Source organism: Massilia yuzhufengensis (assembly GCF_900112225.1).
GTDB classification, from domain to species: Bacteria; Pseudomonadota; Gammaproteobacteria; order Burkholderiales; family Burkholderiaceae_D; genus Telluria; species Telluria yuzhufengensis.
Genome location: NZ_FOLD01000012.1, coordinates 57,672 through 114,761 on the forward strand (window position 1 = coordinate 57,672; position 57,090 = coordinate 114,761).

Below are 57,090 nucleotides of genomic sequence, written 5' to 3' on the forward strand. Positions count from 1 at the left end.
GGCCGCGCTGCTGCAGTGCTTTGTCGATGCCGGCGTGCCGCCGGGCGTGGTGGGCCTGGTGTTCGGCGACCCGGCCGAGATCTCCGGCTACCTGATCCCGCACCCGATCATCCGCAAGGTCACCTTCACCGGCTCGACCCCGGTGGGCAAGCAGCTGGCCGCACTGGCCGGCCAGCACATGAAGCGCGCCACCATGGAACTGGGCGGCCACGCCCCGGTGATCATCGCCGAGGACGCCGACGTGGCGCTGGCCGTGAAAGCCGCCGGCGCGGCCAAGTTCCGCAATGCAGGCCAGGTGTGCATCTCGCCGACCCGCTTCCTGGTCCACAACGGCATCAAGGACGAATTCACGCGCGCGCTGGTGGCACATGCCGAAAGCCTGAAGCTGGGCGATGGCCTGCTTGAGGGCACGACCCTGGGCCCATTGGCCAACGCGCGCCGCCTCACCGCCATGTCGCAGGTGATCGCCGATGCGCAGGCCAAGGGCGCTATCCTGGCCACCGGCGGCGCCCGTGTGGGCGATTCGGGTAACTTCTTCGCGCCGACGGTGCTGTCCGACGTACCGCTGGAAGCGAGCGTGTTCAACGACGAGCCTTTCGGCCCGGTCGCGGCGGTGCGCGGCTTCGACAGCCTGGAAGAGGCGATCCTCGAAGCCAACCGCCTGCCGTTCGGCCTGGCCGGCTACGCCTTCACCAAGTCGATCAAGAATGCCCAGCTCTTGATGAACCGCATGGAAGTCGGCATGCTGTGGATTAACCAGCCGGCCACGCCGAGCGCCGAGCTGCCGTTTGGCGGCATCAAGGATTCGGGCTATGGGTCGGAAGGTGGGCCGGAGGCGCTGGAATCGTACCTCAACACAAAGGCTGTGTCGATGGTAGGGGTGTAACCAAGCTGCCTGAATAAGTTGGCAAGAGACGCCGTTCCCGACCCTGCGGGAACGGCGTTTTGCGTTAACAAAGGCGCTGTCACCCTTGGCTATGGATGAGGATTGAACTGTCGAGCTGCGCCACGGTCCAAACCGTATCGCCATCCCACGGAGCCTTCCATGCGTTCGCCCCGCTTCAAGAAGTGGTTCGCCGCCCTGCCGGTGCTGAACCAGCCCCAGCGCCTTCAAGTGGTCGAAGCCTTGCGCCCGGCGGCCGGGCTCGATCCGTTGCTGGTGCTGCTCGACCAGTGTCGAACCGAACGCTGTTGTCCGGCATGCGCCAGCATGCGCTGGCACCGGCATGGCCAGGCCAACGGCTTGCAGCGCTACCACTGCCGGGAATGCCGGCGTACTTTCAACGACCTGAGCGGCACACCGCTGGCGCGCCTGCGCTTGCGCGAAAAATGGCTCGACTACCTCGGCGCTTTGCTCGACTCCGTTCCCGTGCGCCGCGCCGCAGACCGTATCAACGTGCATCGCAATACCGCCTTCCGCTGGCGCCACCGCTTCCTCACCAGGGTCCGGGACGATCGCCCGCAGCGCCTGCATGGCATCGCCGAAGCCGACGAAATGTTCCTGCTCGAATCACAAAAGGGATCGCGCCGCCTCAAGCGCCCGCCACGCAAGCGGGGCGGCACCGCGCACCGGAGCGGGACGTCGCGTGAACACGACTGCATCCTCGTGGCACGCGACCGCAGCGGCCAGACCTGCGATGCCGTTACCGGACGCGGCGCCGTGAGCGCACGCCAGCTGGAACGGCACCTGTTACCGATGCTCGATCCACAAGTGCTCCTGGTGACCGACGCCAATGCGGCCTACCGGGCCTTCAGCCGGCGCCACCGGATCGCCCACCAGTACGTCAACCAGCGCGCTGGTGAGCGCGTGCGGCGCAGCAGCGAAGGCGCCATCCATGTCCAGAACGTGAATGCCTATCACCGCCGCCTGCGCGACTGGCTGGCGCGCTTCCACGGCGTCGCCTCGCGCTACCTGCCCAATTACCTGGGCTGGCGCAGGGCGCTCGACGGCCGGCGCGTCACGTCTGCCGAGCGATTGCTGCGCCTGGCAATCAAACCCATCCATAGCGAAAGGTGACAGCGCCTTAACAAACGCGAATTGACGCTACCGCGTTTGATTATTTAGTTTGAATTGACCATCGCCAATTCCCCGATATCATGGCAAACAGGGTTTTCTTTTTCTTGGTACACAATCACTGTGTTGTCTGGGGAGGAAGCGGATGCGCGATGCGATCATCATCGGGGGCGGCCACAATGGCCTGGTGTGCGCGTGGTACCTGGCCCGCGCCGGGCTGAAGGTCACGGTACTGGAGCAGCGCGACGTCGTCGGCGGCGCTGCGGTCACCGAGGAATTCCACCCCGGTTTCCGCAATTCGGTCGCCGCCTATACCGTTTCCCTGCTGAACCCCAAGATCATCCAGGACATGGACCTGGCCGGTCACGGTCTGCGCATCGTCGAGCGTCCGCTATCGAACTTCCTCCCGCTCGATGACAGCAGCTATCTGAAGATCGGCGCCGGCCGTACGGCGCAGGAAGTCGCCAGGTTCTCGCAGCGCGATGCCGACCGGCTAGAAGCCTACAACCGCCACCTCGACAGCGCCGCCGACCTGCTGCGCGACCTGGTGCTGCAAACCCCGCCCAACCGGGTCCAGGGCAGCTGGCTCGCCGCGCTGCCCGAGCTGATCAAGGCCGGCAAGCTCGGCAACCGGATGCGCGCGCTGTCGCTGTCTTCCCAGCGCGAACTGCTCGACCTGTTCACCAAATCCGCAGGAGACTACCTGGACGGCTGGTTCGAATCCGCGCCGATCAAGGCGGTCTACGGCTTCGACAGCGTGGTGGGCAACTACGCCAGCCCCTACACGCCCGGGTCCGCCTACGTGCTGCTGCACCATGTGTTCGGCGAGGTCAACGGCAAGAAGGGCGCCTGGGGCCATGCGATCGGCGGCATGGGCGCCATCACCCAGGCGATGGCGAAGGCGGCCCAGGCCCAGGGCGTCGACATCCGCACCGGCACCGCGGTGGAGGAGGTGCTGCTGGCCAAGGGCCGCGCCACCGGCGTCGTCACGCGCAAGGGCGAACGACTCGACGCCCGTGCTGTGGTGTCGAACCTGAACCCGCGCCTGCTGTACACCAGGCTGGTCGACCCGGGCGCGCTGCCCGACGACTTCCTGCGCCGCATGCAGGCCTGGCGCTGCGGCTCCGGCACGTTCCGCATGAACGTCGCGCTGTCGGAACTGCCCAGCTTCACCTGCCTGCCGGGCACCGAGGTGGCCGAGCACCATGGCAGCGGCATCATCATCGCGCCCAGCCTGCAGTACATGGAACGGGCATACCACGACGCCCGCAGCCACGGCTGGTCGCGCGCGCCGATCGTCGAGGTCCTGGTCCCATCCACGCTGGATCCGACCCTGGCGCCGCCGGGCCAGCATGTGGCCAGCCTGTTCTGCCAGCATGTGGCGCCCCAGCTGCCCGATGGAGCCAGCTGGGATGCGCACCGCGACGAGGTGGCCGACCTGATGATCGATACCGTGAACCGCTACGCGCCGAACTTCAAGCGCTCGGTGCTGGGACGCCAGATCATGAGCCCGCTCGACCTGGAGCGCAGCTTCGGCCTGGTCGGGGGCGACATCTTCCATGGCGCATTGGGCCTGGACCAGTTGTTCGCGGCCCGCCCCATGTTGGGCCATGCCGACTACCGGGGCCCGATCGCCAGCCTGTACACCTGCGGCGCCGGCACCCACCCCGGTGGGGGCGTCACCGGGGCGCCCGGACACAATGCCGCGCGTGAAATCCTGCGCGACTTTTCCAGCCGCCACAAAACGCGCCAGACGGCGTAATGCAGTCGGCCACGCTGCGAGTGTTACGGGCTGGTGCGCGGCACGCTGCAGTTCATCTTGCCGGCGACGCAACCTTCGCTCCAGGCCAAGCAGACGACGGATTTGCTACGCGTCGGGACGACTGCGGTGGCGGTGATCGTGGCGCGCGAGCGGCGCTTGATTGAGTTGGTGCTGGACCTGTTGAGGAATGTTGGCGGCTGACAAACTATACCGACGTACGCCGTTATGTGCGTTACGCCGTCGTTCCGCCTGTGCGGAACAATGTACTTGGAATGAGTGAAATAAACGATGGCGCGGGTTTGCATGCGATTGCTGCGCTCCGGCTTTTTTTGTCGCCAATGTTTCCCACTGCACTGTCCCGCCCCGGACTTCTTGCCACACTTGGGATGATGCAATGACACATCCCAGCATCATGTGTCACACCAGAAAGGTCGGCAAGCTTTGGCGCAAACTCGTTCAGCCACAACCCCCATCACCGTCGAGCAAGGCATCCAGCTCGCCGGCGTCGGCAAGTTCCAGTACCGCTTGTTCCTGATCTTCGGCCTGGTCTGGATGGCCGACGCCATGCAGGTGCTGTCGATCGGCTTCAGCGCGCCCTCCATCGCGAAGACCTTCGGCATCTCCATGGCGCAGGCGCTCCAGACCGGTACCGTCTTCTTCATCGGCATGCTGGTCGGCGCGTCCGTCCTGGGCCGGTTGGCCGACCGCATCGGCCGCCGCCCGGTACTCATGGGCGCGGTGGTGCTCGATGCCTGCTTCGGGGTGGCGTCGGCCTTCGCGCCGGAGTTCGGCTGGCTGCTGGCGTTCCGGTTCCTGGCCGGCGTCGGGGTCGGCGGCACGCTGCCGGTGGACTACACGATGATGGCCGAGTTCCTTCCCAGCGACCGCCGCGGCCGCTGGCTGGTGCTGCTCGAATCCTTCTGGGCGGTCGGCACGATCCTGCTGGCGGTGCTGGCCCTGGTCGCGCTGCAATGGGGCGAGGATGCGTGGCGGGTGATCTTCCTGGTGACCGGGCTGCCAGCCCTGGTCGGCGTCGGACTGCGCTTCTTCGTACCCGAGTCGCCGATGTACCTGAACCGGAGCGGCCGCCACGACGAAGCGCGCGCCGTGCTGGCGAGGGTGGCCGCAGCCAATGGCCGCACGGTCGCCATCCCGGCGCTGCAAGCCGAGGACGCGGTCAGGAAATCCGTGTTTGCCCTGTTCGAAGGAAGCTTGCGCCGCCGGAGCATCGCCCTGTGCGTGGCCTGGGCCTTGATCTCGGTCGCTTATTACGGTGTGTTCGTGTACCTGCCCGTCAAGCTCGGTGCGGAGGGCTTCGGTTTCATGCGCGGGCAGGAGTTCCTGATCCTGCTGGCCGTGGTGCAGCTGCCTGGCTTCGCCCTGTCGGCCTATGGCGTGGAGCGCTGGGGCCGCAAGCCGACCCTGGTGGGCTTCCTGCTCCTGAGCGCGCTTGGATGCATGTGCTACAGCCTGGGCAGTTCGACGGCGCTGGTGGTGGGATCGACCTTGCTGATGAGCTTTGCCCTGCTGGGCACCTGGGGCGCCCTGTACGCCTTCACGCCCGAGGTCTACCCGACCGAGCTGCGCGCCAGCGGCATGGGCATGGCCGGGGCGGTGGCGCGCTTCGGCGGCCTGTTTGCCCCAGCCGTGGTGGCGCCGGTGATGGCGACGCACTTTACCCTGGCGCTGGCCATGCTGGCCGCCTTCCTGGTGACCGGGGCGATTGCGATCGGGAGCGTCGATGTGGAGTCGCGCAACCGGCCGCTGGAGTGAAGATAGTTTGATTCAGCTCTACCTCCCAGTCCTTGGGGCGACCGAACGCCCGCGCCATCCCATCGTCTAAGAACAAGAGCGGCGATATCCGCGCTGCCGGCGCTGCGCCGCGCGCGCAGCTGTCGTTCATGATCATGTGGAAAGATGCGAGGAGAAACCGGGATGAGCAGGCTGGTGCCCTACGCGGGCGGACCCCCGACAGCAATCCTTTCCGCTTCAGGGCGTACGCCGCCTACGCCGTCTCGCGACCGCATCGAGGCGCTTGCGAAGTTCGTGCCTGCTGAAATACTGGCCTTCTACGTGCCGATTGTCCCTGCCATCTCGCTGCTGCGCAATCCCGACTGGATACCCTGGTTCCATTGGCTTGCCTTCCTGCTGGCCTGGATACTGGTCCCGATCTATTTCATCTGGGTCGCCGAGGGTGACCGCCGACGGGTCCGGCAAGCGCTCGTGTCCACGCTCGCCTTTCCCATCTGGGCTTACGTCACCAAACGGACCATCGGGCCGCTCGCCCCGTGGTATGAGGATGCGCTCGGGGTCATCGTCATGCTGCTGTTTTCGCTCGCCACGGCCTTCCTCCTGCCACGGCGGCCCGAGTAGCAGGAACAAGCCACGCCAGGGCAGGCAACATCAATTTTCATGCAGCCATGCCAGGAGACTTCGATGAATCTCGACTCTGTTTGGGAACTCAGGCAGCAAGCCGTCGCCATGCTGGCCGAGGCGCAAAAGCAGCCGTTCGCCGCGGGGCTCAGTGAAGGCCACGGGCCGGAACATTTCATCGCGGTTGGCATTGCCCCCACGCCGGGCAAGCGCGACTATCGGCTGGCGGTGCGCTTCCAGCGCAAGGATCTCGAGGCGTCACCGGCGGTGGATCAGCTCATACGGCTCGCCAGAGGGGAGGCCGATGTCCGCTACATCGGCAGCGTACGCTCGTCGGCCCTGTTGCAGAAACTGTCGGCGCCGCGCCACCGTCCACTCCAGATTGGTTCCTCCGTCGCGCACTACCGCGGGTCGCCCGGAACACTGGGCGCGTTCGTCAAGATGCGGAACGGACTTGGCAGTGCGCAACTATTGTCCAATAATCACATCATCGCGAATGAAGACCGCAGCAAGAAACAGCACGATGCCCTTCTCCAGCCGGGAATCGCCGCCGGCGGCAACCTGCACAAGGATCGTGTCGGTACCCTGACCGATTTCACCCCCTTGCTGCCAACCGGGAACAGGGCTGATTGCGCCATTGCCGAGATCGACCAGGCAATCGGTTTCGACCCCTACACCATCCGCGGCCTGGGACGTTTTTCCGGCCGCCTGGCCCCCGCCGTCGACGTCGACTTGCTGGTGGCAAAGCTGGGTGCGGAGTCGGCCCTGACGCACGGCAGGATTGAGGCTTTTGCCGTGAAAAGCATCATGATAGGCTACCCCACCGGCAAGCGCTGGTTCGATGAGCAGATCGAGGTGGAAGGATTGGGTGCAGGGGCCTTTTCAGAGTTTGGCGATAGCGGGTCCCTGGTGGTCGACGGGGACATGCATGCGGTAGGCTTGGTTTTTGCAAGGTCCAGGGCAGGGGGGGCGAATGGAAAAGGCCTGACCTACGTTAATCCGATGACGCAGGTCCTCGATGCCTTGCGTGTAGACCTGATATGACAGGTGAAAAAAAGATGAATATGTCAACCATGGAACAAGCCCGCGAAGCCCGGGACATCGCCGCATCGCAGCTTGATGAGATTCCCGGCGTCCAGGTAGTCGGGGTCGGCCTGACCAAACGCGATGGCGGCTACGCCGTCAAGGTCAACCTCGAGCATGCTGCCCCCGCGGGAGCGATCCGGCCGGACATGACCGTGTGCGGGGTGCCCGTGGTGGTCGAGGTCGTGGGCGAGATCGTCAGCGGTTAATCCTGCGCTGTCATCCGGTGTCCAGCGGTAGCGCCGCTGCGCCCTGCATCGCTCGCCCCTGCGCAGTGCGGGGCAGGCCTTCCCCTCACGCCACCTCGGCGCGGCCGACATACCCGTATTGCAAACTGGCTGCGATCCGTCGCGCCACCACCAGGAACTCTTCCGCCACCTCCGGGCGGAACAGGCGCCGCACCTGTGCCTCGAACAGCAATGGCCAGCGCCGGGAATGCGCGATGTCGATTCGGTGTCGCACATCGACGGCCAGAACCCGGTGGCGGCCGAATCGCTCACCAGTGCGATGTCGCCCTTGGCCTTCGCGCCAAGCGACCTGCGCCCAATGATCCATACCGAATTCGCCAGCGGCGTCAACCTGCCGGTGATCCACACCTCGGTGCACCGGCCGCCATCGGCCAGCAGCCCGACGCCCAATTTTCAGCAAGCACAATACCCAGGTCGGCGACACGCTGGACGCCGCCACCTACGAGAACATGATGCACATCGCGCCGATGCTGGGCCGGCCGCGTTCCTGCACGGTGGAAGAACTGATGCGGCAGGCCCAGAACGTCTAGCGCAAGATCCGCGTCACGAGCTTCGACTTCACCAGCATGGCCACCGCCCTGGTCGGCACCGACCTGGTGGCGACCATGCACACCCGCGTGGCGCTGGCCTGCGCGCGGCGCCTGCCGATCCGCGTGCCGCCGCTGCCTTACCAGCTGCCGAACATGGCCGAGTGCCTGCAGTGGCATCGCTACCAGGAGAATGACCCCTGCCATATCTGGCTGCGCGGGATCATGCTGGACATCGCACGTGGGCTGCCATCGAGCGAGGAATTGCCGCTGAGCGCCGCGGCGCTGGCCACCCGCAAGCTGTAAGGCCCGCGCGGGCGCTCAGCCGGGGTCGGTGCCGCCCTGTTGCGGCGCCGCGCGGTAATCCTTGGGCGTGAGCCCGTAGCGCTTCTTGAACAGGCGGCTGAAGTAGGCCGGGTCCTGGAACCCGAGTTCGTAGGCGATGGTGGCCACGCCCACCGGCAGGTAAGTCAGCTGGCGGCAGGCTTCCAGCAGCAGGCGCTCCTGGGCGATCTCGAAGGCGCTTTGCCCCGTGATGCGCACGCACAGCCGGTTCAGGCGGGTCGGCGTGACCTTCAGCAGCGCCGCATACTGGCCTACCTGCCACTGTTCCTTGTAGCGATGCTCGACTTCGGCGCGAAAGCGCGTGTACAGCGCGAAGTCGCCGCGTCCCGACTGGTCGGCCAGGCGGTGCTCGGCCTGGGCCCGCACCAGCAGCAACAGGGCGGCGCGCGCCAGCCATTCGAGGATCAGGTTGTGGCACTGCTGCGGCCACGCCGCCTCCTGCAGCAGTTGTTCCAGCAGCGACTCCAGCTGCGCGCGGGTCGCGCCCTCGGGACCCAACGCGATTGCCAGCGGTTCGACGAACAGCGGCGCGAACAGGTCGCCATGGTCGCGCGCCGACGCGAACAGCACCTGCTGGTCGATGGTGAGCACGTAGCCTTGCGCTTCTTCGGAAAAATCGAAACCGTGCACCAGCGACGGGTGGATCGTGATGGCCACCGGGCCGGCGCACTCCCACATGGTGTCGCCGATGGCCGCCCGCACCTGCCCTTTGAGTAAAAAAAGTACCTGGAACAGGCCGCGGTGCACGTGGGTGCCGATGTGCCAGTCGTACAAGCGGCTGCGCGTTTCGATGAGTTCGATATGGACGAACTCCGCACTGTCGGGCTGCGCCTGCTCGCCGTAGAGGGCGAACTGGGGAATCTCGCGCGAAGGGCGGGACAGCCGGGCGGGTGGTTTCATGGTCGGGGCGGAAAAAATGCGGGTGTCAAAATAGTACAAGTCATTTCGGGTTTGATCCATTCTTTTCGTGCGGGTCCACGGCTACGATGGGGGCAGTCAGAATACTTATAGGAGATAACCATGCGCACCCAAGTCGCCATCGTCGGCGCCGGCCCAGCCGGCCTGCTGCTTTCCCACCTGCTGCACTTGCAGGGCATCGAATCGGTCGTGCTCGAGAGCCGCTCGAAAGAGGAGATCGAATCCACGATCCGCGCCGGCGTGCTGGAGCAAGGCACGATGGACATCCTCGCCAACAGCGGCGTCGGCGAGCGCATGAAGAAGGAAGGCGCGCTGCACCACGGCTTCGAGCTGGCCTTCAACGGCGCCCGCCACCGTATCGACTTGCACGAGCTGACCGGCAAGGCGATCACCGTCTATGCCCAGCACGAAGTGATCAAGGACCTGGTGGCGGCGCGCGAAGCGGCCGGCGGCCAGATCCTGTTCGGCGTGCGCAACGTGGCGCTGCACGACACCCAGACCGACACGCCGTCGGTCACCTTCGAGCACCACGGCGAGGGCGCGCGCATCGACGCCGACTTCATCGCCGGCTGCGACGGCTTCCACGGCGTGGCGCGCCCGGCCATGCCGCAAGAGGGCCGCAACGACTACGACCGCGTGTATCCGTTCGGCTGGTTCGGCATCCTGGTGGAAGCGCCGCCCTCGGCCCCGGAGCTGATCTACGCCCGCCACGAGCGCGGCTTCGCGCTGGTCAGCACCCGCTCGCCCACGGTACAGCGCATGTACTTCCAGTGCGACCCCAAGGACAAGGCCGAGAACTGGTCGGACGACCGCATCTGGGCCGAGATGCACGCCCGTACCGAAGGCAGCGACGGCTGGCGCCTCACCGAAGGCAAGATCTTCCAGAAGAACGTGGTGGGCATGCGCAGCTTCGTCTCCACACCGATGCAGGCCGGCCGCCTGTTCCTGGCCGGCGACGCCGCCCACATCGTGCCGCCGACCGGCGCCAAGGGCATGAACCTGGCGGTGTCGGACGTGAACTTCCTGGCCCAGGGCATCGAGCAGTTCTACAAGCAGGGCGCAAGCGAGCGGCTGGAACGCTACACCGAGGACGCGCTCAAGCGGGTGTGGCGCGCCGAGTACTTCTCGTGGTGGATGACCAGCATGCTGCATACGTTTGCGGATGCCTCGCCCTTCCAGCGCGAGGTGCAGCGTGCCGAACTGGAAAACGTGGTGGCCTCGCGCGCGCTGGCCACCGCGCTGGCGGAGAACTACGTCGGCGCCTTCTGAGCCGTGGGCCGGGCGCCCGGCCCGGAGTATTTGCTAAGATGTGTCCCTGACACGTCGCGAAGCGTGCCCTTCACCGGCACGCTTTTTCATTTTCACGCCAGGGCCTACCCAGCAATGATCCAGTTCACCCACAACGATATCGACGTCGGCACGCGCCTGGCCGAAGCCCTGGTGCAGCAGGCCCGCTCCCTGCGCGGCATGCCGATCACCTACGGCGACCTGCTCACGCTGGCGCGCTCGCTGCATCCGAAAGACGAGGCGCTGGGCCGCGCCGTGCAGGTGGGGATCGGCCCGAAACTGGCCTTCGTCGAAGCCTTCTGCGCCGCCCAGGGCTACCCCAACCTGGCCAGCCTCGCAGTAAACCGCATGACCCGGCTTCCGGCGCCGGGCTACACCGGGGAATGGGAAGCCGACAAGCGCGCCGTGGCCGACGCCGACTGGGCCGGCATCGAGGCGCCGCTGGCCGCTTTTGCGGATGCCACCCGCGCCAAAGTCCCGGCCCGCTTCAAGCCCCGCAAGGAGCGTCCTGCCGACGTCGCCTGGTACGCCTACTTCAGCGCCCACCGCGCTGCCTGCGAGAAGGTGGGCAAGGAGGACAAGCAGGAAATCATCAACCAGATGATGGCCGGCCTCGATCCCGAAACCGCCCTCAAGCGCGTCCTCGCAGCCCAAGCCGACTACGGCGAACTTCGGGGTCAGGTCTGACATTCGGACACGAGCCCAGCTTTAGGCCGCCCGTTTCAGCTTGAAATGCACCTTGCCAACAGCCCTTGAGAAATCATCGGGCCGCTGGCTGGCTATTACTGTCGAGGCCGTGTCCAAATGTCAGACCTGACCCCGAAGTTTGGGTTCGGCGGCGAGCTTGACGAGGAGGGCGAGCATGGCGGCGACGCCGGCGAGGGCCACCACGGCGAAGATGCCCTGGATGCCGAATTGTTGGCGGGCCAGTTCGGCGACGAGGAAGGAGCCGGCGATGCCGCCCAGGCGGCCGACGCCCATCATCCACGACACGCCGGTGGCGCGGCCCTGGGTGGGGTAGAAGGCGGCGGCCAGCGAAGGCAGCGAGGACTGGGCGGTGTTCATTACCACGCCGGCGACGAAGACCACGCCCATCAGCACGGCCAGGTTGTCGGCGCTCTGGCCGATGGCGAAGATGCTGGCGGCGGTCAGGGCGAAGCCGACTGCGACCACGGCGGTGGGGTTGTAGCGGTCCATCAGGTAGCCGAAGAATACGGCGCCCACGCCGCCCAGCGGGAACAGGGCCGAGACCAGGGTGGCGTTCTGCGGCGACAGGCCGGCGTCTTTCAGCAGCAGCGGCATCCAGTTGATCAGGGAATAGAAGATCACCAGGCCCATGAAGTAGGTCAGCCACAGCATCAGCGTGCCCACCAGGTAGGGGCGCGACATGATCACGCCCATGCCGCTGGTGGCCTTGCTGGCCGGGGCTTTTTCGCTCATCACGAAGGCGCTGGCCTTGTCGGCGCTGGCGGAGATGCGGCGCAGCGCGGCGCGCACCTTGTCCTGGCGGCCGCCCTTGGCGAGCAGGAAGCGCACCGATTCGGGCAGCAGCAGCACGATGACGATCGCCACCAGCACCGGCACCACGCCGCCCAGCATCAGGACGCTGCGCCAGCCCCACTGCGGGATCATCCAGGCGGCCAGGAAGCCGCCGAAGGCCGCGCCCAGCGGGAAGCCGCAGAACATGGCGTTGGTGAGCGTGGAGCGGCGCTTCTCGGGGCAGTATTCGCTCATCAGGGTGACGGCGTTGGGCATGGCCGCGCCCAGGCCCAGGCCCGTGACGAAGCGCAGGATGGCCAGTTCGGTAAGGCTGGTCGAGAACGAGGACCAGGCGCAGGCCACGCCGAACAGCATCACCGAGGCGGCCAGCACCACCTTGCGCCCGACCCGGTCCGACAACGGGCCGGCGAACAGGGCGCCGGCGGCCAGGCCGAACAGGGCGGCGCTGAGCACCGGAGCGAGGGCCTGGCGCGATACGCCCCAGTCCTTGATCAGCGAAGGAGCGATGAAGCCGATGGCCGCCGTGTCGAAACCGTCCAGCAAGACGATCAGGAAGCACAGGGCGAAAATCAGCCACTGGAAGGGGGAGAAGCGGTGTTCGTTCAGGAAGTCCTGGACGTTGATCGCGCCGGCGGCGCGGATATCGTCTTGCATGGTGCTGTCTCCACTATTGTCGATGTCCGGCATCCGGTCTGCGCCGGCTTGCCTTGTATATGCTTATGTAATATAACCTTTTTTCGGCGCGATGGGAATCGATCTACAGGTTCGCGATGAATTCGTCGACCAGCTGGGCAAATACGACAGGCTGTTCGATGGCGCTCAGGTGCGAAGCCTGGGTGACGATGGCCAGGCGGGCCTGCGGCAGCGCGGCCGCCATCTGCTCCGACATCGCGAGCGGCGTGCCGGCATCGAGTTCGCCGGCGATGACGAGGGCCGGCACCGCGACGCCGGGCAGGCGCGCGGTGGTGTCGACGCCGGCAACGGCGGCGCAGCAGGCGGCGTAGCCGGCGGCGCCGGTGGAGGCCACGCGGCGGCGGAAGCGGGCGACGGTGGCCGGCTGCGCATCGCGGAAGGCGTCATGGAAGTAGCGTCCCATGACGGCGTCGGCGATCGCTTCCACGCCCTTGTCCGTGACAGTGGCGATCCGGTCCTGCCACATGGACTTGGCAGCATCCGGATAGCTGGACGTCGAATTGGCGACCACCAGCGCCGACACCAGCGTCGGGTGGCGCAGGGCCAGCTCCTGGCCGACCATGCCGCCCATCGACAGGCCGATCCACACCACCGGGCCGGAATCGAGTTCGCGCAACAGGCGGGCGGCGTCGTCGGCCAGGTCCGCCATCGTGTAGGGGCCGGGTGGCGCTTCCGAGCTGCCGTGGCCGCGGTGGTCGTAGCAGATCACGCGGCAATCGCGGGCCAGGTGGTTGGCCAGACCATCCCACATGTCGAGGTCGCAGCCCAGCGCATGGCTCAGCACCACCGTATGGCGCGGCGCCTTGCCGCTGCGAGGCGCGCGGACGCTGTAGTGCAGGCGCGGGCTGCCGGCGGTCGCGCCTTCGCGGCCCACGCCCGGGTGCGCCACTTCGGCCGGATGGGTCGGGGCGAGCGGGCGTTCCAGATCGCGCAGGATGTGCTGGGCCAGTGCGAAGCCGGTGTTCGCGGCCGGCACCCCGCTGTAGATCGCGGCCTGCATGAGGACTTCCTTCAGCTCGTCCTGGCTCAAGCCGTTTTCGCTCTCGTCCTGCAGGGCGGCGCGCACATGCAGCTCGAATTCTTCCCAGCGCGCCAGCGCCATGGTGGAGGCCAGCACGATTACGCGGCGCAGGCGCGGCGCCAGGCCCGGGCGCCCCCAGATCTCGTGCCACGCAAAGCGCGTGATCAGGTTCTGGAACTCGGCATTGAATTCGTTGGCGTTATTGGTGGAGCGGTCCACCCAGGCGTCGCCCAGGATACTGCGCCGGTTGCGCAGGCCGCGTTCGTAGTCGTGGTCGATCGGGTCGTGGCTCATGGTTCTTGTTCCTGTCTGGGTTACGGGCGCAGGGTGCGCAGGACCTCGTGCGCTAGCGCGGCGGCTGGCTGGGCGGCGGCGTCCAGGTCGAACAGCGCTTGCCAGCGGGCCAGGTCGATGCGCCCGCGCAGGCGTTCGTCCTGCTCGACGGCGTCGGAGGCTACCTCGGCCAGGTGGCGCTGCTGGGCGACGGCGCTGCGGGTCAGCTCCTCGACCATGGTGTGGGCGGCCGGGCGGCCGATGACGGCGCCGATGCAGCCGGCCAGCGCTTCGCCGAAGACCAGGCCCCCGAGGGCGTCGATGTTGGCGCGCATGCGCGCTTCGTCGACCTGCAGGCCGGCCATCGCCTCGTTGAGGGCGGCGAGGGCGCCGTGGGCCGACAGGAACAGGCCCGGCCAGCCGGCCAGTTCGGCCTGCCAATTGCCCAGGCCACGTTCATGCTGCTGACCCATCGCGCCCAGCAGGTTGGCGGCCGCGTGCGGGCTGCGGCCACTGGCCGCCAGCGCGATCATGGCGGCCACCGGGTTGCGCTTGTGCGGCATGGCGGACGAGCCGCCACGCCCCACGGCCACCGGCTCGGCCAGCTCGCCGATCTCGCCCTGCGCCATCAGCGCCAGGTCGGTGGCAATCTTGCCCAGGCTACCCGTGAGCACGGCCACTTCGAGTCCGAGGCGCACCCATTCGTCGCGCTGGGTGTGCCAGGCCACCGCCGGGCAGGCCAGGCCGAGTTCATCGGCCATGTGGCGGGCCACGGCTGCGCCCTGGGCCCCCATGACGGCGCGGGTGCCGACCGCGCCGCCCAGCTGGAGCTGCAGCGCACGTGCGGCGCAGGACTTCAGCTGCGCTTGGGAGCGCACCAGGGGCGCGGCCCACAGCGCGGCCTTGAATCCAAAACTCGTCACTTGCGCCGGCTGCATCAGGGTGCGCGCCAGCACCGGCGTGCCGGCATGGCGCTCGGCCAGCGCCAGCAGGGTGTCCACCAGCGTGGCCAGGCCCGCATCAAGCAGGGCCAGCGCCTCGCGCGTCACCAGCACCATGGCGCTGTCGATCACGTCCTGGCTGGTGCTGCCGTAATGGACCCAGGTCGACGCCTCCTTGTCGTACAGGGCCACCGCCGCCGTGAGTTCCTTCACCAGCGGGATCGCCAGGCTGCCGGCGCGGCGGCTGGCATGCACCAGCGCCGGGATATCGTAGAGTGGCGCCTTGCACACCCCGGCAATGGCGCGCGCGGCGCTGTCGGGAATCAGCCCATGCGCCGCCTGGGCGCGGGCCAGCGTTTCCTCGAAGCGGAACATGGCCTGCACCACGGCGCCGTCGTCGAACGCGGCGATCATCTCGGGCGTGCTGAGGAAAGCGTCGAACAGCGACACGCTCATGCCTGGCCGCCGAAGTCGAAGAACACGGTTTCGTCGGCGCCCTGCATGCGGATGGTCCAGGCGTAGGTGCCGGCCCCGGTCTTGCGCGCGACCAGGCCGGCGCGGCGCGGGGCCGGCACCTGGCGCAGGATGGTGGACGCGTCCAGCTTGTCTTCTTCCAGGAAGACGGCGGTGAACTGGTGCACCAGCAGGCCGCGTGCGAACACGGTCAGCAGGGCGGCCGGCTCGCCTTCGCCGGACTGGCCGCGCGTCAGGTGCAGGGTGAATCCACCGTCCTCGCCGGTGGCGATGCGGCGAAAGCCCGGCAGGGCGTTGCCGCTTTCGGCAGCCGTCGCGCCGGGCGTCCAGGTCTCGATCATGCCGTCGTTGATCGGCGCGCCGTCGCCGTCGAGCAGGACGCCCTGGATGGTGATCGCGGACGGACCGGGCTGCGCCGACGCGCTGGCGTCCACGGCCCAGTCCCAGGCTTCATGCGAGAACGGGCCGATGGTCTGGGAAGGAGTGATCGGTAAAGTCATGTGCGGCTCCGCTTAAAGGCCCATCGGCGTGGCGTCGCGGCCGCGCAGGACGATGTCGAATTCATATCCCAGCATCTCGGCGCCGACGGTCTGGTCGATGCTGAAGCGCGAGACCAGGCGATCGCGCGCGGCGAGGTCGGAAAGGCTCTGGTAGATCGGGTCGTAGGCAAACAGCGGGTCGCCCGGGAAGTACATTTGCGTCACCAGGCGCTGCGCGTACACGTTCCCGAACAGCGAGAAATGGATGTGGGCCGGGCGCCAGGCCTTGTCGTGGTTACCCCACGGGTAGGCGCCGGGCTTGATGGTGACGAAGCGGTAGCGGCCATCGTCGTCGGTCAGCATCTTGCCCCAGCCGTTGAAGTTCGGGTCGAGCGGGGCGTCGTGCTGGTCTTTCTTGTGGCGGTAGCGCCCGGATGCATTGGCCTGCCACACCTCGAGCAGCGAATTGCGCACCGGCTTGCCGTCTTCGTCGACCACGCGGCCGGTAACGACGATCTTCTCGCCCAGCGGCGCAGCTTGCCCATGGGCGGTCAGGTCGGCGTCATGCGGCAGCAGCAGGCTGCGCGCGGCAGCCAGGTTGGTCGTGAGCGGCGCGGGCGCATGGATCAACACCGGATCCTGGGTGGGGCCGCGTTTCACGGTCGATTTATAGGGTGGGTAGATCACGCCCGGGTGGCTGCCCGGCGGGAGCGCATCGAATTGCACGGCAATCTCCTGTGGTGGCGGCGGTAGCAAGATGGGCGACCATCGCCCAAAGCCCGCCTCTCTGGTCTGGTGAAGCCATCCTAGACCTGCGGCTGGCGCCAAACAAGCCGCGGTTGTTGCCCAAGTTGCGCACATCGCCCATATTGTGCGATATTCGCACAAACAGGGGATATTTATGAACTATAACGAAAACGCTGCCGAGCCGGAGGCGCCCCAGGCGCGCGACCTGATCGCCGGCCTCGATAAAGGCCTGCAGGTGATCGAGTCCTTCGACCAGGAGCGTTCGCGCCTGACCATCAGCGAAGTCGCCGAGCGCACCGGGCTCACGCGCGCGGCGGCGCGGCGCTACCTGATCACGCTGGTCCACCTGGGCTATGCGCGCCAGGTCGACAAGGTGTTTTCGCTCACGCCCAAGGTGCTGCGCCTGGGCCAGTCCTACCTGCATTCGGCGCGCCTGCCGCGGATCGTGCAGCCCTTGCTGTACCGGCTCGCGTTCTCGCTGGGCGAGGCAGCATCGGCCGGGGTGCTGGAAGGGGACGACCTGGTGTGCGTGGCGGCCGTCAGCGGGGGCAAGCTGGTGTCCGGCACGCTGCAGCCGGGCACCCGGGTGCCGGCCTACTGCACCGCCAACGGGCGCGTGATGCTGGCCAGCCTGCCGCAGCCGGAAGTGGAAGCCTACGTCGCCCGCGTTCACATCGAAGCGCTCACCGAGCACACCATCGTCAACCGCGAGCGCCTGCTGCTGGAGATCGCACGCACCTGTTCGCAGGGCTATTCGCTGGTGGACCAGGAACTGGAGCTGGGGCTTCGCACCCTGTCGGTCCCGATCAAGAACTTCCGCGGCGACACGGTGGCGGCGATGAATGTGAGCCTGCACGCAACCCGCATCGCCGGCGGCGAGATCGTCGAGCGCTTCCTGCCGGCGCTACTGAAGGTGCAGGTGGAGTTGGCGGCGCTGTTATGAGGCAGGGCCAGGTAGGGTGGTCGGCTTCGCCGACCGCGCGTCCAGCTAGCGGAAACGCTGTCGCGGCGCAGGCCGGAGTCGAACGCGCGGTCGGCAGAGCCGACCACCCTACGTTCCACGCTTACCCGCGCGAGGGCTGGAAGATCTTTTGCAGCAGTTTCAGGAGCTGCGCGCGTTCCGCATTCGACAGCGCCGAGGTGGCGTCCGCCTCCAGCGCGCTGACCTTGTCTTCCGCCTCCACCGCCATCCGCTCGCCCTCGGCAGTCAGGATCAGGGTCTGCGAACGCTTGTCCAGCGGATTACGCTGGCGCAGCAGCAGGCCGCGCGCTTCCAGGCGGTCGAGCAGGATGGCCAGGTTCGGCGGCGACACGTTGATCGCGTTCGACAGGCGCTTCTGGGTGATGTTCGGGTTCGCGTGCAGCAGGCTCAGGACCGAGAAGTCCACCGTGCGCAGGTCGAGTTCACTCATGCGCTCGTGGAACAGCGGCATGATGGACAGGTAGGCGCGGCGGCAGTTGTAGCCGACCAGGCTAAGCAGCATCTCCTGGTTGAGCGGCTGGTCGGCCGCTTCCTGGACGGCGTTGACGAATTGTTCGTGCTTCTTGGTCGGCATCTGAATGGGCGTCGGTAGGGTAGGGCCAGCACTGCAAAACGATGCGGCGCATGCCGGATGGCGGCGTCCCCGATTATATGACAAAACCATTATATGCAAGAATCACGTCATCATGCGGCGTGCATGATCCGGGGCGCGGCCGACAGCGCGAAATCGCTTGCTAGCCATCGAAGTTTGGTTATAAACTAAAATCATTATAAATTAAAACCAAGCCGCGACCCGACCGGGCAGCGCGCCAATTCTGGAGACCTCACCATGCAAGGCACTACCCAACACCAGCCGCGCCAAGCCGACCAGCCGTTCAACCTGCGCCCGATGAGGATCAGTCACCTGGTCGCGGTGTTGTGCGCCAGCGGCATGCTGGGCGCGATGCCTGCGGCCCTGGCCCAGGATGCGCCGGCCAAGATGGATTCGGTGGTCGTCACCGGCACCCTGATCCGCGGCGCGGCCCCGGTCGGCGCGCCGGTCGCCAAGCTCGATCGCGAAGCCATCGAGAAGTCCGGCGCGGCCACCACCACGGATTTGCTGCGCCTGCTGCCCCAGGTGCAGAACCTGGGCGCGACCGACAGCCATAACAGCAATACCCAGAATGCGAACCAGAACATCACCTCGGGCTCGGGCATCAACCTGCGCGGCCTGGGACCGGAATCGACGCTGACCCTGGTTAACGGCGTGCGCATGGCGCCGGGCGGCCTGGCGGCCCAGTACACCGACCCGGCGACCATTCCGCCGCTGGCGGTCGAGCGCATCGAGGTGATCACCGACGGCGGCTCGGCCACCTACGGCTCGGATGCGGTGGGCGGCGTCGTGAATATCCGGCTGCGCAAGCGCTTCGACGGGGTGCAGGTCTCGGCGCGCCACGGCGTGGCCGAGGACATGCACCAGACCCAGGTGGGCGCCATCGCCGGCCGCAACTGGGAAGGCGGCAACGTCATGTTCGCCATCGACAAGAACAAGCGCTCGCGCTTATCAAGCGACAACCGCGCCTTCTATACCGACGACATGCGGCCATGGGGCGGCCCCGACCTGCGCAGCTTCAACGCCAGTCCGGGCAACATCCAGGTCGGCAGCACCCGCTACGGCATCCCGGCCGGCCAGGACGGCCGCGGCCTCACCGCTGCGCGGCTGTCGAGCACCCCGAACCGCCTGAGCATCTACCGGGGCCGCGACGCCTTGCCGGAACAGGATCGCCTGAGTATCGTGACCGCCTTTAGCCAGGAACTGAGCCCGACGCTGCGCCTGAACCTGGAAGCCTTCGGCTCGGAGCGCAAGTACGAACGTTTCAGCGACCCGAGCTCCGGCTCGTACACGGTACGCCCGGCCAATCCCTTCTTCATGAGCCCCGTGGCCGGCGCCACCTCGACAGTGGTGAACTACTCCTGGATCAACGACATCGGCAACAACCTGAGCCAGGGACACGAGCGCACCGGCCGCATCATGGCGGGCCTGGACTTCGACATCGGCACCGACTGGAGCGGCAATGCCTACGTGGCCACCAGCCGCACCGATGAAAAATCCTTGAGCGGCAATATCAACGGCAATGCCGTCAACGCGGCCCTGGCCGACACCAATGCCGCCACCGCGCTGAACCTGTTCTGCGACGCCGCCGCTTTCCAGTGCAATAACCCGGCCACGATCGCGAAACTCATCGCCTTCAACGACCGCAATTCCTCGTACAAAATGCATGACGTAGGCATGAAGTTCGATGGCCCGGTCTTGAGCCTCCCGGCCGGCAAGCTGCGCGTGGCGGTGGGCGGCGAGATCCACAAGGACGAGATGGCCTACTACGAGGACCGCAACAACTCGACCCCGAACAACAGCACCGTCTTCCACATCGATAATTCGCGCTCCATGCCCAAGCGGACCGTGAAGTCGCTGTACGCAGAAGCCAACGTGCCGGTGGTGGGCAAGGCCAACGCCATGCCCTTCGTCGAGCGCCTCGACCTGTCGCTGGCGATCCGCGCCGACGACTACAGCGACTTCGGCTTCACCAGCAACCCGAAGGCCGGCATCGACTGGGTGCCGGTATCGGGCATGAAGGTGTATGCCACCTACGGCACCGCCTTCCGCGCCCCGACCCTGGGCGACCTCGATCCGATCAATGCGGGCCTGATCAACGTGGTCGACCGCATCGGCGCCGACGGCCGCACCCAGACCCGCGGCATCGTGCTGCTGGGTGGCCGCGAAGGCCTGGGCCCGGAAACCGCCGACATCACCACCTTCGGCCTGAACGTCAAGCCCGCCGCCTTGAAGGGCCTGAGCCTGACCGCCGACTTCTTCAAGGTGGACTACCAGGACCGCATCCTCACACCGGGCAACGACCAGGCGATCTTCCAGAAGCCGGAACTGTCGCCTTACCTGAACACCACGCCCACCGTGGCCCAGCTGCAGGCCCTGATGGCCCAGCCTACCTTCACCGGCAATACCCAGGAACCGATCGCCGGCCTGCGCTTCGTCGCCGACGGCCGCCGCTACAATGCGGGCGTGGTCAAGACCAGCGGCGTCGACCTGTCGGCGCGCTACGACTGGACCACCGGTTTCGGACGCATGACGGCCGCCGCCAATGCCAACTACATCTTCAACTACAAGCAGCAGTTCACCCCGACCACGCCCTTGGTGGGCGGCCTGCTGAACACCCTGAACAACCCGGTGCGCCTGCGCGCCCGCGCCGAACTGGGCTGGACCGGCCAGGATGCCCGCGTGACCGCCTTCGCCAATTTCACCAACGCCTACACCAATGCGACCCTGGCGACGCGCCCGACGGTCGGTTCGTACACCACCTTCGACCTGACCGCGCAATACGATATCGGCAAGCTGTTCGGCGAACAGTACAAGGAACTGCGCGCGGCCCTGAGCGTGCAGAACCTGCTGGACCGCGACCCGCCTTACGTGCAGAACGCCACCCTGGCCTTCGACCCGCAGAACGCCAGCGCGATGGGCCGTTTTGCTTCGCTCACGCTGTCGTACAAGTTCTGATGGCGGCGCGCCTGAGAGCAGGGTTAGCGGCGCTGGCGCTGTATGCCAGCGCGGGCGTGGCGGCGGAACCGGCCCCGGTGCGCCACATCGAAGGCAGCCTCGCCAACGGCGCGCGCTACACCTTCGACGTGCCGCCCGACTGGAACGGCACCGTGCTGCTGTTCAGCCGCGGCTATTCGGCCGGTCCCAGCGCCGGCCCGGTGCGCAATGTGGCCAAAGGCGAGAAGGACTTGCTGCTGACGCGCGGTTTCGCGCTCGCCGCATCGGGCTTCTCGAAAGCCGGCTGGGCGCTGGAAGAAGCGGTGCCGGACCAGGTGGCCACGCTCGACGCCTTCAGCGCCCAGGTGGGCAAGCCGACACGCACGATCGCCTGGGGCACCTCGATGGGCGGCCTGGTGACGATCGCGCTGCTGGAGCGCCATCCCCAGCGCTTCGATGCCGGCCTGGCCCTGTGTGCCTCGGCTGCGGGCACGCCCGGCATGATGAATGCGGCGCTGGACGGCGCCTGGGCCTTCAAGACTTTGTTGGCTCCGGACAGCGCGCTGCCGGTGCTGTTCAATGGCCCGGCGGGCGAGGGCAAGGCCCAGCTGGCGCAGTGGCAGGCCCAGCTCGACGCGGCCCAGTCCAACCCGGCGGGCCGTGCGCGCCTGGCGCTGGCCGCGACCCTGGGCCAGGTGCCGACCTGGATCGACGCGGGCAGCGCCCAGCCGGCGCCTGGCGACATCGCGGCCCAGCAGCACCAGCTATATAAAGGCTTCATCGGTGCGACCCTGCTGCCGCGCGACGACCAGCTGGCGCGCGCGGGCGGGAATTTTTCGTGGAATACCGGCATCGACTATGCGGCCCAGCTGAAGAAATCGGGTCGCACGGAGTTCGTGCGCACGTTGTATGCGCAGGCCGGCCTGGACCTGGACGCCGACCTGGCGCGCCTGGCCGCCGCGCCGCGCATCGCGGCCGAGCCGGGCGCCGTCGACTACATGAAGCGCAACTATGCGCCGAGTGGGAAGCTGACCAAACCGATGCTGCTGGTGCAGACCGTGTCCGACCAGGTGACGCTGGCCGAATTCACGGGCGAATACGCGCGCCTGGCCCGCGCCGCAGGGGCGGGGGACCTGGTACGCGAAGCCTATGTGCAGCGCGTCGGGCACTGCAACTTCAAGCCCGGCGAAACGGTGGCGGCGCTCATGACCCTGCAAGACCGTATCGCCGGCAACGCCTGGAAGGCCGATCCGGCATCGCTCAATGCGCTGGCGGCGACCGTGGCGCCGGATGGCGCCGACTACACCGCCTTCACGCCGGCGCCCTTCATCCGGCCCTGCTCCGGATCCGAAGGAAGCTGCGCGGGCGAGCCTAAGGCTGCACCACCACGGTAACGCGGCGTTTCGACGCATTGGCCAGCGATGGCGGTGCGTCGATCGCCTGCGGGTCGATGCGCCAGTCGAGCTTGACCGAGCTTTCCGGTACTCCCAGGCGCACCAGCGCCAGCTTCACCATCTCGGCCCTGGCCTTCGCCAGCGCCTTCGGTTCGGCCAGGCGCCGGCCCGAAACAGTGAAACCCTTTACGTCCGCATAGCCGGTCACTTTGACGCTGCGCGCCTTGCTGGCCACCGAATACAGCATGGCCTTCTCAAGCGTGGTCTCGACGCTCTGGTAGATCAGGCGGTCGTCGTTGTAGCTGAAACCGACCTCGTAAGTCTGGACGCTGAAGGGCGCGACCGGCATGGTCCGCGCCACGCCGAGCGGCTGCAGGAGTTCCGCAGGCAGCACCGAGGGCTTGCTGGGGAAGCCTTCCGGCGGAATGATCACTTCCGTGCAAGGCTCGTCCAGTACAGCCACCCGCACCGGGTTGAGCGCGACCCCGCCGCAGATATCCCTGGCGCCCGCCACTTCGCCTTCGACCAGCACCATGCGTCCGACCAGCGGCTTGTTGGCGGCATCGGTAACGTCGTAGCGAACGCCAGTGGCGCCGTCGGTGGCCAGCCAGCAGCCGGACTTGCGGCCATTCTCGGTGTCGCGGTAGACCGGGCAGGCGACGAATTCGACCGCCTGCGCCTGGACCAGTGCGCCCAGCAGCGCCGTGCAAAGCAGTGTGCGGCTTGTCTTCATTACAGCACTTTCATCAGGTTGACCAGGTCCTGCTTTTCCTGCTCGGTGAACTGGATGTGGTAGCGGCGGTCGTAGATGTCGACGATTTCGCGCAGGGTCCCGGCCGCGCCGTTGGCGAAGTAGGGCGCGCGGCCGGCGAGGCCGCGCATCGACTGGGTGGTGATCTTGCCGATGTCCTCGCAGCGTCCGGTGGTGAGCGCATAGCCCGGGTCCTGGGTATAGACCACCTTGCCCAGGAAGGGGTGCGGCTTGTAGCCGGGCTTGCAGGTGAGCTTGAACAGCGGCAGTTCCGGCGAAGGCTTGGCGTGCGGCTCGTTGGTGGTGCCCAGGTCGATGCGGCCCGGGGCGATGTCGATGCCGCTGCCGTGCATGTTGTGGCACATGGCGCAGGAGTTGAGCACCGGGTCGCCGAAGCCCATCGAATTGATGCCGGCCGAGCCCTTGATCAGGAAGTTGCGCTTGCTGAACAGCTCCGCGCCGCGCGCCACCGATTCGCGGAATTTCTGTTGTTCGACATTCGCCGATGGCGCGGACTTGCCCGCTTTCCAGGCCAGGAACTCCTTCCAGATCGGGTTGGAGCCCGATTGCAGCATGCCGCCCTTGTTCTCTTCGATATGCTGCGGGCCGCCCTTGGCGCCGGCCTCGCTCAGGCTGCCGCCCCATTGGTCGTGGCTTTGTGCGCTGGAGATCTGCGATTCGAACTCGACGATCTGGCGCAGCTGCTCCGGCGTGGGGTCGCCATGCATCTGCAAATGGGTGCGGATGGCGTCGACCGCCTGGTCTTTCAGGGTGAGCACACGGGTGTCGGCCATCAGGGCTTCGCTCACGTACTCCCCGGTTTCCGGGTCGCGCTGCAGCGGCAGGCCGCTTTTCGGGTCGAACGAGAAGCCGACCGCCGTGATGTATTTCAGGTTGGCCACCGGGCGCGGGCGGCGGAACACAGAGATCGTCGGGTTGCTGCTGGCCAGGCCATACTCGCGGCTGGTGTTGCAGCCGGTCGGGTCGCGCACCACCTCGATGGTGAACTCGGGCTTTACCTTCTTGCCGGCGGCATCGACCGGTGGCCACACCCGCGGGATGCGGAACAGGCCGCGCTCGAGCAGCAGCGAGTGCGAGGCCCGGTCCTGCATCGGCAAATTCGGGCAGTTGGCGCCGTCGCCGGCCGCGAAGATCGGGTCCTTCTCGCGCAGCAGGGTCCAGCGCGCGTTGATGGTCTTCAGCGACAGGCTCATGCCGTCGGCCGGCTGGTGGCAGCTGATGCAGGCGCGCCCGTTGCTGCCGAGCGCCGTAAAGAAGGGGTGGCCCTTGGTGATGGTCTGGCCGGCCCCGTTCAGCGTGGTCAGTTTGCCATGCTCGTTGGCGTAGACCTGCTCGCGCGGGAACACGCGGGTGTCGCCGGGTTCCCACCAGCGTTCGATGGCGCCGTCGTAGGCGGCGTAGCCGGTGCTCGCCGCCAGGACGGCGAGGGCGGCGCCGGTGAGGCGGATCAGGTGTTTTTTCATGGGGTCGACGCCTGGGAATGGCTAGCGGCGCGCATCATCATACCGTGGCGCGCCGCGTGCATGGAAGGATTACTTCGCGCCGTTCGCGGCGATGCACACGGCCAGCCCGCCCCAGGCAGGCTGGAACAGGGCCGCGTCCATCTGCTTCACGTCGCGCATGATGGGGCGGAAGCCCATGTGGGCCAGCACGTCGCGCTCCAGGTCGACGCCTGGTGCGATCTCGGTCAGTTCCAGGCCATCGGGCGTGAGCTCGAACACCGCGCGCTCCGTCACGAACAGCACTTCCTGCCCGCGGCGGGCGGCATCCAGGCCATTGAAGGTGATCTGTTCGACCTGCTTGATGAATTTCGGGACCTTGCCTTCCTGGAGGATCTGCAGCGCGCCGTCGACCACCTTCACTTCCAGGCCGCCGGCCGTGAAGCTGCCGCAGAAGACCAGCTTTTTGGTGGAACGGGTAATGTTGACGAAGCCGCCACAACCGACCGGCCGGCCATTGAACTTGCTGACATTGACGTTGCCGCTGTTGTCGGTCTGGGCCAGCCCCAGGAAACTGGCATCCAGGCCGCCGCCATCGTAGAAATCGAACTGGGCGCTTTGCTCGATGATCGATTCGGCGTTATAGGCCAATGCGAAGTCGCCGCCCTGGGCCGGGATGCCGCCATTCACGCCGCTCTCGATCGACAGCGTCAACAGGCCGGACACGCCTTCTTCCGCCGCGATCGACGGAATGCCGGCCGGGATGCCGATGCCCAGGTTGGTCACCGCGCCTTCCTTGAGTTCCATCGCGGCGCGGCGCGCGATCACCTTGCGCTCGTCGAGCAGCATCGGTTCGAGTGAATTGACCGGCACCCTGGCGTCGCCGCACAGGGCAGGGTTGAACTGGGTGGTAATCGACTGCATGTGGTTTTCCGGTTTGCCGATCACGACGTAATCCACCACCAGGCCCGGGATCTTGACCGCTTTCGGGTGCAGGCTGCCGGCCTGCACGATGCGCTCGACCTGGGCGATGACGATGCCGCCGCAGGCCTTGGCCGCCTGGGCCAGCGCCAGCTGCTCGAGCAGCACGCCTTCTTTATCGAGCGTGATGTTGCCGTTTTCATCGGCCACGGTGCCGCGGATAATGGCCACGTCGATGTGCGGGCGCGGGTAGAACAGCCACTCTTCGCCGGCGAATTCGACCAGCTGCACCAGGTCGTCCTTCGCGCTGGCGTTCAGTTTGCCGCCTTCCAGGCGCGGATCGACGAAGGTGCCCAGGCCGACCTTGGTCAGCAGGCCCGGCGTTTTCGCGGCGATGTGGCGCGCCAGGTGGGACAGCGAACCTTGCGGGAAGTTGTAGGCTTCGACCTGGTCGTCGAAGATCATCTTCATCAGTTCCTTGCCGGTCTGGCCGAAGTGGCCGGCCACGGTGCGGCGGATCATGCCCGGGTGGGCGAAGTGCACCATGCCGCCGTCGCGGCTGTTGCCGATGGCGCCGCAGGCCCAGGTGGTGAGCAAGCGCGGGTGGCCGGTGTCCAGGAAGCGGCGTTCGATGCCCTTCAATACTTCTTCAGGTAGGCTGATCATGGCCAGCCCGCCCAGGAAAATCGTCGCTTCGTCCTTGATCAGGCTACCCGCTTCATCGGCGCTGATGAGTTTCATGTCTGTCTCCGTCGTGGAAATTAGTTATGTTTCATAATCGTATTCGAGTATAACTATATTTCGGCGACCCTTCAAGGCTTGAAGGACGCTTCCGACGATGTTGTGAAACGGGCGCAGAAACAATCTTGCACAGGCCGCGATTTTGTTATAAAGTATAACCATTATGAGACATCATCAAACCTTCCGTGAAGTGCCGCGCACCAGTGCAGAGAGCGAAACCATGACAGATAACCAGACCCCACCGCTGCTGAAGCTGGAGATGATCGGCGCAGTGGCGCGCATCACCATGTGCCGTGCGGCCAAGCGCAACGCCCTGAGCGACAGCCTGGTCGCCGCCCTGCGTGACACTTTCGACAACCTGCCGCCGGAAGCCCGCGCGGCCGTGCTGACCGGCGAGGGCAGCGCCTTCTGCGCAGGCCTCGACCTGTCCGAGGTACGTGAAAACAATACCACCGAGGGTGTCCTGCACTCGCGCATGTGGCATGCTGCATTCGAGAAGATCGCCTTCGGCCGGGTGCCGGTGGTGGTGGTCATGCACGGCGCGGTGGTGGGCGGCGGCCTGGAACTGGCCAGCGCCTGCCACATCCGCGTGGCCGAGGAATCGGCCTTCTACGCGCTGCCGGAAGGCTCGCGCGGCCTGTTCGTCGGCGGCGGCGGTTCGGCGCGCATCTCGCGCCTGATCGGCGTGTCGGCCATGACCGACCTGATGCTCACCGGCCGCGTGCTCTCGGCCGCCGAAGGCCATGCGGCCGGCGTGAGCCAGTACCTGGTGGGCGAGGGCGAAGGCCTGGACAAGGCCATGGGCCTGGCGGCCCGCATCGCCTCGAATGCGCCGATGACCAATTACGGCGTGATGCACGTACTGCCGCGCATCGCCGACCAGTCGATCCAGGACGGCATGATGACCGAAGCGCTGATGGCTGCGGTGGCATCCAGCGACCCGGACACGCGCGGACGGCTGGCCGCTTTCCTCGACGCCAAGGCCAACAAGGTACGCTCGGCAGGCTGACCAGCCGACGACCGCAGCCGGTCGGGAAGTGCGGCAACAGCACTCGGCAGGCGGGATGACAGAATGAACGGAGACACGAGCATGGAAGCACACGTCCGCTACCGCCCGGTGGCATTCGGCGACGACGCAGTCCGGGTCCGCGAGGCCAAGGGCGCCACCTATGTACAGGCCGTCGCGCCGCTGGGCAGCTACGCCCGGCGCACGACCGACCGCCTGCGCCACTGGGCGCAGCAGGCGCCGGAGCGCAGTTTCATCGCCCGCCGATGCAATGACGGCGCCTGGCGCCATATCAGCTATGCCCAGGCGCTGGGCAGCGCCCGCGCCATCGGCCAGGCCCTGCTCGATCGCGGCTTGTCGAGCCAGCGCCCGGTGGTGATCCTGTCAGGGAACGACCTCGAGCACGCCATGCTGGCGCTGGCCTGCCAGTATGTCGGTGTGCCGTATGCACCGATCTCGCCGGCCTATTCGCTGGTGTCGCAGGACTTCGACAAGCTGCGCCATATCGTCAAGCTGCTCAATCCCGGCCTGGTGTTCGCCGCAGACGGCGCCGCCTTCGGCCGTGCGATGGCGGCCTGCTGTGGGCCGGACGTCGAATTCGTCGTCACGGGCGGCATGCCGGATGGGCGTGAAGCGACGCTGTTCTCGGCGCTGGAAAGTAGCGAACCATCGGCTGCGGTGGATGCGGCCATGGAAGCCGTCGGTCCCGAGACGATCGCCAAGTTCCTGTTCACCTCCGGCTCGACCAAGCTGCCCAAGGCGGTGGTGAATACCCACCGCATGTTGTGCAGCAATATGCAGATGCTGGCCCAGGTCTGGCCCTTCCTGCTGGAAGAGCCGCCGGTGCTGCTCGATTGGCTGCCCTGGAACCACACTTTCGGCGGCAACAAGGACTTCAACCTGGTGCTGTTCAATGGCGGCACCCTGTACATCGACGACGGCAAGCCGACCCCGCAGCTGATCGGCACGACGATCGCCAACCTGCGCGAGATCGCCCCGACCATCTATTTCAACGTACCGAAGGGCTGGGACGACCTGGCCAATGCGCTGGCCAGTGACACTGCCCTGCGCGACAACTTCTATAGCCGCCTCAAGCTCCAGTTCTACGCCGGCGCCGCGCTGGCCCAGCCGGTGTGGGACAAGCTGCACGCCAGCGCGGAAAGCGCCTGCGGGGAACGTATCCGCATGACCACGGGCCTGGGCATGACCGAGACCGCGCCTTGCGCGCTGTTCGCCATGCGCGAAGACGTGCATGCGGGCGAACTCGGTGTACCGAGCCCTGGCATGGAAGTCAAGCTGGTCCCCTGCGGCGACAAGCTCGAGGTGCGCTACCGCGGCCCCAGCGTCACGCCCGGCTACTGGAAGGCGCCGGAGGAAACCGCCGCCATGTTCGACGAGGAAGGCTTCTTCTGCTCGGGCGACGCCGTGAAATGGCTGGACCCGCAGCAGCCGCACCTGGGCTTCGTGTTCGACGGCCGCGTGGCCGAGGACTTCAAGCTCTATACCGGCACCTGGGTCAGCGTCGGCCCGCTGCGCGGCCGCATCATGCACGAGGGCGCGCCCTATGTGCAGGATGCCGTCGTCACCGGCCATGACCGCGCCGACATCGGCCTGTTGATCATCCCGAACCTGGCGCAGTGCCGCACGCTGGCCGCGCTGGGGGAGGGCGCGGCGCCTGGCGAGGTGCTGGCCGCCGGCCCGGTGCGCGCCTACTTTGACCAGTTGGTCAAGAAACTCCACGGCCAGGGCAGCGGCAGCGCCACCCGCGTCACGCGCGCGCTGCTGCTCACCGAGCCGCCGTCGATCGACCGCGGTGAAATCACCGACAAGGGCTCGATCAACCAGCGCGCGGTGCTGACCCACCGCGCAGCGCTGGTCGAGCTGCTCTATGCGGGACAGGATCCCGCGATCTTCCACGCTGGCGCACACTGAGGATATACATGATGGCAAAGGGTTTCTACGCAGGCTTCGACGACGTCTGGCTGCTCGATGGCGTGCGCACACCGATGGCCGACTACTGCGGCGTGTTCGCCGACATCTCGCCGACCGACATGGGCATCAAGGTGGCGCGGGAGATCCTGGCGCGCACTGGCGTGGCGCCGGAGGACATCGGCTCTGTCGTCACCGGCAATATGGCGCCGGGAGACTACTTCCAGTACTTCATGCCGCGCCATATCGGCATGTACGCCGGCGTGCCGCATGACGTGCCTTCGCTGAACGTGCAGCGCATCTGCGGTACCGGCTTCGAATTGTTCCGCCAGGCCGGCGACCAGATCGCACGCGGCTACACCGACACCGCGCTGGTGGTGGGCACCGAATCCATGACACGCAATCCGATCGCCGCCTTCAACCACCGCAGCGGCTTCAAGCTCGGCGCCCCGGTCGAGTTCAAGGACTATATGTGGGAAGCCTTGTACGACCCGGCCGCGCAGGTGACCATGCCGCAGACCGCCGAGAACCTGGCAAAGAAATACGGCATCACCCGCGCCGAGGTCGACCAATTCGCTTCGCTCTCCTTCGAGCGCGCGGTGAAGGCACGCGAATCAGGCTTCCACGCCGGCGAAATCGTGCCGGTGGCGAACGAGACCTTTACGCTGGACGGCTACACGCCGCGCAAGCTGCGCCTGTCGCGCAAGGTCGAGGTGCTGGACCACGACACCCACGCGCGCCTGTCGCCGGTGGAGGTGCTGGCCAAGCTGCGGCCCCTGTACCCGGACGGCGTGCAAACCGGCGGCAACAGCTCGGGCCTGGTCGACGCGGCGGCGGCGGCCATCGTCGCCTCCGGCGATTTCGCGCGCGGACGCAAGCCGCTGGCGCGGGTGGTGGCCACCGCCACCGTCGGCGTGCCGCCGGAGATCATGGGCATCGGCCCGGCGCCGGCGATCCGCCTGCTGCTCGAACGCAGCGGCCTCACGCTCGACGACATCGCGCTGTTCGAGATCAACGAAGCGCAAGGCGCGCAGATCGTGGCGGTCGAGCGCGAACTGGGCCTGGACCGTGCCCGCCTGAACATTCACGGCGGCGCCATCGCGCTGGGCCACCCGCTGGCCGCCACCGGCGTGCGCCTGACCATCACCCTGGCGCGCGCCCTGCGCCAGCAGAAGTCGCGCTATGGCGTGGCCTCGGCCTGTATTGGCGGCGGCCAGGGCATCGCGATCCTGCTCGAAAATCCAGACTACGCAAATTAAGGAGAACACATGGACGTGCAAGGAAAATCCGTCATCGTCACCGGCGGCGCTTCGGGCCTCGGCGCCGAAACGGCGCGCCGCTTCGCGCGAGCCGGCGCCAAGGTGGCGGTACTCGATGTCAACCTGGAAGCGGCGATCGCGCTGGCCGACGAGATCGGCGGCATCGCCTGCGGCTGCGACATCACCGACACCGCATCGGTGCAGCAGGCGATGCATGCGGCGCGCGAGCGCCACGGCCCGGCGCGGGTGCTGGTCAACTGCGCCGGCATCGGCGGCGCCAAGCGCCTGGTCGGGCGCGACGGCGCGCCGATGCCGCTGGACGACTTCAGCCGCATCGTCAATGTTAACCTGGTCGGCACCTTCAACATGATCCGCCTGGTGGCGGCCGAGATGGTGGCCCAGGAAGCAACCGAGGACGGCGAACGCGGCGTCATCATCATCACTTCCTCGGTCGCGGCCTATGACGGCCAGGTGGGACAGGAAGCCTACGCCGCCTCGAAAGGGGGCCTGGTCTCGCTCACCTTGCCGCTGGCACGCGACCTGGCCCAGTTCGGGGTGCGCGTGATGACGGTGGCCCCGGGCCTGTTCATGACGCCGCTGCTGTTCAAGCTGCCGGAAGAAGTGCAGCAGTCGCTCGCGGCCTCGATTCCCTTCCCCAAGCGCCTCGGCAAGGCCGAGGAGTTCGCGCAGCTGGCCGAGCACATCGTGGACAACCTGTCGCTCAATGGCGAAGTGATACGCCTGGACGGCGCCTTGCGCCTGCCGCCGCGCTGAGCCGCCCGACCCACCTACCCGAGAGAGCACCGATGGCGCCTTCCCGCACCATCTTCCTGGGCCTGGCAGCGCTGCTGGCTGCCGGCGCCAGCCAGGCCCAGAACACGCGCGAGCCGCACAAGCGCTTCCCGGTCGCGCCGCCGCCACCCTATGTCAGCCCCGAGACGCCGCAAGGCAGCGGGCGCTTCCCGGCCGTGATGGAAGTCGAGCCTGGCCTGGCCACCCACGTGGTGTATCGGCCCGCCAGCCTAACGGCGCTGGGCAAGGACAAGCTGCCGGTGGTGGCCTTTGCCAACGGCGGCTGCGTCAATGTCGGCAACCGCTTCCGTTACTTCTTGAGCGAGATCGCCTCGCACGGCTTCCTGGCAATCGCTACCGGCACCATGGGGCCGAAGGAAGCGGAAAGTTCGCAGTCGAGTTCCGATAACCAGAACCCGCCGGCGCCCGGCTCGCCGGCCGCGCTGGGCGTCAAGCATGCGGACACCGGCCAGCGCCCGGCAGCGACCACGGCAAAGCAGATGATCGATGCGATCGACTGGGCGGTGGCGGAAAACAGCCGCAAGGGCGGCAAGTACGAAGGGCGCATCGACACCAGCAAGATCGCGGTGATGGGCCAGTCCTGCGGCGGCTTGCAGGCGATCGACGCGGCCCACGACCCGCGTGTGAGCACGCTCGGCGTGTGGAACAGCGGCTCCTTCCCGACAGACGGTTTCGCCTGGAGGCTGGCCGCTTCGCGCGCCGACAAGGCCGACGTGAAGACGCTGCGCGTGCCTGCGCTGTACGTGTCGGGCGAGCCTTCCGACGTCGCGTACCCGAATGCGGACAACGATTTCGAACTGCTGCAAGTGCCGGCCTTCCGCGCCTGGAAAGAGCAGACCGGCCACGCCGGCACCTACCGCGAACCGAACGGCGGCGTCTACGGCCAGGTGGCGGTGGCCTGGCTGCAGTGGCAGCTCAAGGGTGACCAGCAGGCCGCGCGCATGTTCACCGGCGCCGATTGCGGCCTGTGCACCCGGCCGGAGTGGAAGGTAAAAAGCAAGGGCATGGGCGCAGACGGCGCTGCCCCGCAGCGCTAGACAGAATCACGTAACTCCATTGCCCGCGACCGCCGCTGCGCTCGCGGGTTTTTTTAACTTTTTTATCACCCATCACGCAGTTTGGCTTTGCAATTCCGTTCGTATAGTTATACGCTATAACCAATATAAGAAATAACTAAACCACAGGAGACGTACCATGAACCGCAGCAAACGCGCCAATCAACACGATCTTTCCTCCCACAGCAACCGTGGCCACGCCCCCCAGCGCATGACCGCCGTGGCCTTCGCCGCCTTCTGCCTGGCGGCCGGCATCCCGGCAGCGGCGATCGCGCAGGAAGCCCCGGCCGCCGAGCTGCAACCGGTCGCCGTCGCGGCGCCGGTCGCGCAGTTGGCAGCGCCGGCAGTGCAGGGCGTCTCCGCCGACAACCAGGTCGTCATCACCGGCAGCCGCGTCCGCGGCGTCGCCCCGGTGGGTTCTTCCGTGATCTCGGTCGGCCGCGTCGACATCGACAACTCGGGCGCCACCAGTACCGCCGGCCTGCTGCAGGAAGTGCCGCAGGTGATGAACCTGGGCGTCTCCGAATCCTCGCGCACCACATCCGGCGGCTCGGGCAACATCACCTACGGCTCCTCGGTCAACCTGCGCGGCATCGGCCCGTATGCGACGCTGACCCTGGTGAACGGGCACCGCACCGTGTCCCAGGGCACCACCGGCGCCAGCGTCGACCCGTCGGTGATCCCGATGCTGGCCCTGCAGCGGGTGGAAGTGGTGGCCGACGGCGCTTCCGCGATCTACGGCTCGGACGCGGTGGCCGGCGTGGTCAACCTGATCCTGCGCCGCAACGTCAAGGGGGCCGAGGGCTTCGTCCGCTATGGCAAGGGCGACGACTACAGCGAGCGCCAGGCTGGCGCGCTGTTCGGGCACGAATGGAAAGGCGGGCAATTCGTCGTCACCGTCCAGCATGACTACAACAGCGCCCTGAGTGGCCTCGACCGCGACTTCTACGCCGGCGACCTGCGCGCACGGGGCGGACGCGACTTCCGCTCCAACCAGTGCCGGCCGGGCAATATCATCATCGGCAGCACCACCTACGCGATCCCGCAGGGCGGCGTCACCGCGGCCAACCGCGCGGCGCTGGTGCCGGGCACCGTCAACCTGTGCGATAACCTGAAGAACTTCGACCTGTTGCCACGCAAGGAGCGCAACAGCGCCGCCTTCACCTTTAACCAGGAGCTGGGCAACGGCTTCCAGCTCTATGCCGACGGCTTCGGCACCCGCCGCGAGTACTACCTGACGCGCGCGCTGACCGCCTCGAACCTGAACGTCCCGTCCACCAACCCGTTCTACGTGCGCCCCGCGGGCGCGCCGGCCGGCACCTCCGAAACCGTGGCCTACTCGTTCGGCGACCAGCTGCCGAGCAACGACGCGAGCGGCTTCTCGCGCAGCTTCAACGGCACCGTCGGCATCGACAAGACCTTCGGCAGCGGCTGGAAAGCCGGCGTGCTGTACACCTACGGCGTCAACGACGACCAGGCCGCCACCTACCGTGGCCTGGACAACGCGGCGGTGAATGCCGCGCTGCGCGATACCAACCCGGCCACCGCCCTGAACGTGTTCGGCGGCCCGAACAACCCGGCGACGCTGGACGCGATCTCGCGCGACGTGTCGATCTCGCCGGGCGAAACCACCTTCCAGAATGCCCAGCTCAAGGCCGACGGCCCGCTGTTCGACATCGCCGGCGGTACCGTGCGTGCGGCGGTGGGCTACGAGCACCAGCGCATCCACACCGAAGGCGGCCAGACCAGGGGTCCGGAACTGACCCCGGCCACCGGCCTGGTGCAGCTGGACCGGAGAATCGATTCGGTGTATGGCGAAGTGGCCGTGCCGCTGGTCGGCGCCGGCAATGCCATGCCCTTTGTTCACCGCTTCGATGTGAACGCGGCCTGGCGCTACGACCGCTACAGCGACGTGGGCAGCACCAACAACCCGAAACTGGGCGTGAACTGGGCGCCGGTGAAGGGCTTCACCGTGAAAGGCAGCTACGGCACCTCGTTCCGCGCGCCGGGCCTGACCCAGATCCGCGGCTTCGCGCTCAATGGCCTCGGTGGCCTGTACGTGCAAAACTATTCCGACCCGACCATCGGCGGCGCGCTGCGCGTGGGTGTCACCCGCAACGGTCCGAACGAAGGCCTGGAACCGGAAACCGCGCGTACCCGCTCGCTCGGCTTCGAGTGGGAACCGTCATGGCGCCGCAACACCCGCCTCGGCATGAGCTACTTCGACGTGCTGTACGAGAACCAGGTCACCGGCTACCTGTCCGACCTGAGCATCCTGAACCGCGAGGCGCAGTTCGCCGGCACCGGCATCATCACCCGCAACCCGTCGCCGGAACTGGTGGCCCAGCTGATTTCGAGCCTGCAGGTGGCGTCGGGTGTGTTGCCGGCCAACTGGACCCTGTTCGTCGATGGCCGCAACAACAACCTGGGCAAGTCGCGCACCAGCGGCATCGACTTCCAGGCCAGCACCCGCGTCCTGACCGAGAACTACGGCAGTTTCGGCCTGGGCCTGTCGGGCACCTACTTCACCAAGTATGAAGTGGCGATCACCCCGGGTGCGGCGCTGCTGGACCAGCTCAATCTGATCTACAACCCGATCCGCTTCAAGAGCCGCCTGAGCGCCAACTGGAGCGAAGGCCAGTGGTATGCCAATACCTATGTGAACTACGCGCGCAGCTACGCCAACAACCTGACGAACCCGGTGCAGCGGGTCGGCAGCAACACCACGGTGGACGCCCGCATCGCCTATGAACTGGGCGAGCGCGCCGGCAGCTGGCTGCAGGGCACCACGGTGGCCCTGAACGTGACCAACCTGTTCGACCGCGCACCGCCTTTCGTCAACCTTGCGCAGAGCAATAACGGTGGCGGCGGCTTCGACCCGACCGCGAGCAACCCGATCGGCCGCATCGTGTCGTTCTCGCTGAACAAGCGCTTCTGAGCCCAGGGGAACCAGACCATGAAACCAAGCCGCCACACCCTCATCGCCCTGGCCGTCGCCGTGATCGCCGCCGGCGCCGCCGGCACCCCGCTGGCCCAGGAGCGCGCACCCGAGAAGGAATACCCGGCGCCGCCGCCACCGCCTTATGTCACGCCCGCCACGCCGCAAGGCACGGGCAAGTACGGCGCCGTGATGGAAGCCGACCCCGGCCTGCCTACCCATACCGTGTACCGGCCGGCCGACTTGGCCAAGCTGGGCGCCGAGAAGCTGCCGATTGTCGCCTGGGGCAACGGCGCCTGCATCAACGTAGGCAACCGCTTCCGCTACTTCCTCAGCGAGATCGCCTCGCACGGCTTCGTCGCCATCGCGACTGGCCCGATCGGCCCGCAGGAAGCGGAAGGGCGCGCCACCAGCGCCAGCCTGCGCGGCAAGCCGGCTCCCGGTTCGCCGGGCGCGCTGGCACTGGCCGCGGGCCAGCAGCCGGTGCTCGATGGCGGGAAGAAGAGCATCCCGTCCGACACCACGGCCGCCCAGCTGATCGATGCGATCGACTGGGCGATCCGTGAAAACGGCCGCAAGGGCAGCCAGTACTACGGCCGCCTGGATACCAGCAAGATCGCGGTGATGGGCCAGTCCTGCGGCGGCGTGCAGGCGATCGACGCCGCCCACGATCCGCGCGTGAGCACCCTGGGCGTGTGGAACAGCGGCGCCTGGCCGGTGAAAGGGCGCGGCTGGGACAACGCCGCGGCCAGGGCGGCCGACAAGGACGACGTCAAGACCATCAAGGTCCCGGCCATCTACATCACCGGCGAGCCGGCCGAAGTGGCGTACAAGAATGCCGACACCGATTTCGACCTGCTCCAGGTGCCGGCCTTCCGCGCCTGGCGCGAGGACACCGGCCATGGCGGCACCTACCGCGAGCCCAACGGCGGCGAATTCGGCGAAGTCGGGGCCAACTGGCTGAAGTGGCAGCTCAAGGGCGACCGCGATGCGGCCAGGATGTTCACCGGCGCCGACTGCGGCCTGTGCAAGCGCCCGAACTGGCATGTCAAGAGCAAGGGTCTGGACGCTGGCGCGGCAGGCAAGGGCCAGCCATGAACCGTACCGCGATCTCGAGCCTGGTCCTCGCCGCCGTGTGCGTCACCGTCGCCGCCAACGCCGCGGCGCCACGCCCGCCGTCGAGCAACTTCGGCAAGCCGCTGCCGGCCCCGCAGAACGAGGTAGTCATGACTTCGGTCTACATCCCGATGCCGGACGGTACCCGGATGGCGGCCGACATCTACCGCCCGGCCAGGAATGGCGTGGCGCTGCCGGGCCGCTTCCCGGTGATCTACCACGCCACCGCGGCGCGGCGCCGCTTCGCGGACACCGACGACCGCTCCGGCACCGGCAAATTCAGCCTGCAGATGATCAACCTGGCCAACCATGGCTACATCTACCTGCAGGTCGAGCGGCGCGGCATCGCCGCCTCGTTCGGCGTGCGCCGGGGCTACCATGACCGCAAGGAAGCGGGCGATTCGCAATACCTGATCAACTGGGCCGCCACGCAGGACTGGTCCGACGGCAAGGTGGGCGGCTATGGCTGCTCGAACACCGGCGACGCCGCCATGCACTTCCTGACCCTGCCCAACCCGGCCCTGAAGGCGGTGTTCGCGGGCTGCTTCAACTGGGACAAGTACAGCGGCGGCTACCGCGGCGGCGTGCTGGCCAACTGGGGCACCGGCCCCCAGGGCAGCTTCGAGCAGGACATGAAATCGACCCCGGTCGACGGCGACGAGAACAAGGCGCTGCTGGCCCTGGCCGCGCGCGAGCACGACGCCAATACCAACTTGCTCGACCTGTGGAGCGGCATGCCCTTCCGCGATTCGGTCTCGCCGCTGACCAAGAGCGCATTCTGGGAAGAGGGCAGCATCGGCACCTATGTCGCGCAGGTGCGTAAATCGAATATCCCGGTCTACATCCAGGGCGGCTGGGACGACGACTTCCGCGGCCAGGGTTTCCTGGCGCTGGAAAACCTGAGCCAGCCGTCCAAGCTGATCGTCGGCCCCTGGGGCCACTGCGAAAGCGAAGGCTTCTCCATGACGGCCGAAGCGCTGCGCTTCTTCAACTACTGGCTCAAAGGGACCAAGAACGGCATCATGGACGAGCCGCGCATCCACTACACGACGGCCAACGCGCCGGCCGGCACCGAATGGCGCACGGCCGACAGGCTGCCGCTGGTTGCTGCCACCAAGACCCGTGTCTACCTCGGCGCGCCCTCCGGCATCGCGCCCAACGACCATCGGCTGGGCACCGCCAGGCCAGCCGCGAAGGTGGCTGCCGCACTGCTGAAGGTCGACTACGCGCCGCTGCCTTGCCCGCAAGGCAACCGCGTGCTGGGTCCGACCTGCCCGCAGGACGCCAAGGGCCAGACCTTCACCAGCGCGGCCCTGGTGCGCGATACCGAAGTCACCGGCTTCCCGGTGGCCGACCTGTGGGTCTCGTCCACCGCCACCGACGGCCCGCTGTTCGCCTATCTTGAAGACATCGCACCTGGCGGCGCCATCACCATGGTCAGCGAAGGCCGCCTGAAGGCCTCGCTGCGCACCCTCGGCAAGGCGCCCTACAAGCTGCCGGACGGGATGCTGTGGCCGACTTTCCTGCAAAAGGATGCCAAGCCGCTGGTGCCCGGCGTGCCGGTGCGCCTGCAGTTCGACCTGATGCCGGTGTCGTACATCTTCAAGGCCGGGCACCGCTACCGCCTGACCCTGACCGGCGCCGACCCGCGCGAGAAGCTGCGCGCCGTACTCGACCCGGCCCCAACCTGGACCATTCACCGCGACGCCGCCCATGCATCGCACCTGGTCATGCCTTTCGTGGGAGGCTCGCAATGACCAGCCTGATGATGGTTGGGGATCTGGTCCTCGACGAACCGAACCCGGACTACTTCTTCGACGCCGCGCGTGAGGTGCTGCGCTCCGCCGGGCTTCTGGTGGGCCACGTGGAAACGCCCTATACCCTGCGTGGCCGCGAGCTGCAGTCCGACATCCCGGCTGAAGCGGCCGACCCGGCCAAGATCGGCGCGCTGGCGCGGGCCGGCTTCCACGCGGCCAGCCTGGCCGGCAACCACGTGTATGACCGCGGCGACGAAGGCGTCGAAGATACCGTGGCGGCCCTGGTCGACAACGCCATCGCAGCGTTTGGCGCGGGCCCCAAGCTGCTGGAAGCGCGCAAGCCCGCCATCCTGGAAAAGGACGGCAAGCGCTTTGGCTTCCTGAGCTATAACTGCGTGGGCCCCAAGGATTCCTGGGCCAGCGCCAACAAGGGCGGCTGCGCCTACGTGCACGTGCTTTCCCACTACGAGCAGGATGGCGCCAACCCGGGTGGCCCGCCACTGATCTATACCTTCGCCACCCCGGCCACGCTGGAAGCGATGCAGGCCGATATCGAGGCGCTGCGCGCCCGGGTCGACGTGCTGGTGGTGGCCCTGCACAAGGGCCTGGTGCATACGCCCTTTCAATTGGCGATGTACGAGCGCCCGGTGGCGCGCGCCGCGATCGAGGCGGGAGCCGACATCGTGGTGGGGCACCACCCGCACATCACGCGCGGCATCGAGTTCTACAAGGGCAAGCCGATCTTCCACGGCCTGGGCAACTTCGTGACCGTGACCCGCGCCCTGAACGTGGAAGAGAACGCGCATCCGGCGCGCCTGGCCTGGGCCGAGCGCCGCCGCAAGCTGTTCGGCTTCACGCCGGACCCGGAATGCGAGGTCTATCCCTTCCACCCGGAGTCGCGCAACACCATGATCGCCGACTTCAGGATCGACGCCGACTGCAGCGTGAGCGCCGGTTTCCGCCCCGTGTGGATCCGCGCCAGCGGCCAGCCAGAAGTGCTCGGGGATTGCGAGCGCGGACGCTCGGTCATGGCCTACATCGAGAAGATCACGAATGACGCCGGCATGAAGGCCCGCTTCGCCTGGGATGGCGAGCGCGTGGTGGTCACCGATCCACGCGCCGCATGACGACATGATTGAAAACATGAACAACCCCGACCCATTCGCCCCCGTGCGCGCCGCCTACGCCGACCGCAGCGGGGCAGCCGGGCAGGCCAGGGCCGCCGGCCAGCCGGTGGTGGCCTACCTCGGCAACGCCACGCCGGTCGAGCTGATCATCGCCGCCGGCGCCTTCCCGCTGCTCATGGCCGGCGACCCGCTTGACGACACCCCGCTGGCCGAGCAGTACCTGGACGACGACTTCGACGGCGACCTGCGCTCGGTCTACCAGCGCATCGTCAGCGGCCATTACAACCTGGCGGACCTGATCGTCATCCCGCGCAGCTCGAACAACTACCTCTACCTGTACTACTTCCTGCGCGAGACGCGCCGCATGCTGCCCGGGCAAAAATTCCCGGAAGTGGTGCTGTTCGACGTGCTGCACACGCCCTTCCTGTCGACCGGGCAGTACGTATACAAGCGCCTGCTCGCCCTGAAAGCCAGGCTCGAGAAACTGGGCGGCAAGGCCATCGATGACGCCGCCCTGCGCGCGGCGATCGTCACCGTCAACCGCAGCCGCGCCGCGCTGCAGGACTTGAACGCGCTGCGCCGCGAAGCGCGGGTCACGGGCGCTGACCTCCTGCGCGCCACCGGGGCCGCCGGCTTTGCTGGTCCGGCAGCGGCTGCCGCAATGCTGCGCGCGGCCCACGCGCAGTTGGCCAGCCTGGCGCCGCGCGGCGGCATGCGCCTGATGGTGAAGGGCGCGCCGCATGACAACGCCGCCTTCTACGAACTGGTCGAAGAACTGGGCGCCCTCGTCGTCGCGGACGACCATGTGAGCGGCGAGCGCAGTTTCGAGCACCTGGTGGAGGAGGGCGTCGAGCCGATCGCGGCCCTGGCCCAGCACTACCAGCTGCATGCGCCGGGCATCCGTTCCTTCCCCCAGCTGACCCAGGACCGCCGCTTCATCGAGATCGTGGAACAGGCCCAGGTGGAAGGCGTGGCGTTCTTCCACGACGAGTTCGACGACACCATGGGCTGGGACTACCCGGAACAGAAACGCCTGCTGGACGAGCGCGGCATCCCCTCGGTCTTCCTGCAGCAGCAGTCCTACCGGACGCCGGACCGCGCGGCTCAAGAGGCCGCCATCCGCGCGCTGATGGAAAGGAAGACGCCATGAGCGATGCAGCAAAACCGCGGGACGAGCGCCTGCGCTCGACCCTGCTGGCCAACGAACACCAGAAGCAGGATTTCATCGCTTTCCGCAAGCGTGTGCTGGAAGACGGCGAGCCCTATGTGATCTCGGATGCGGTGGCGCCGGCCGAGATCCTGCACACGATGGACATCCCGGTGGTGCCGGTGGTGTGGTACTCGGCCATCGTGGCCGCGAAACAGCTCTCGCCGCATTACTTCGACGTCATGGACAAGCTGGGCTATCACGCGCGCCTGCCGCGCTATACCAGCCTGCCGCTGATGACGACCCTGGACACGCAATCCGGCCTGGCCCCCTACGGCGGCCTGCCCAAGCCCATGCTGTTCCTGAACCGCTTCCGCGACGACTACGGCCAGCGGGTCATGGAGAAGTGGTCGCAGGCCTATGGCGGCGTGCCCTGCTTCCCGCTCGAATCGAGCTCCTCGACCTCGCTGGGCGAGCAGTGGTGGACCCGTTCCCACCATGAATGGGAAGCGCTGTACGAGACCCATCGCCTCGACTTCCAGGTGCAGCAGCTCGATTCCCTGGTGCGCACCGTCGAAACCCTGAGCGGACGTACCTTCGACCAGCTGGAATTCGTGCGCCAGATGGACCGCATCAACGAGGCCGGCGAAATCGTCGACGAAGTGCGCGAACTGATCGCCACCGCCCGCCCGTGCCCGGTGCCGCTCACCGAGCAGCTGGCCAATGTGATGGCGCCGACCTGGGACCGGGGCAGCGCGTGGTCGGTGAACCACCTGCGCGCCTACCGCGACGAAGTGAAGGAAAGGGTGGAAGCCGGAATCGGCGCCTGCAAGAACGAGCGCATCCGCCTGCTGTGGGTCGGCAACGGCCTGTGGTTCAACACGAAATTCTACCGCGCCTTCGAGGAAAAATACGGCGCGGTGTTCGTCTGGTCGATGTACTCCAACTTCCTGTCCGATGGCTATCGCCGCTACTTCAGCGACGAGCCGGGCCAGGCAATGCGCGCGCTGGCCTCGCGCCACGTCAGCATGAACGAGCAGCTGCACGTACCGCCCTGGATGGCCGACTGGATCATCGAGCAGGCCAGGGCCTACGGCGCCGACGGTGCGGTGATGCTCACGCCGACCCACGACCGCATGGCTTCCTTCGGTAACCGCATGACGAAGGTGGCGCTGGAGGCGGCCGGCATCCCGGTGGTGGAACTGAAGGCCAATATGGTCGACGCCCGGCTGTGGGACGACGCGGCCATGACGCGCGCCGTCGAAGAATTCATCGAAACACGCATCCAGAAAAACTGAAGGGGACAAGCATGCAACAAAATACAGAGAATTTGCCGCGCCCGTTGGAGGGCGTTACCGTCCTCGACCTGACCACCGCGCTGGCCGGGCCCTATGCGACCCTGCTGCTGGCCGGCCTGGGCGCCCGCGTGATCAAGGTCGAGAACCCGAAGAACCCGGACTCGGCCCGCACCAACTCTCCCTACCTGGGCCGCGACGGCATCAAGGTGGCGCGCGAGCACGACGACGACCTGTCGCTGGCCATGCTGGAACGCGGCCGCAACAAGGAAGCCGTCACCCTCAACATGAAGCATCCGGAAGCACGCGCCATCTTCTTCGATCTGGTGCGCAAGGCCGACGTGGTGGTGGAGAACTACAGCGCCGGCGTGGCCGACCGCCTCGGCATCGGCTACCAGGCCTGCCGCGAAGTGAATCCGAAGATCGTGTTCACCTCGATCAGCGGCTTCGGCGCCAACGTCAACCCCAGGCAGAACAAGGCGATGGACAACATCGTGCAGGCGATGAGCGGGATGATGATGGCGTCCGGGAACGAGGGCGAAGCGCCGGTGCGCGTGGGGATTCCTTTTGGCGACCTGACCGCGCCGCTGTTCGCCACCATCGGCACCCTGGCCGCCGTGATGCAGGCCCGCAGCAGCGGCATCGGCCAGCACGTGGACGTCTCGCTGCTGGGCGCCCTGAGCGCGCTGGTGGCGGCCGAGCCCTTCGACATGCAGCGCAAGCTGGGCCGGCCGACCCGTTCCGGCAACTTCATGGCGCGCCTGGCGCCCTTCGGCGTGTTCCCGACCAGCGACGGTTATATCTCGATCTGCGCGCCGAAGGACGAATTCGTGTCCGGCCTGTTCCGCGCCATGGGACGCGAAGAGCTGCTCAAGGACGAGCGTTTTGGCGGGCGCGACGCGCGTGTGCGCAACCACATCGAACTGCACGACATGGTCAGCCAGTGGACCCGCACCATGAGCACCGAGGCAGCGGCCGACCTGCTGGCCGACTTCGACGTGCCCAACGGCCCGGTGCGCGACCCGGCCGACGCCATGCGCGACCCCAACCTGCTGATGCGCGGCGAGACCACCAAGCTGGAGCACCCGGTGTATGGCGCCACCGAAGACATCGTGGTGGGCGGGCTGCCGATCCGCATGTCGGGCGCCTTCACCGGCTTCGACAAGGCGGCGGTGACGCTGGGCGCCAGCAACGAAGCGGTCTACCGCGAGCTGCTCGGCTACAGCCAGGAGCAGTTCGACAGCCTCAAGGCTTCCGGCGCGATCTGATCCACCCACATACAAGGAGACGAGAACATGATGGCAGATAACGCAGGACCGGCGCTGGCGCCGCAGAAGCGCTGGATGGTCTACTACCTGGCGACGGTGGTCGCGATGATGGCGCTGCAGATGTCGAGCCTGGGCTTCTCGCCGCTGCTGCCGGCGATCCAGCACGAGTTCGAGATGAGCTTCTCGCAAATGGGCCTGTTCACCGGCATCTACGGCCTGGTGGCGCTGGTGGTGAGCGTCCCGGCGGGCATCCTGGCCAAGCAGTATGGCGAGAAGCGCGTGCTGGTGGTCGGCATGGCGATCCTGGCGGCCGGCCTGTTCGGGCTGTCGATGGCCGAGAACTACGGCCAGGGCCTGACCGCGCGCGCGCTGTGGATCTTCGGTTACCGCCTGGCCTTCGTGTGCGTGATGACGGCCATTGCGCTCACCGCGCCTTCGCACCTGAAGGGGCGGGCCATGGGCGTGCTGGGAGCCTGCTCGGCGCTGGCCACGGTGCTGGGTGCGCCGTTCTGCGCCGGCCTGGCCGAGGCCTTCGGCTGGCGCCATGCCGTGATGGGATTCGGCGGCATGACCATCGTCGGCCTGGTCGTGTTCTCGATGTTCTACCACCAGCGTCCCGAGGTGATCCAGAAGAAGACCGATCCGAAAGGGCAGGGCGCGTTCTCGGCCTTCAAGTACCCGATCGTCTGGACCATCCCGTTGCTGGGCCTGACCAATGCCGGCGGCTTCGCGGCCACCTTCTTCCTGCCCTCGGTGCTCAAGGCCGACTTCGACCTGGGCGCCACCGAAGCGGCCAGCGTCATCAGCGTGGCCTACATCGCCGCCATCGTCGTCAATCCGCTGTGCGGCTGGCTGGCCGACCGCTACAACCGCTGGCTGGTCCTGGCCGGCATGATGATCCTGATGATCCCGGCCTGCCTGGCCATGACCTCGACCAATCTGCTGGTGTTCGAGATCTCGGCCGCAATGCTGATCTCGCTGGGCCTGGCCTCGACCAACCAGCTCTACCCGACCATCGCGGAACTGATGCGCGGCCGCGACGTGGGTCCGCTGATGGGCATCACGGCGCTGGGCGGCGGCATCTTCGGCTTCCTCGGCCCGCAGGCGCTGGGCTGGCTGCGCGACTGGTCGGGCGGCTTCCACGCCGGATGGTACACGCTGACCGGCGTGGCGATCTTCTCGGCCGCGCTGATCCTGTTCCTGCGCAGCTACGCAGAGCGCCAGAATGCGCGTTTGGCTGCCGGCATCGGCCAGGTCGCGGTATCGTAGCGTGACCTGAACGAGGAGACGGAATGAAAACCAAACAACTGGTACTGGGGCTGGCCATGGGTATGGCCGTGACGCTGGGCGCGCAGGCCGGCTACCCGGACAAGCCGATCACCTTCGTGGTGCCGTTCCCGGCGGGCGGCTCCACCGACGCCATCGCCCGCGCGGTCGGCGCCAAGCTCACGGCCCGTTACGGCCAGCCGGTGATCGTCGATAACCGGCCCGGGGCCACCGGCGCCATCGGCGCGGGCCTGGTCAAGCGCGCCGCGCCCGATGGCTATACGGTGATGGTCGCGTCGATCGGGGTCTACGCCATGAACCAGTGGCTGCAAAAGAAGCTGCCGTACGACCCGGCCAAGGACTTCGACCTGCTCACGGTGGCGGTGCAGGCGCCCAATGTGCTGGTGGCGCACCCGGGCGTGCCGGTGAATTCGGTCGCCGACATAATCGCCAAGCTGAAGAAAAGCCCCGGCAAGCTCAGTTTCGCCTCCTCGGGCAACGGCAGTTCCGACCACCTGACGGCGGAGCTGTTCTGGCAAAAAAGCGGCGCCCGCGGCCTGCACGTGCCCTACAAGGGCGGCGCCCCGGCCGTCACCGACCTGATAGGCGGACAGGTCGATGTCTCGTTCGTCAACGTGAATACGGCGCTGCCGCATATCCGGGCCGGCAAGCTGAAGGCGCTGGCCGTCACCGGCGACCGGCGCGCGGCGGTGCTGCCCAAGCTGCCGACGCTGGCGGAATCGGGCGTGCCGGGTGTCGATATCTATTCGTGGCAGGCGTTCGCAGCGCCCAAGGGCTTGCCGAAGGACGTGAAGGCGAAGCTGCACGCGGCCATCGTCGCGGCGCTCAACGAGCCGGACGTCAAGGCCAAGCTGGTGGAACAGGGCTTCGAGATCGTGGCGAACACGCCGGAACAGTTCCAGGCTTTCCAGGGCGTGGAACAGGCGCGCTGGAAAACCGTTATCGAGACCGGCAAGATCACGTCCAACTGACATTCCCTTCTTCATGCGGGTTTGGCCACCGGAGCTGGTATCCGGTGGCTTCTTTACATCTACGGCAGCAGCACCGCCAGCTCCTGCGCCCCGGCGCGCAGCACCGGCAGGAAGTCGTCGATCATGCACTGCGCCGGCACGCGCGCGGCCTGGGCCCCGACGTTCAGCGCTGCCAGCACCCGTCCGGACGCGCCGCGTACCGGCACCGCGATCGAGCGTAGTCCCAGTTCCAGTTCCTCGCTGTTGACCGCATAGCCGTCGCTGCGCACCTGCAGCAGGATGGTGCGCAGCCGCGCGGCGTCGGTCACGGTGTACTCGGTCCTGGGCAGCAGCGTCACGCGCGCCAGGTAGGCGTCCAGCTCGGCGTCGGGCAGGGCGGCCAGCAGCACCCGCCCCAGCGAGGTGCAGTAGGCCGGCAGGCGGCTGCCGGCGCTGAGCGACACCGACATCACGCGCGAGGTGGCCGCGCGCGCCACGTACAGCACTTCGTCTTCGTCCAGCACCGCCAGCGAGCTCGATTCGCCCAGCTTGCGGCTGATGCCGTCTAAACAAGGCTGGCTCGACACGGTGAGCGGGGTCGACGACAGGTAGGAGTAGCCGAGCGTGAGGATCTTCGGGCGCAGCGTGAAATTGTTGCCTTCCGCATCGACGTAGCCGAGCTGGCGCAGGGTATGCAGGCAGCGCCGCACCGCCGCGCGCGGGATGCCGGTCTGCTGGCTGAGCTGGGCGATGGTCTGGGGCCGGCGCGCGTCGGAAAAGGCGCGGATCACGGCCAGGCCCCGGGCCAGGGTGGTCATGAAGTCCGGGTCGGCGAGGGCATCGATCTCTTGCGAGATGGTGGGGGCGCTGCTGTTTAGTGGGTCGGTTGTCGAAGGCATAACGCCATTCTAAGGCATGGATCAGCTATTGCAGCGCGTTGCGCTTGACCGATGGCGATGCTTGGGACTATCCTTGTTGTGCGGTCATCGTTTACTTGTTCGGTGATCGAACATCTAACGGAGGCAACATGATCGACAAGACATGCGAATCGCTGGAGCGGGCGGTCGCGGACATTCCCGATGGCGCGACCATCATGATCGGCGGCTTCGGCAACGCCGGCATGCCCTCAAGCCTGATCGACGCGCTGCTGGCCCAGGGCGCGCGCGAACTCACCATCGTCAACAACAACGCCGGCAACGGCGAAACCGGGCTGGCCGCGCTGATCCGCGAAAAGCGGGTACGCAAAATGGTCTGCTCCTTCCCGCGCCAGGCCGATTCCCACCATTTCGACGCGCTGTACCGCGCCGGCGAGATCGAACTCGAACTCACGCCCCAGGGCAACCTGGCCGAGCGCATCCGCGCCGCCGGCGCCGGCATCGGCGGCTTCTTCACGCCCACCGGCTTCGGCACCCTGCTGGCCGAGGGCAAGGAAACCCGCGTCATCGATGGCCGCAACTATGTCTTCGAAACCCCGATCCACGCCGATTTCGCGCTGATCAAGGCGCTGCGCGGCGACCGCTGGGGCAACCTCGTGTACCGCAAGACGGCGCGCAACTTCGGCCCGATCATGGCGATGGCCGCCAAGACCACCATCGCCCAGGTGGTGGAAGTGGTGGGCCTGGGCGAGATCGACCCGGAAACCGTGGTCACGCCCGGCATCTTCGTTCAACGCGTGGTGAGGGAGGCAGCATGAGCAAATTCAACCGAGACCAGATGGCCGAGCGCGTCGCGCAGGACATCCCCGAAGGCGCCTACGTCAACCTTGGCATCGGCCTGCCGACCAGGGTGGCCAACTACCTGCCGCTGGAGCGCGAAGTTTTCCTGCACAGCGAGAACGGCCTGCTGGGCATGGGGCCCGCTCCCGCGCCGGGCGAGGAAGACGAAGACCTGATCAACGCCGGCAAGCAGCCGGTCACCCTGCTGGCCGGCGGCGCCTACTTCCACCACGCCGATTCGTTCGCGATGATGCGCGGCGGGCACCTCGACATCTGCGTGCTGGGCGCCTTCCAGGTGGCCGCCAATGGCGACCTGGCCAACTGGCATACCGGCGCGCCGGACGCAATTCCCGCAGTGGGCGGCGCGATGGACCTGGCGATCGGCGCCAAGCAGGTGTTCGTCATGATGGAGCATGTCACCAAGACGGGTGAGAGCAAGATCGTCAGCCAGTGCAGCTACCCGCTCACCGGCATCAAGTGCGTCAGCCGCATCTACACCGATCTGGCGGTGCTCGACATCACCCCGCAGGGCCTGCGCGTGCGCGAGATGGCGCCCGGCCTCACTTTTGCGGACCTGCAGGCGGTAACCGCCGCGCCGCTGCTGCCACTCGAAACAGGAGAACGAGCATGACCGACGCTTATATTTGCGACGCCATCCGCACCCCCATCGGCCGCTACGGCGGCGCCCTGAAGGACGTGCGCGCCGACGACCTGGGCGCGGTGCCGATCCGCGAACTGATGCGCCGCAACCCGGGCGTGGACTGGAACGCGGTCGACGACGTGATCTACGGCTGCGCCAACCAGGCCGGCGAAGACAACCGCAATGTGGCGCGCATGTCGGCGCTGCTGGCCGGCCTGCCGCAAGAGGTCCCGGGTTCCACCGTGAATCGCCTGTGCGGCTCCGGCATGGACGCCGTGGGCAGCGCGGCGCGCGCCATCATGAGCGGCGACGCCCAGCTGATGATCGCCGGCGGCGTCGAATCGATGACGCGCGCGCCCTTCGTGATGGGCAAGGCCGATGCGGCCTTCTCGCGCAGCGCCGAGATCTACGACACCACCATCGGCTGGCGCTTCCCGAACCCGCAGATGGAAAAGTTGTACGGCACCGACCCGATGCCGGGCACCGCGGAAAACGTCGCCACCGACCACGGCATCAGCCGCGCCGACCAGGACGCCTTTGCGCTGGCCAGCCAGGCCAGGGCCGCGCGTGCCCAGCAGGACGGCAGCTTCGAGCAGGAGATCGTGCCGGTGCTGGTGCCGCAGAAAAAAGGCGATCCGGTGCGCTTCGCGCGCGACGAGCATCCACGCGAAACCACCATCGAAGCGCTGGCCAGGCTCAAGCCGGTGGTGCGTCCGGATGGCACGGTCACCGCGGGCAATGCCTCCGGCGTGAACGATGGCGCCTGCGCGCTGCTGCTGGCCAGCGCCGAAGCGGCCAAGCGCCATGGCTTGCGCCCCCGTGCCCGCATCCTCGGCATGGCCAGCGCCGGCGTGGCGCCGCGCGTGATGGGCATCGGCCCGGTGCCGGCGGTGCAGAAGCTGCTCAAGCAACTGGACATGCGCCTGGAGCAGTTCGACCTGATCGAGCTGAACGAAGCCTTCGCCTCCCAGGGCCTGGCGGTGCTGCGCGGCCTCGGCCTGCAGGACGACGACCCGCGCGTGAACCCGAACGGCGGCGCGATCGCGCTCGGCCACCCGCTGGGCATGAGCGGGGCGCGCCTGGTGACGGCGGCGATGTACCAGCTGCACCGGACCGGCGGGCGCTACGCGCTGTGCACGATGTGCGTAGGCGTGGGACAGGGGATCGCGATCGCGATCGAGCGGGTCTAGCGCCGAGCGGGGCTGGGGAAGTATCTTGTAAAACGTTTAACATGCCGGTATAGTCGGAGGCGTAGAATGAGCGGACTTGTTCCTGCGCGCCGCCGGCCTAGCTGGTGGATAAACGTTTTCTACCCGCAGTTCCTGACGCCAAACTAAGTTCCCCTTATGATCCTTTTGAAAAGATTAGCGAAACTTAACGTATCCATGTTGGCAGGCTTGCTGCTGCTCGGCGCCGGCACCGTGCATGCGAGCGAACCGGCCACGGTCGCCCAGCGCGTCGACCGCCTCCTGCGCCAGATGACGCTGGAAGAAAAAGTCGGGCAGCTGAACCAGCTCTCGGGCAAGGAATTCACCGGCCCGGCCAACGACAAGGCCGTCAACATGGAGCGCGAGATCCGCAGCGGCCGGGTCGGCTCCATGCTCAACATCAAGGGCGCGGCCGACACCCGCCGCCTGCAGGCGATGGCGCTGCAGTCGCGCCTGAAGATCCCGCTGTTGTTCGGCCTGGACGTCATCCACGGCTACCAGACAGTGTTCCCGGTGCCGCTGGGCGAAGCGTCGTCCTGGGACCTGGAAGCGATGGAGGAATCGGCCCGCATCGCCGCACGCGAAGCGGCCGCTTCCGGCATCCACTGGACCTTCGCCCCGATGGTCGACATCGGCCGCGACCCGCGCTGGGGCCGGGTGATGGAGGGCGCCGGCGAGGATACCTACCTGGGTTCGCGCATCGCCGCCGCCCGCGTGCGCGGCTTCCAGGGCGCCAGGCTCGGCGGCCTGGAATCGGTCATGGCCACCGCCAAGCACTTCGCCGCCTACGGCGCGGCGATCGCGGGGCGCGACTACAACGCGGTGGACATGAGCGAGCAGCTGCTGCACGAGACCTACCTGCCGCCCTTCAAGGCGGCCGTCGATGCCGGCGCGGCCACCTTCATGAACGCCTTCAATACCCTCAACGGCATCCCGGCCACGGGCCACAGCGGCCTGCAGCGCGACATCCTGAAAGGGGCCTGGGGCTTCCAGGGCATCGTGGTGAGCGACTGGGGTTCAGTGCGCGAGATGGTCGTCCACGGCCACGCCCAGGACTTACCGGACGCCGCCGCCAAGGCGATCGTCGCCGGCAGCGACATGGACATGGAAAGCAATGCCTATGCGTCGTCATTGGCCAAGCTGGTCAGGGACGGCAAGGTGCCGGTGAAGCTGGTCGACGATGCGGTGCGCCGGGTACTGGTAAAAAAATTCGAGCTGGGCCTGTTCGACGATCCGTACCGGTTCTCGGACCCGGCGCGCGAACGCGCCGCCATGAGCGACCCGCGCCACCGCCAGGCCGCCCGCGCCACCGCGGCCAAGTCGATCGTCCTGCTGAAGAACGACCAGGGCGTGCTGCCGCTCAAGCGTGGCCTGGGCGCGATCGCCGTGATCGGGCCGCTGGCCGACGCCCGGCGCGACCTGGAAGGCGGCTGGATCGTGAAGTCGGATGCAGCCACCATGGCCAGCCTGGTCGACGCCGTGCGCGAGCAGGCCGGGCCCGCTACCCGGGTCAGCTACGCCGCGGGCTGCGACGTCGCCTGCCGCGACACTGGAGGCTTTGCCGCCGCGCTCGAAGCGGCAGCCGGGGCCGACGCCGTGGTGCTGGCCGTTGGTGAAAGCTGGGACATGTCGGGCGAGGCGAAGTCGCGCGCCGACATCAGGCTGCCGGGCCGCCAGGGCGAGCTGTTCGAGGCCCTGCGCGCAATCGGCAAGACGCCGGTGGTGGTGGTCATGGCGGGGCGCCCGCTCATTTTCGAGAACATCGCCGAGCAGGCGAACAGCATCTTGTACGCCTGGTTCCCGGGCAGCGAAGGCGGCCGCGCGATCGCCGACCTGCTGTTCGGCGCCGCCAACCCGTCAGCGAAGCTCCCGATGACCTTCCCGCGCAACATGGGCCAGCTGCCGATCAGCTACCAGCAATACGAAACCGGCCGGCCGGTGCGCGACGACAAGAACATCGTCTACAAGTCGGCCTATATCGATTCGCCGAACACCCCGCGCTACGCCTTCGGGCATGGCCTGAGCTACACCAGCTTCGCCTACCGCGACCTGCGCGTGTCCAGCGCCGGCATGGGACCGGACGGCAAGCTCACGCTGTCGTTCACGCTGGCCAATACCGGTCCGGTGGCCGGCGCCGAGGTGGTGCAGCTGTATGTGCGCGACCCGGTGGCCTCGATCGTGCGGCCGATGAAGGAACTCAAGGGCTTCCAGCGCATCCACCTGGCGCCGGGCCAGCAGCAGGCGGTCAGCTTCACCATCGACCGCGACAGCCTGGCCTTCTTCGACCGCAAGCTGCAATGGGCCGTCGAGCCGGGGCGATTCGAACTGATGGTGGGCAGTGCGTCGGACGATATCCGGCTGCGCCAGGCGATCGAGGTCACGGCGCGCTAGTCGGCCAGGGTGACCGCCTTCAGGCCGAGGATGCTGCTGCTGTGCTGGCGGATGCGGTTGGCCAGCGCCGGGTCGGCGTTGCGCTTCTGGCCATAGGACGGCACCATCTCCTTCGGCTTGGCCTGCCATGCGGCGCCGGCCGAGCGGTCCTTGAAGGACGAGGACTGCAGCACCTTGAGCATGATCGGGGTCTTGTCACAGGAGGCGAGGAGGACACAGGAGAAGACTGCGAGAAGCAGCTTGCGCATGACGGCATTTCAAATTCCTGGCTGGATGCGAGACGGGCCTGGACAGGCATGTCCGCCGCCAAGGACGGGCCAAGCCAGGGTGGTGCGCCCGTTGCCGTGGAAATCCCGTAGGGTGGTCGGGTTCCCCGACCGCGCGTTCGACTCCGGCCGCGCCGTGCCGATGTTTGGGCTGCATGAACGCGCGGTCGGCACAGCCGACCACGCTACAATCTTTCAGCGGCCGTTGTCGCGCCGGTCGTCTTCGGCCTCGAGCTCCGGCGTGGCGGCCGTGGGCAGGTGCCAGCCGAAGCGGATCGCGGCCAGGCGCAGGCCGAAGCACAGAGCGGCGCCGGCGCAGGCGGTGGCCGTGGTGGGCAGTTGCAGGGCGTCGCCGATCACCACCACGCTGGCGCCGGCCAGGGCGGCGACGGCGTAGATATCGGAACGGAACACGGCCGGCACGTTCGACAGCAGGACGTCGCGCGCGACCCCGCCGCCGATGCCGGTCAACATGCCCAGCAGGGCCGCCATCACCGGTTCGAGCCCGAACACCAGCGCCTTCTGCGCCCCGGCCACGCAGAACAGGGCCAGGCCGGCGGCGTCGAACAGCTGGACCGCATTGCGCAGGCGGTTGATGACCGGGTACCAGAAGAAGATCACCAGGCCGGCCAGGATCGACACGGCCAGGTAGCGCCAGTCGCTGATGGCCGCCGGCGGCGTGGCCCCGATCAGGAGGTCGCGCACGATGCCGCCGGAGTTGGCGGCGACGAAGGACAGCACCAGCACGCCGAAGATGTCGAGCCGGCGCTTGGCGCCGGCAGTGGCGCCGCTGAGGGCGAATACGAAGGTGCCGATCAGGTCGAGCGTCAGCACCAGGGTTTTCATGGCGGCGCCCATGTCGAGCGCGAGAACAGCAAACACGGTTGGCCTTGATGGAGGGGAGCGGGAAAGCCGGCATGGTAACCCAGCCTGGCCCGCTCCGCCCGGTCGGTCAGCCCGCGCGTGCCTTGCGGCGGCGCGCGACGCCCAGGCCGGCCAGGCCCAGGCCGAGCAGGGAGAGCGACACCGGTTCAGGCACGTCGGCCGGGGTGCCCACGACGATCTGCACGATGCCGGTCTGGCCCAGGTCCGAGAAGGTCCAGTCGTTGTGGACGTAACCCAGCGCGGACGCATTGCCGATGCCGAACTCAGAGCGCTGGTTTGCGTTCTGGCTGCCGAAGTCGTTCCATGCGAACAGGGTCTGGCCGGCGCCGGTGTTGTGGATCTGGAAGGAGCCATGGCCTGCGGCCGTCGAGAAGCCGCTGTCGTTGAAATCGAAGAGACCGCCGCTGCCGCCCGGGACGTAGCCGGTGGTGCCTTGGGCGTAGTTCGACGACCACATCTCCAGGCCCACCTGGCCCAGGCCCGTGCCCTGGGTGATGGTGGTGTTGTTCGAGTAGATGTTCGCGTTGGCGACCAGGTTCTGGCGCGCCACCTGGTTGTTCACGTTGTGCGGCAGCGCCAGGCGGGCGGCGTTGCTGTCGAAGGAATCCATCGACACGTAGACGAATTGCCCTTTCTGCGGGCCAGAGCTCACTTCGACGTAGTAGCCGATGCGGGTGTAGCCGGCGGCGATGCTGGCCAGGTTGTTGACGGTGTAGGAGATGCTGTTGCCGTACTGGTACTGGGGGTTGATGGCGCCGATATTGAATTCGTACAGCACTTTCATGCCGGACGCTTCCTTACCTGGTACAACGGCGTTGCCATTGAAGAGCGGGCTGGCGCCGGCGCTGGTGGCGGCAAGGGTGGCGAGGAGGACGAGGCTGCGTGCGAAGTTCATGGATAATTCCCTAGGTGTAATTGTTCATAACGTCAAGCAATTATTGTGCCAGAGCGGCAAGTCTTTGATTTCATGAGTTCTGGGTGGAGCCGCGGGCCCGCAGTGTAAAGACCGTCGACAACCCCGCCCTTGGTAGAATGCGCTCTTACCGGAGACATGCATGGACACACCAGGGCTGACCATCTCGCGCATCCTGCATGCGGGCTATGTGTTCGAGTGCGAGGGCAGGCGCATCGCCTTCGACACCATTTTCGAAAACCCCTTCAGCCGCAACTGCCACGCCTTCCCGGATGTGCGCTTCGACCAGGACGCCATCCGCCGCCAGCGCTTCGACGCGGTCTTCATCTCGCACTTCCACGACGACCACTGCTCGCTCGAGAGCCTCGACCTGCTCGACCGCGCCACGCCGCTGTACATCTACTGCATCTTCGAGGAGCTGTTCGAGATGGTGCGCCGGCTCGGCTTTACCAGTGTCCAGCCGCTGGCGCTGGATGCGGCGATCAAGGTCGGCCCCTTCGAGGTCATTCCGCGCGAAGCCATGGATGTGGACGTGGACTCGATGTTCCAGGTGAAGGCCGCCGGGCTGAATGTGCTCAATGTGGTCGATTCCTGGATCGACGAGGTCGCGCTGGCCCAGCTGGAGCGGGAAGGCCCGTGGGACCTGGTGCTGTGGCCGTTCCAGACCATGCGCGAGATCGAGGTGCTGGCGCCGTCGCGCGCCGCCGCCGCGCCGCCCACCCTGCCGCAGGAGTGGATCGGCCAGCTCCAGGCGCTGCAGCCGCGCTATGTGGTGCCCAGTTCCTGCCAGTTCCAGCAGGAGCCCTGGTCCTGGTACAACCGGGCCTTCTTCCCGATCACCTATGCCCAGTTCGCGCGCGAAGTCGGGGCCGCGCTGCCGGGCGCGCAGGTGCTGCGACTCGATCCCTCCACCTCGGTGCGGCTCGACGCCAGTGGCATGCGGCCGGCCGCGCCGCTGCCCTGGGTGGTGCCGGTGGGCGAGCAGGATGTGGACTACCAGTACCAGGGCAACGCGGCGCCGCCGTCGACCGGCGAAATCGCGCGTCACTTCGCGGCCCTCGATGCGGCCCAGCATGCGCGCGTGATGGACTACTGCCACACCGGGCTGCCGGAGAAGTACGGGGCCGTGGAGGCGTCGTCAAGCTATTTCGACCAGCCGCGCGTCTGGCAGCTGTCGCTGTTCGGCAGTGCCGGCGAGGTGACGCGCTTGCGCTACCGGCTCGATGCCGAGCGCGCCACCCTGGCCGGCGCCGATGCCGGACCGCTCGGCTGGACCACCGAGATCCCGGAAGCCAAGCTGTATGCGGCGCTGGAGCTGGGCGAATCGCTCACCTCGATGTACATGCGCATCAACGACACCGTGTTCGATGCCGCCACCGAGCGCGGGCTGATCGAGGCCGACGTGGTCGACGATCCGCTGGTGCGCTGCCTGTTCAGCGACACCTTCGGCGCCTACCAGGCGGCTCAGCTGCGCCGCCTGCTGGCGCGTTCACTTCCCGAGCAGCTGTAGCGACTGTTCCCAGTCGCGCGCCCAGGGCTGCAGGAAGTCGTGCGACTTGAACGCGCGCCGCAAGGCGCCGAGCGGCACGCGGTAGACGTCGTGCAGGCCCAGGGCCAGGGTGACGGGGTTCCAGACGATGTCGCGTTTTGAACGCTTGGTGCTGGCTTTGACGCGGGCGCCCTCGTCGCCGAAGATGCCGATGGCGGCATTGAGCTCCTTGTCCAGGTCGAGCCGCGCCAGCTGCGCGAAGGCGGCCAGCACTTCCGGCTTCCTGATGCCCAGCTGCGACTCCTTCGCCTCCACCGGCTTGGCCGGCTGGGCGGCATGTTCGAGCTTGCCGGCCAGGCGTTCCAGGTCTTTTTTCTGGAAGCGCAGTTCGTCGAGCCGGCGCCGGAAGCCCGGCGGCGGCAGGCGCGCGACGATCTTGTGGGCGTCCTTGGTGGTGGTGATCAGGACGTCGTCGCTGCCGGCAGCCAGGCGTTCGATATCGCCCGCAACAAAAATCGGCGCCAGGTAGCCGCCATTGGCGTCGCCGAACAGCTCCGCGTGGGCCGCCTCGTAGTCGAGCCAGACGTAAGGCGTCAGTTCCTGCTCGAGCAGGCGCGCCAGGGTCCATGGGGACGACGTCTGTTCTTCCAGCCAGGCGCAGGCTTCGGCGATGGTGGCCCGGAAGGGCAGTTCGGTGGTGCTCATCGTGCTTTCGGTTGGGGTGGGCCGGCGCTGCCGGCCTGGCAGCCATGCATTCTAGAGCATGGCGCGCCGGCCCGCTGCATTCCCGTGCGCCGGGCCTTGCTTTACACTGGCGCATGGCTTATCGCTTCCTGGCCGATGCCGTGCTGGTCGTGCATCTCGGCTTCATTGTGTTCGTCGTGTTCGGTGCGCTGCTGGTCATGCGCCACCGGCGGCTGCTGCCCGTGCACCTGGCGGCGGCGCTGTGGGGGTTGTCGATCGAGGTGCTGGGGGCGATCTGTCCGCTCACATATGTCGAGAATCACCTGAGGCTGCTGGCGGGCGGGGCGGGGTATGGCGGTGGGTTTGTCGAGCACTACCTGCTGCCCCTGGTGTATCCGGGCGAGTTGACCAAGGCGATGCAGTACGGGATGGCGACCGGGGTGCTGCTGGTGAATACAGGACTGTATTGGTGGATATTCCGGCGGCGCGCGCCGGTGTCCTAGGGTGAACGGGAGACCCGCCCACCCTGCGGAATCGGTTTATTCAACCCAGGCAAACCCATCCCGTGCCAGCAGTGCGAACGATTCCGCCGGCCCCCACGACCCGGCCGGATACGGATGCGGCTTCTCGCCCAGCGTCGACCAGCCTTCGATGATCGGGTCCGCCCACGACCACGCCGCTTCCAGTTCGTCGCGGCGCATGAAGTGGGTCAGGCGGCCGCGGACGACGTCGATCAGCAGGCGCTCGTAGGCTTCGGCGCGGCGTTGCTGGAAGGCCGATTGCAGGTCGAGGTTCAGGGCCACCTGCTGCATCTGCATGCCGCTGCCGGGTTCCTTGGCCATGATCTGCAGCTTGATCGCTTCTTCCGGCTGCAGTTCGATGACCAGGCGGTTGGCGACGCCGCCGGGCGCGCCCGGGAACAGCGGGAAGGGCGGATTCGCGAACTCGACCACGATCTTGGAGGAGCGGCGCTGCATGCGCTTGCCGGTGCGCAGGTAGAACGGCACCTTGGACCAGCGCCAGGTGTCGACGTGGGCGCGCACGGCGACGAAGCTCTCGGTCTTGCTGCCTTCCGGGACGTTTTTCTCTTCCAGGTAGCCGTTGACTTCCTGGTTGCCGCTCACGCCGTGGGTATATTGCCCACGCACCGTGTCGCGCGCGATGTCGGCCAGGCCGAATCGGCGCAGCGAGCGCAACACTTTCAGCTTTTCGTCGCGTACGGCGTCGGGCGAGAGCGACGTCGGCGGCTCCATGGCGACGATGCACAGCAGCTGCAGCAAGTGGTTCTGCACCATGTCGCGCATGGCGCCGGTGCTGTCGTAGAAGCCGGCGCGGCTGCCCACGCCCACTTCCTCGGCCACCGTGATCTGCACGCTCGAGATGTTCGGCGCGCGCCACAGCGGTTCCAGGATCGAATTGCCAAAGCGCAGCACCATCAGGTTCTGCACCGTTTCCTTGCCCAGGTAGTGGTCGATGCGGTAGATCTGCG

General features: G+C 67.2%; 52 protein-coding genes (2 of these 52 running past the window's edge). 35 read left to right on the forward strand and 17 right to left on the reverse strand.

From position 1 onward, the window contains the following. The 8 genes from BM031_RS12065 to BM031_RS12095 all read left to right on the forward strand — a co-directional run. Window positions 1-886 carry the 3' portion of an NAD-dependent succinate-semialdehyde dehydrogenase gene (locus BM031_RS12065; protein ID WP_091874821.1) on the forward strand. 560 nt of this gene lie to the left of the window's left edge, so the window shows 886 of its 1,446 coding nt (coding positions 561-1,446); its start codon lies off the left edge, out of view; it ends in the stop codon at window positions 884-886. A gap of 159 nt (window positions 887-1,045) precedes the next feature. After that, window positions 1,046-2,017: an IS1595 family transposase gene (locus BM031_RS12070; RefSeq protein ID WP_091874822.1), complete on the forward strand. Its 972-nt coding sequence runs from the start codon at window positions 1,046-1,048 to the stop codon at window positions 2,015-2,017. Between the two features lie 142 nt (window positions 2,018-2,159). Continuing rightward, complete coding sequence (locus tag BM031_RS12075) at window positions 2,160-3,776, forward strand: phytoene desaturase family protein (RefSeq protein ID WP_091874823.1); 1,617 nt, start codon at window positions 2,160-2,162, stop codon at window positions 3,774-3,776. A 33-nt stretch (window positions 3,777-3,809) separates the two neighbouring features. Then, a complete protein-coding gene (locus BM031_RS25525) occupies window positions 3,810-3,977 on the forward strand; it encodes a hypothetical protein (protein ID WP_177207738.1) in 168 nt (55 codons plus the stop codon). 240 nt (window positions 3,978-4,217) lie between these two features. Beyond that, window positions 4,218-5,549 (forward strand): MFS transporter, encoded by a 1,332-nt coding sequence (locus BM031_RS12080; RefSeq protein WP_091874824.1) that lies wholly within the window; start codon window positions 4,218-4,220, stop codon window positions 5,547-5,549. Between the two features lie 162 nt (window positions 5,550-5,711). Then, on the forward strand, window positions 5,712-6,149 hold the full coding sequence (locus BM031_RS12085) for a hypothetical protein (RefSeq protein WP_091874825.1): 438 nt from the start codon (window positions 5,712-5,714) through the stop codon (window positions 6,147-6,149). A gap of 63 nt (window positions 6,150-6,212) precedes the next feature. Further along, complete coding sequence (locus BM031_RS12090) at window positions 6,213-7,193, forward strand: hypothetical protein (protein WP_143084574.1); 981 nt, start codon at window positions 6,213-6,215, stop codon at window positions 7,191-7,193. A gap of 14 nt (window positions 7,194-7,207) precedes the next feature. After that, a complete protein-coding gene (locus BM031_RS12095) occupies window positions 7,208-7,441 on the forward strand; it encodes a hypothetical protein (RefSeq protein ID WP_143084575.1) in 234 nt (77 codons plus the stop codon). An 85-nt stretch (window positions 7,442-7,526) separates the two neighbouring features. On the opposite strand, the gene BM031_RS25925 is transcribed toward BM031_RS12095, so the two are convergent. Beyond that, window positions 7,527-7,826 (reverse strand): globin family protein, encoded by a 300-nt coding sequence (locus BM031_RS25925; RefSeq protein ID WP_370660054.1) that lies wholly within the window; start codon window positions 7,824-7,826, stop codon window positions 7,527-7,529. Here BM031_RS25925 and BM031_RS25930 point away from each other — a divergent pair. Next, a complete protein-coding gene (locus tag BM031_RS25930) occupies window positions 7,713-8,204 on the forward strand; it encodes a glycosyl hydrolase (protein ID WP_370660053.1) in 492 nt (163 codons plus the stop codon). The genes BM031_RS25925 and BM031_RS25930 overlap by 114 nt on opposite strands. Then, window positions 8,164-8,313 carry a hypothetical protein gene (locus BM031_RS26350; protein ID WP_370660051.1) on the forward strand — a complete coding sequence of 50 codons (150 nt, stop codon included), beginning with the start codon at window positions 8,164-8,166 and terminating at the stop codon, window positions 8,311-8,313. Before BM031_RS25930 ends, BM031_RS26350 begins: the two co-directional genes overlap by 41 nt. 15 nt (window positions 8,314-8,328) lie before the next feature. On the opposite strand, the gene BM031_RS12105 is transcribed toward BM031_RS26350, so the two are convergent. Continuing rightward, the gene (locus BM031_RS12105) at window positions 8,329-9,252 is read right to left on the reverse strand and encodes a helix-turn-helix domain-containing protein (RefSeq protein WP_091874879.1); all 924 of its coding nucleotides are present in this window, start codon (window positions 9,250-9,252) and stop codon (window positions 8,329-8,331) included. Between the two features lie 120 nt (window positions 9,253-9,372). Between BM031_RS12105 and BM031_RS12110 the strand changes: the two genes are divergently transcribed. After that, window positions 9,373-10,539 carry a 4-hydroxybenzoate 3-monooxygenase gene (locus BM031_RS12110; RefSeq protein WP_091874828.1) on the forward strand — a complete coding sequence of 389 codons (1,167 nt, stop codon included), beginning with the start codon at window positions 9,373-9,375 and terminating at the stop codon, window positions 10,537-10,539. Between the two features lie 114 nt (window positions 10,540-10,653). Beyond that, window positions 10,654-11,244 (forward strand): hypothetical protein, encoded by a 591-nt coding sequence (locus BM031_RS12115; protein WP_091874829.1) that lies wholly within the window; start codon window positions 10,654-10,656, stop codon window positions 11,242-11,244. A 120-nt stretch (window positions 11,245-11,364) separates the two neighbouring features. Here BM031_RS12115 and BM031_RS12120 read toward each other — a convergent pair whose 3' ends face one another. The 5 genes from BM031_RS12120 to pcaH form a co-directional block, all read right to left on the reverse strand. Further along, window positions 11,365-12,699, reverse strand: coding sequence for an MFS transporter (locus BM031_RS12120; RefSeq protein WP_218147593.1), 1,335 nt, complete (start codon window positions 12,697-12,699; stop codon window positions 11,365-11,367). Window positions 12,700-12,814: 115 nt separating this feature from the next. After that, the gene (gene pcaCD / locus BM031_RS12125) at window positions 12,815-14,065 is read right to left on the reverse strand and encodes a bifunctional 4-carboxymuconolactone decarboxylase/3-oxoadipate enol-lactonase PcaCD (RefSeq protein WP_091874830.1); all 1,251 of its coding nucleotides are present in this window, start codon (window positions 14,063-14,065) and stop codon (window positions 12,815-12,817) included. A 20-nt stretch (window positions 14,066-14,085) separates the two neighbouring features. Then, the gene (locus tag BM031_RS12130) at window positions 14,086-15,441 is read right to left on the reverse strand and encodes a lyase family protein (protein ID WP_091874831.1); all 1,356 of its coding nucleotides are present in this window, start codon (window positions 15,439-15,441) and stop codon (window positions 14,086-14,088) included. Further along, entirely contained in the window at window positions 15,438-15,959 is a 522-nt protein-coding gene (locus tag BM031_RS12135; protein WP_091874832.1) for a peptidase associated/transthyretin-like domain-containing protein, read from the reverse strand. The genes BM031_RS12130 and BM031_RS12135 overlap by 4 nt, the downstream gene beginning before the upstream one ends. 12 nt (window positions 15,960-15,971) lie before the next feature. Next, the gene (gene pcaH, locus BM031_RS12140) at window positions 15,972-16,664 is read right to left on the reverse strand and encodes a protocatechuate 3,4-dioxygenase subunit beta (protein ID WP_091874833.1); all 693 of its coding nucleotides are present in this window, start codon (window positions 16,662-16,664) and stop codon (window positions 15,972-15,974) included. 175 nt (window positions 16,665-16,839) lie between these two features. Between pcaH and BM031_RS12145 the strand changes: the two genes are divergently transcribed. Then, window positions 16,840-17,628 carry an IclR family transcriptional regulator domain-containing protein gene (locus BM031_RS12145; protein ID WP_091874834.1) on the forward strand — a complete coding sequence of 263 codons (789 nt, stop codon included), beginning with the start codon at window positions 16,840-16,842 and terminating at the stop codon, window positions 17,626-17,628. Window positions 17,629-17,749: 121 nt separating this feature from the next. On the opposite strand, the gene BM031_RS12150 is transcribed toward BM031_RS12145, so the two are convergent. Then, a complete protein-coding gene (locus tag BM031_RS12150; protein ID WP_091874835.1) occupies window positions 17,750-18,241 on the reverse strand; it encodes a MarR family winged helix-turn-helix transcriptional regulator in 492 nt (163 codons plus the stop codon). A gap of 255 nt (window positions 18,242-18,496) precedes the next feature. Here BM031_RS12150 and BM031_RS12155 point away from each other — a divergent pair, with 255 nt between their 5' ends. After that, window positions 18,497-21,217 carry a TonB-dependent receptor domain-containing protein gene (locus tag BM031_RS12155; protein ID WP_091874836.1) on the forward strand — a complete coding sequence of 907 codons (2,721 nt, stop codon included), beginning with the start codon at window positions 18,497-18,499 and terminating at the stop codon, window positions 21,215-21,217. Next, window positions 21,217-22,590, forward strand: coding sequence for a serine aminopeptidase domain-containing protein (locus BM031_RS12160; protein ID WP_091874837.1), 1,374 nt, complete (start codon window positions 21,217-21,219; stop codon window positions 22,588-22,590). Before BM031_RS12155 ends, BM031_RS12160 begins: the two co-directional genes overlap by 1 nt. Here BM031_RS12160 and BM031_RS12165 read toward each other — a convergent pair. The 3 genes from BM031_RS12165 to BM031_RS12175 all read right to left on the reverse strand — a co-directional run bounded on the left by BM031_RS12165 (window position 22,568) and on the right by BM031_RS12175 (window position 26,463). After that, complete coding sequence (locus BM031_RS12165; protein WP_091874838.1) at window positions 22,568-23,323, reverse strand: OmpA family protein; 756 nt, start codon at window positions 23,321-23,323, stop codon at window positions 22,568-22,570. The two genes, BM031_RS12160 and BM031_RS12165, sit on opposite strands and share 23 nt — an antisense overlap. Next, the gene (locus BM031_RS12170) at window positions 23,323-24,825 is read right to left on the reverse strand and encodes a hypothetical protein (RefSeq protein WP_091874839.1); all 1,503 of its coding nucleotides are present in this window, start codon (window positions 24,823-24,825) and stop codon (window positions 23,323-23,325) included. Before BM031_RS12170 ends, BM031_RS12165 begins: the two co-directional genes overlap by 1 nt. Window positions 24,826-24,894: 69 nt before the next feature. After that, a complete protein-coding gene (locus BM031_RS12175; protein ID WP_091874840.1) occupies window positions 24,895-26,463 on the reverse strand; it encodes an acyl CoA:acetate/3-ketoacid CoA transferase in 1,569 nt (522 codons plus the stop codon). Window positions 26,464-26,683: 220 nt separating this feature from the next. Here BM031_RS12175 and BM031_RS12180 point away from each other — a divergent pair, with 220 nt between their 5' ends. The 14 genes from BM031_RS12180 (at window position 26,684) to BM031_RS12245 (ending at window position 45,431) form a co-directional block, all read left to right on the forward strand. Continuing rightward, window positions 26,684-27,472 carry a crotonase/enoyl-CoA hydratase family protein gene (locus tag BM031_RS12180; RefSeq protein WP_091874881.1) on the forward strand — a complete coding sequence of 263 codons (789 nt, stop codon included), beginning with the start codon at window positions 26,684-26,686 and terminating at the stop codon, window positions 27,470-27,472. Window positions 27,473-27,553: 81 nt separating this feature from the next. Beyond that, window positions 27,554-29,401 carry a feruloyl-CoA synthase gene (locus tag BM031_RS12185; protein ID WP_091874841.1) on the forward strand — a complete coding sequence of 616 codons (1,848 nt, stop codon included), beginning with the start codon at window positions 27,554-27,556 and terminating at the stop codon, window positions 29,399-29,401. 8 nt (window positions 29,402-29,409) lie between these two features. Next, the gene (locus tag BM031_RS12190; protein ID WP_091874842.1) at window positions 29,410-30,657 is read left to right on the forward strand and encodes a thiolase family protein; all 1,248 of its coding nucleotides are present in this window, start codon (window positions 29,410-29,412) and stop codon (window positions 30,655-30,657) included. Between the two features lie 9 nt (window positions 30,658-30,666). Continuing rightward, window positions 30,667-31,431 (forward strand): SDR family NAD(P)-dependent oxidoreductase, encoded by a 765-nt coding sequence (locus BM031_RS12195; RefSeq protein ID WP_091874843.1) that lies wholly within the window; start codon window positions 30,667-30,669, stop codon window positions 31,429-31,431. Between the two features lie 32 nt (window positions 31,432-31,463). Next, complete coding sequence (locus BM031_RS12200; RefSeq protein ID WP_091874844.1) at window positions 31,464-32,507, forward strand: alpha/beta hydrolase; 1,044 nt, start codon at window positions 31,464-31,466, stop codon at window positions 32,505-32,507. A 157-nt stretch (window positions 32,508-32,664) separates the two neighbouring features. After that, on the forward strand, window positions 32,665-35,463 hold the full coding sequence (locus BM031_RS12205; protein WP_091874845.1) for a TonB-dependent receptor plug domain-containing protein: 2,799 nt from the start codon (window positions 32,665-32,667) through the stop codon (window positions 35,461-35,463). An 18-nt stretch (window positions 35,464-35,481) separates the two neighbouring features. After that, window positions 35,482-36,561, forward strand: a complete 1,080-nt coding sequence (locus tag BM031_RS12210; protein WP_091874846.1) for an alpha/beta hydrolase — start codon at window positions 35,482-35,484, stop codon at window positions 36,559-36,561. Next, window positions 36,558-38,336: a CocE/NonD family hydrolase gene (locus BM031_RS12215; RefSeq protein ID WP_091874847.1), complete on the forward strand. Its 1,779-nt coding sequence runs from the start codon at window positions 36,558-36,560 to the stop codon at window positions 38,334-38,336. The genes BM031_RS12210 and BM031_RS12215 overlap by 4 nt, the downstream gene beginning before the upstream one ends. Continuing rightward, entirely contained in the window at window positions 38,333-39,463 is a 1,131-nt protein-coding gene (locus BM031_RS12220; RefSeq protein WP_229408831.1) for a CapA family protein, read from the forward strand. The genes BM031_RS12215 and BM031_RS12220 overlap by 4 nt, the downstream gene beginning before the upstream one ends. Before the next feature lie 16 nt (window positions 39,464-39,479). After that, window positions 39,480-40,613, forward strand: a complete 1,134-nt coding sequence (locus tag BM031_RS12225; protein WP_177207739.1) for a 2-hydroxyacyl-CoA dehydratase subunit D — start codon at window positions 39,480-39,482, stop codon at window positions 40,611-40,613. Next, window positions 40,610-41,908 (forward strand): 2-hydroxyacyl-CoA dehydratase family protein, encoded by a 1,299-nt coding sequence (locus tag BM031_RS12230; RefSeq protein ID WP_091874849.1) that lies wholly within the window; start codon window positions 40,610-40,612, stop codon window positions 41,906-41,908. The genes BM031_RS12225 and BM031_RS12230 overlap by 4 nt, the downstream gene beginning before the upstream one ends. An 11-nt stretch (window positions 41,909-41,919) precedes the next feature. Then, on the forward strand, window positions 41,920-43,173 hold the full coding sequence (locus BM031_RS12235) for a CaiB/BaiF CoA transferase family protein (protein ID WP_091874850.1): 1,254 nt from the start codon (window positions 41,920-41,922) through the stop codon (window positions 43,171-43,173). Window positions 43,174-43,200: 27 nt separating this feature from the next. Further along, window positions 43,201-44,442: an MFS transporter gene (locus BM031_RS12240; protein ID WP_091874851.1), complete on the forward strand. Its 1,242-nt coding sequence runs from the start codon at window positions 43,201-43,203 to the stop codon at window positions 44,440-44,442. Window positions 44,443-44,465: 23 nt separating this feature from the next. Further along, window positions 44,466-45,431 carry a Bug family tripartite tricarboxylate transporter substrate binding protein gene (locus tag BM031_RS12245; RefSeq protein ID WP_370660052.1) on the forward strand — a complete coding sequence of 322 codons (966 nt, stop codon included), beginning with the start codon at window positions 44,466-44,468 and terminating at the stop codon, window positions 45,429-45,431. Window positions 45,432-45,490: 59 nt separating this feature from the next. Here BM031_RS12245 and BM031_RS12250 read toward each other — a convergent pair whose 3' ends face one another. Next, entirely contained in the window at window positions 45,491-46,309 is an 819-nt protein-coding gene (locus tag BM031_RS12250) for an IclR family transcriptional regulator domain-containing protein (protein ID WP_091874852.1), read from the reverse strand. 128 nt (window positions 46,310-46,437) lie between these two features. Here BM031_RS12250 and BM031_RS12255 point away from each other — a divergent pair, with 128 nt between their 5' ends. The 4 genes from BM031_RS12255 (at window position 46,438) to BM031_RS12270 (ending at window position 51,364) form a co-directional block, all read left to right on the forward strand. After that, a complete protein-coding gene (locus tag BM031_RS12255) occupies window positions 46,438-47,103 on the forward strand; it encodes a 3-oxoacid CoA-transferase subunit A (protein ID WP_091874853.1) in 666 nt (221 codons plus the stop codon). Next, entirely contained in the window at window positions 47,100-47,756 is a 657-nt protein-coding gene (locus BM031_RS12260) for a CoA transferase subunit B (RefSeq protein WP_091874854.1), read from the forward strand. The genes BM031_RS12255 and BM031_RS12260 overlap by 4 nt, the downstream gene beginning before the upstream one ends. Next, window positions 47,753-48,955, forward strand: a complete 1,203-nt coding sequence (gene pcaF / locus BM031_RS12265; protein ID WP_091874855.1) for a 3-oxoadipyl-CoA thiolase — start codon at window positions 47,753-47,755, stop codon at window positions 48,953-48,955. Before BM031_RS12260 ends, pcaF begins: the two co-directional genes overlap by 4 nt. Before the next feature lie 195 nt (window positions 48,956-49,150). Then, window positions 49,151-51,364: a glycoside hydrolase family 3 N-terminal domain-containing protein gene (locus tag BM031_RS12270; RefSeq protein ID WP_091874856.1), complete on the forward strand. Its 2,214-nt coding sequence runs from the start codon at window positions 49,151-49,153 to the stop codon at window positions 51,362-51,364. Here the strand turns inward: BM031_RS12270 and BM031_RS12275 are convergent. From BM031_RS12275 to BM031_RS25770, 3 genes are all read right to left on the reverse strand, one after another. Next, on the reverse strand, window positions 51,361-51,612 hold the full coding sequence (locus BM031_RS12275) for a malate:quinone oxidoreductase (protein ID WP_091874857.1): 252 nt from the start codon (window positions 51,610-51,612) through the stop codon (window positions 51,361-51,363). The genes BM031_RS12270 and BM031_RS12275 overlap by 4 nt on opposite strands. A gap of 213 nt (window positions 51,613-51,825) precedes the next feature. Beyond that, window positions 51,826-52,512, reverse strand: coding sequence for a trimeric intracellular cation channel family protein (locus BM031_RS12280; RefSeq protein ID WP_229408832.1), 687 nt, complete (start codon window positions 52,510-52,512; stop codon window positions 51,826-51,828). A gap of 70 nt (window positions 52,513-52,582) precedes the next feature. Next, on the reverse strand, window positions 52,583-53,410 hold the full coding sequence (locus BM031_RS25770) for a PEP-CTERM sorting domain-containing protein (protein WP_218147591.1): 828 nt from the start codon (window positions 53,408-53,410) through the stop codon (window positions 52,583-52,585). Between the two features lie 160 nt (window positions 53,411-53,570). Here BM031_RS25770 and BM031_RS12290 point away from each other — a divergent pair, with 160 nt between their 5' ends. After that, window positions 53,571-54,938: an MBL fold metallo-hydrolase gene (locus tag BM031_RS12290; protein WP_091874858.1), complete on the forward strand. Its 1,368-nt coding sequence runs from the start codon at window positions 53,571-53,573 to the stop codon at window positions 54,936-54,938. Here BM031_RS12290 and BM031_RS12295 read toward each other — a convergent pair. Continuing rightward, on the reverse strand, window positions 54,918-55,622 hold the full coding sequence (locus tag BM031_RS12295) for a hypothetical protein (protein ID WP_091874859.1): 705 nt from the start codon (window positions 55,620-55,622) through the stop codon (window positions 54,918-54,920). The genes BM031_RS12290 and BM031_RS12295 overlap by 21 nt on opposite strands. Before the next feature lie 113 nt (window positions 55,623-55,735). Here BM031_RS12295 and BM031_RS12300 point away from each other — a divergent pair, with 113 nt between their 5' ends. Further along, on the forward strand, window positions 55,736-56,104 hold the full coding sequence (locus BM031_RS12300) for a DUF2784 domain-containing protein (protein WP_091874860.1): 369 nt from the start codon (window positions 55,736-55,738) through the stop codon (window positions 56,102-56,104). Between the two features lie 36 nt (window positions 56,105-56,140). Here the strand turns inward: BM031_RS12300 and zwf are convergent, their stop codons facing one another. Next, on the reverse strand, window positions 56,141-57,090 hold the 3' portion of the coding sequence (gene zwf / locus BM031_RS12305; protein WP_091874861.1) for a glucose-6-phosphate dehydrogenase. 517 nt of this gene lie beyond the right edge of the window; 950 of the gene's 1,467 nt are visible here — the last part of the coding sequence; its start codon lies off the right edge, out of view; the stop codon is at window positions 56,141-56,143.

Coding starts and splice junctions, on each gene's coding strand:
- BM031_RS12200 (WP_091874844.1), top strand. CDS start 31,464: ATGGCGCCTTCCCGCACCATCTTCCTGGGCCTGGCAGCGCTGCTGGCT.
- BM031_RS12135 (WP_091874832.1), bottom strand. CDS start 15,959: ATGACTTTACCGATCACTCCTTCCCAGACCATCGGCCCGTTCTCGCAT.
- BM031_RS12180 (WP_091874881.1), top strand. CDS start 26,684: ATGACAGATAACCAGACCCCACCGCTGCTGAAGCTGGAGATGATCGGC.
- BM031_RS12175 (WP_091874840.1), bottom strand. CDS start 26,463: ATGAAACTCATCAGCGCCGATGAAGCGGGTAGCCTGATCAAGGACGAA.
- BM031_RS12245 (WP_370660052.1), top strand. CDS start 44,466: ATGAAAACCAAACAACTGGTACTGGGGCTGGCCATGGGTATGGCCGTG.
- BM031_RS12160 (WP_091874837.1), top strand. CDS start 21,217: ATGGCGGCGCGCCTGAGAGCAGGGTTAGCGGCGCTGGCGCTGTATGCC.
- BM031_RS12105 (WP_091874879.1), bottom strand. CDS start 9,252: ATGAAACCACCCGCCCGGCTGTCCCGCCCTTCGCGCGAGATTCCCCAG.
- BM031_RS12070 (WP_091874822.1), top strand. CDS start 1,046: ATGCGTTCGCCCCGCTTCAAGAAGTGGTTCGCCGCCCTGCCGGTGCTG.
- BM031_RS12185 (WP_091874841.1), top strand. CDS start 27,554: ATGGAAGCACACGTCCGCTACCGCCCGGTGGCATTCGGCGACGACGCA.
- BM031_RS12190 (WP_091874842.1), top strand. CDS start 29,410: ATGATGGCAAAGGGTTTCTACGCAGGCTTCGACGACGTCTGGCTGCTC.
- BM031_RS12255 (WP_091874853.1), top strand. CDS start 46,438: ATGATCGACAAGACATGCGAATCGCTGGAGCGGGCGGTCGCGGACATT.
- BM031_RS12150 (WP_091874835.1), bottom strand. CDS start 18,241: ATGCCGACCAAGAAGCACGAACAATTCGTCAACGCCGTCCAGGAAGCG.
- BM031_RS12095 (WP_143084575.1), top strand. CDS start 7,208: ATGAATATGTCAACCATGGAACAAGCCCGCGAAGCCCGGGACATCGCC.
- BM031_RS12220 (WP_229408831.1), top strand. CDS start 38,333: ATGACCAGCCTGATGATGGTTGGGGATCTGGTCCTCGACGAACCGAAC.
- BM031_RS12170 (WP_091874839.1), bottom strand. CDS start 24,825: ATGAAAAAACACCTGATCCGCCTCACCGGCGCCGCCCTCGCCGTCCTG.
- BM031_RS25770 (WP_218147591.1), bottom strand. CDS start 53,410: ATGAACTTCGCACGCAGCCTCGTCCTCCTCGCCACCCTTGCCGCCACC.
- BM031_RS12230 (WP_091874849.1), top strand. CDS start 40,610: ATGAGCGATGCAGCAAAACCGCGGGACGAGCGCCTGCGCTCGACCCTG.
- BM031_RS12115 (WP_091874829.1), top strand. CDS start 10,654: ATGATCCAGTTCACCCACAACGATATCGACGTCGGCACGCGCCTGGCC.
- BM031_RS12195 (WP_091874843.1), top strand. CDS start 30,667: ATGGACGTGCAAGGAAAATCCGTCATCGTCACCGGCGGCGCTTCGGGC.
- BM031_RS12075 (WP_091874823.1), top strand. CDS start 2,160: ATGCGCGATGCGATCATCATCGGGGGCGGCCACAATGGCCTGGTGTGC.
- BM031_RS12235 (WP_091874850.1), top strand. CDS start 41,920: ATGCAACAAAATACAGAGAATTTGCCGCGCCCGTTGGAGGGCGTTACC.
- BM031_RS12130 (WP_091874831.1), bottom strand. CDS start 15,441: ATGAGCGTGTCGCTGTTCGACGCTTTCCTCAGCACGCCCGAGATGATC.
- BM031_RS12090 (WP_143084574.1), top strand. CDS start 6,213: ATGAATCTCGACTCTGTTTGGGAACTCAGGCAGCAAGCCGTCGCCATG.
- BM031_RS12240 (WP_091874851.1), top strand. CDS start 43,201: ATGATGGCAGATAACGCAGGACCGGCGCTGGCGCCGCAGAAGCGCTGG.
- pcaCD (WP_091874830.1), bottom strand. CDS start 14,065: ATGAGCCACGACCCGATCGACCACGACTACGAACGCGGCCTGCGCAAC.
- BM031_RS12110 (WP_091874828.1), top strand. CDS start 9,373: ATGCGCACCCAAGTCGCCATCGTCGGCGCCGGCCCAGCCGGCCTGCTG.
- BM031_RS12155 (WP_091874836.1), top strand. CDS start 18,497: ATGCAAGGCACTACCCAACACCAGCCGCGCCAAGCCGACCAGCCGTTC.
- BM031_RS12085 (WP_091874825.1), top strand. CDS start 5,712: ATGAGCAGGCTGGTGCCCTACGCGGGCGGACCCCCGACAGCAATCCTT.
- BM031_RS12145 (WP_091874834.1), top strand. CDS start 16,840: ATGAACTATAACGAAAACGCTGCCGAGCCGGAGGCGCCCCAGGCGCGC.
- BM031_RS12270 (WP_091874856.1), top strand. CDS start 49,151: ATGTTGGCAGGCTTGCTGCTGCTCGGCGCCGGCACCGTGCATGCGAGC.
- BM031_RS12300 (WP_091874860.1), top strand. CDS start 55,736: ATGGCTTATCGCTTCCTGGCCGATGCCGTGCTGGTCGTGCATCTCGGC.
- BM031_RS12295 (WP_091874859.1), bottom strand. CDS start 55,622: ATGAGCACCACCGAACTGCCCTTCCGGGCCACCATCGCCGAAGCCTGC.
- BM031_RS12205 (WP_091874845.1), top strand. CDS start 32,665: ATGAACCGCAGCAAACGCGCCAATCAACACGATCTTTCCTCCCACAGC.
- BM031_RS12275 (WP_091874857.1), bottom strand. CDS start 51,612: ATGCGCAAGCTGCTTCTCGCAGTCTTCTCCTGTGTCCTCCTCGCCTCC.
- BM031_RS12165 (WP_091874838.1), bottom strand. CDS start 23,323: ATGAAGACAAGCCGCACACTGCTTTGCACGGCGCTGCTGGGCGCACTG.
- pcaF (WP_091874855.1), top strand. CDS start 47,753: ATGACCGACGCTTATATTTGCGACGCCATCCGCACCCCCATCGGCCGC.
- BM031_RS12290 (WP_091874858.1), top strand. CDS start 53,571: ATGGACACACCAGGGCTGACCATCTCGCGCATCCTGCATGCGGGCTAT.
- BM031_RS12260 (WP_091874854.1), top strand. CDS start 47,100: ATGAGCAAATTCAACCGAGACCAGATGGCCGAGCGCGTCGCGCAGGAC.
- BM031_RS26350 (WP_370660051.1), top strand. CDS start 8,164: ATGGCCGAGTGCCTGCAGTGGCATCGCTACCAGGAGAATGACCCCTGC.
- BM031_RS12250 (WP_091874852.1), bottom strand. CDS start 46,309: ATGCCTTCGACAACCGACCCACTAAACAGCAGCGCCCCCACCATCTCG.
- BM031_RS12210 (WP_091874846.1), top strand. CDS start 35,482: ATGAAACCAAGCCGCCACACCCTCATCGCCCTGGCCGTCGCCGTGATC.
- BM031_RS12225 (WP_177207739.1), top strand. CDS start 39,480: ATGAACAACCCCGACCCATTCGCCCCCGTGCGCGCCGCCTACGCCGAC.
- BM031_RS12215 (WP_091874847.1), top strand. CDS start 36,558: ATGAACCGTACCGCGATCTCGAGCCTGGTCCTCGCCGCCGTGTGCGTC.